Raw genomic sequence first — 57,671 nt, 5'->3', positions numbered from 1 at the left:
CTCCCTTCAATCCGCCAGGCGATAGCCTGTTTACGGCTGATAACCGCGTTATCAAACCGGTCATACAGTTGCGCGCTGACGGTTTGATCCGCGCTGCCAGCAACCGCGTTTTCCGGGACTTCCAGCACCACTTTTGCCACCGGCCCCGGTTCAAGGCTTACGGGATCGGACGGGCTACTCACGGTATCCACCGTGGCATTCACCACCCACTTATCTGCTGTTTTTTGCGGCGCGGTGAGCGCGATGGATGCTCTTCCCTCGCTATCCGTTTTGCCGCTCAGGGTTTCACCGTTGCTGCTCCACGTAACGTTTTTTTCAACCGTCAGAGGCTTACCATCCTGATCGGTAACTTCAATAGTGAACGTATTTTCCGTGGCAACTTCTGCACGCCCGGGAGACGCCACGAAGCGGATGGCAAGCGGGTGGGCAAAATCGACAACCAGCGCCATCTTCTCCTGCTGAACACTGTTATCACTGGCTTTGCTCTGGATCCCGGCAGGCGGGATCAACGAGGCCGTGATTTCATCCTCGCCATCCGCCATGATGTTTTCTATTTTGACCAGCGCCTGACCGTGCTCATCGGTGCGTACGCTGTTTTGTGACAACGAGCCAAGCGAGTTCCTGCTCTGCCAGTACACCATCTGATCGGTCAGCGGAGAGCCCTGACCGTCTTTTACCTCGGCTAATAGCAGCAACGCACCGTGACTTTCTTCGAAGAACTTCACGCTGCCGTCACGACGGATCTCGCCCGGTGAAAGCAGATGATCGATACGCAGGGCGGTTATCGTTGCGCTACCGGAAACTTTCGCCGCCCCACTCTCCCCCGCGATCCCTTTTTTGTTGACCGGCGTGACTTCGAAGATCACGCTTCGGGCCATATCACGCGTTTGCACCTCATACGTGGCACTCCCTTCCTTCAGCGTCTCGCCTGAATCTGCGTCATACCAGCGCAGCCGGGTTTGCTCGGGATCTTCATCTTCCCCTTCATTGGATTTATAGAGGTAACTTCCCTCCAGGATCTTGCCGGGTGACATGTCCCCTTTAATGGCAACGCCTTCAACGGAAGGGGCAAAATCCCCCGGCGTTACGGTCAGGTGATAGCTGGCGGAACTTAGCACGTGCTCCGGATCGACAGGTGACGTTTCCGTCGCGGTGATGGTGACATCGCCCCGATGCGTTGGGTTCACCAGACCGCTGCCCGGCTCCACGGTCGCGATCGTCGTGTTGGAGGAGATGTAGCGAATGACGCCCCCCTGCCCACCTTTCACCACATGAAGCAGCGGCACGCCAGCCTGCGTGGTTTTTTCCGTAGGGGTGAAATAGAGGCGTCTGTCTTTTTCTTCCTGCTTATAGGCAAGAACGATGTTGTTATTACGGGTAACGAACTCTGTGCGGGACTGCATCAGCGATGGTAAAGCCGCCGCATTTTCACTTGCCAGCATTTCGGAGAGTTTGCGGCCAAACTCCCAGTGGAAATTCAGCCCCACAGAGAAGTTATCCCGCTGCCCGCTAATCATGCTCTGCTCCGCGCTGACCCCTACCAGCGGCACAGGTTGCCACTTAAGCCCGAGGTTAAGCCCGTGAGGATTGCGGCTGGCCTCGCTGCGGCTGCCGTTAACGTCCACTTTGTCGCCATACCACTGGAACCAGCCCATTTTGAGCGCGACGTGCTGTGAAAGTGCCGTCTCAAGATTGAGATCCCAGCCGCGGGCGGCACGTTCATACAGTTCATAGCGGTCGGGATCGTCATTAAACATGCTGTCTTCAGAATGACGCCAGCCGCTCAGGGGCAGGTAGTAGTTCGCGGACGCACGAATCCCATCGCTCCACAGCTCGGCGCCCGCCCCCATTCGGTTATGGTGGCGCGTGACATCCTGATCGAAAAAGAGGTTTCCACCCGCCATCAAATGCGGGTTAATGGTATGTCGCCAGCCCAGGCCGACGTTAAGGATATCGCGCTCGTTCCAGCGGTGTGCACTCATCTGAGTGAACAGAATGTCGTGTTGCCAGATTTTAACCGGCCACAGATAGTCCAGCCCAAAATCGCGACTATCGCTCCCGCCAATACCGACATCTGCCGTAACGCGGGCTTTCCCGCCGGTATGGTTTAACCACGCTTCCACCTCCTGCGTTAATGCGGCATTTACCTCGCTGTTTGCCGCGCCGCGCAGGGCATCACCCGCGCCGTTTTGTTGGGCGCTTCCCCATATGCCGGCCATTTTATCCCGCAGGGGTTGATTGCTTTCGCTTTCAACGGTCGCACGGGTTTCAGTTTGCGCCCGCGCGACGGGAGGGACCGTAAGCAAAAAGATGGAAAATAAATAATGTAAGAGGATTACCCACACGGATAATTTTTGACGTAAAGAACAATATGAAACACCGGGCATTGTGACGCATCCCTTATTAATTAAACTCCCTGGTTAGTGATATTAAGTTCCAGATAATTCTTAAACTCCATACAGCACTCAGGAGATGTTCATGAGATTTTCCGTTCCTCATTAAATTCAATACTTATGCATTGATGATTAACAATTTTTTCAGCCCACCTCATAAATTCATCAGCCAAATTTCAGCCTTATATTTTCCGGAGCAGGAAATTCTCTACACGGGCCAGACATCTCGCAATTTCATCGCTGACCTTCTTCTTAAGGGGAATTTCCCCGCATGGCAGGATGGTTCCCGCAATACTCTGGATGGCATTTTATAAGGACGATCGTTGACATGAATAAAACTGGACTGGCCCTGCTAATTTGTGCACTACTGAGTGCCCCCTCTTTTGCGCAGAACTCCGTCACGCACGAGCAAGCCTGGGAAGGCACTTCGTATCTCTCCATTATCGTGAAATTAAAACCCGGGACGACGCTCAATAAGTCATCGCCCTTTTCATTACGCGACAGTACCCTGTCTGTGAGTCCGTTATTTACGACAAATAATTTGCGCAGCAGTGAATTAAGCGAGATGGATGCGCTTAATGAACGCTATGGCTTTAATCGTTACTTACGTATAGCGCTGCCAGCCAATAAGCAATATGACACGGCATATATCAATAACGTAATTAATGAACTGGCGACGCGACAAGATATTGAGCTGGCTTACCCGGAATCCATGCCGGTGTCGCTGGAGAAGGGTGTCAACATTCCCGACGTGCCGCCCTATTCCGGACTGAGCTATGCCCTGAATAGTCCCAACCGGACCACCGTCCCGGATTTTCGTGGACTGCAGGATTACACCAAATCACCAGATGAAAAACGGCCCGGCTATTACATGGGTGGCGTAAATCGCGACAGCGTGAGCCAATATTCAGGACACGATGGAAGCGGCATTTCGCTGGTCTCAATGGAAAACAATGCGTGGAATACCAGCCATGTGAATTTGCCGCCGATCGATTTCCATGAAGGTGATACGCGCTATACGCCGGGCGAAGATCACGACACCAGCTCCGTCGGGATTATGGCGGCGAAAGATATCAACGCGGGCATCAAAGGCCTGACGTGGAACGCCCGTATGGGGTACGTCAAATGGCAGGCCAATCACCTCTACAACATGATCCCCAGACTCCAGGCAGGAGATGTGGTGCAAATTGGCATGCAGACCGGCGGAGGGGATGTGACAGGCTGTACCTCCTCTTGCTATGTCCCCCAGGAAAACGCTCCAGCCTATTATGACGTGATTAAAGCGCTGACGGACAAAGGCGTGCACGTTATCGAGGCGGCAGGCAATGGCAATATCAACCTCGATCATGCTGGATTTAACGGAAAATTTGACGTTAAAAAACGGGATTCCGGTGCGATCATCGCGGGTGCATTCTGCGCTGACAATGGCAAAAAAGCCTCTTTCAGTACCTATGGTTCACGCGTGACCAGCGCCAGCTGGGGATGCTGGGATGTGGTTACTACGGGTTATGGCGGTTTGCATAGCATAAAAAACGCGGAATACACCTCAAGTTTCTCCGGCACCTCCTCCGCGAACCCGATTATCGCAGGCGTGGTCGCCAGCCTGTCAGCCATTGCAAAAGCTCATAATATCACCGTCACGCCTCAACAGATGCGTACCATCCTGCAGGAAACCGGTACATCTTTAGCGGCAGGCGATTCAGCGAAAGTGGGTACTCACCCAAACATGGCGAAAGCGGTGGCGAGGATTCTGGAACTTAAAGAGGAAGATCGGGATGAGGTAAAGGCGGTGCCGGGAGAAAGCTTTACCGTTACCGGCACGACCGATTCCTCACGGGCGTATCAGTTAGACGGCAGCGCCAGCAAGAATGCCGTCTCCTGGAAATGGACCATCGACAAAAACAGTACAGGTAAATTCTGGCTACAGGAGAAACAGGCCGGAGGCTGGGTACGTGAAGTTTCAGGCCCTGCCGCCCGGGCGCTTATACCCGCCAATACAGACGGGGAAGCGACCTACTGGTTAACCGTCACGGGCAAAGACGGAAGCGTGAGCGCTGAGAAGATCACCGTAACGGTGAAAAAACCGCAATTACCTGATATTCCTGACGACAACGCGGAAGCGTATAACTCACGCATAGCCTACCCGGTGAAATGTACCCGCGTATCGCATAACGGCAAAATCTGGCTGAATCAGTGGTATGTCAATGCCGGACAAGAAGAGCCGGGACGCGGCGGTGAGTGGGGGGCATGGCGAGCGTCGGATGCAGCCAATAATAGCTGCCCTTAAATACCTGTTTGGTTAACATAATTGTAAAGCCTGGATGTAAGCCAGGCTTTATTTTATTAACTCAACACGCAGGAAATTCGTAAAAAAGACATTTAAAAAAACGATATACGCTCATATTTGAATATAAAGAGTAAAGGATTGATATTGGCCATTTCAGCCCATATCGCTCTCCAGCCTCTTAACAGCATGACCGGCCGCTCTTCTCTGCCGAAACTCCCCGACTCTTAATGGCCCAGAGAAGTCTCTTATTCAAGCCAGTTGTCTCCTCCCGGTACTATTTGTCCCTGTTATCACACGGTAATAACGCCATTTTTTACCTGCTCTGCAGGTGAGATTTACCTTTCGTTATTGTTCAGTCATTAATAAGGGAACTTATGAAATTAACAGGATCTGCTTTTGTCCTTGCCTCATTACTGGCAGGGGCGGGCGTCAGCGTTTCAGCCAACGCCGCCACGACCTCGCCAGCGGCAAACTGCGAACAGGGTCACCAGAACTGCATGAAAGAACTTGGTTCACTGGAACGTGCCGTCAACGGTGCGAAAGTGAAGGTCGTTGAAGGGCAAACGATTCGCGCGCGCTTCTTTAACGACGGAACCGAACTGCCTGACCTGGAGACCCGCGTCACCATTCTTGCTGGCGAAGAGGCACACTGGTCCTACGCTCTTGCCCAGGCCATCAACCAGCAGCATCCCGATCTGCGTGCCGGTTTCCAGCACAGCAACGGCGAGATTACGCCCGATGAGTCTCAGCCGAATAAGGTGTATGCCAAAGGGAACAATCCCCTCACTCACGTAGAAGTGTCCTTCAATTAATTCAGGGAAGATTATTTTGAAACTACTCAAGATGAATAATATTACGTCGGCGTTAGCCGTGGCATTGATTGGCATGTATTCCACGAGCGCGCTGGCACATGGCTATGTTTTTGAACCAAAATCCCGTTCGGTGATTCATTTCCCGCCGATGAATGATAAAGGTGAACATAGTAACGTCTGGCCTGCTGACGCCGTGGAAGCGCCAAAGCTCCCGGCTGGCAACGATATGAGCCCAACCCCGATCGCTAACGAACAGCTGTTCCAGTTCCCGCAGGATGGAAAACTCGCAAGCGGTGGCTCAACGGCTACTCCTGCCTTCAGCAAGCTGGATGACGAAAAGCAGAATACCTATAACAACCCGATGTCTGCGGGCCCGCACCAGTTTAAATGGCATTTACCGGCTAAGCACCGTACCACCTATTTTACCTATTACATTACGAAGCCGGACTGGCACTCTATGCCGGGAGCGGATTCGCGCCTGACCAGAGCGATGTTTGAAGATAAACCTTTCTGCCACAAGGTTTATACCTACGCACCAGGCAACCCTTCTGCCGATATTTCGATCCCGACAGGCTTCGAAACCCACACCTGCGATGTACCGGAGCGTGAAGGTAAACAGAAAATTTATGCCGTCTGGCGCGTGCGTGATACCGATAACGCATTTTATCAGATGATCGACGTTGATTTCGGCGGTGAAGTCATTAGCAAACCGGTGGCCAACGTCACGCCATCCAGCCATAACCTGTCAACCAGCGCGCTGTCGCTGGACGGTAGCGCCTCTACAGGGAAAGAGCTGAAGTACAGCTGGGCCGTCACCAGCAATGCCGACAAGGTCATTCTGGAGAACAGCACCAGTGCTAAGGCCAGCATTCGCCTGAAGGCTAAACCTGAGAACGATTTTAGCGTCAACGTTAAGCTGACCGTCACCAACGCCAAAAACGAGAGTGATTCAAAAACCGTGACCCTGAATGCCAAAGCAGACGCGGGTAACACGGCACCGGAGGCGAAGGCAGGCAGTGACTTCACCGTGACCAGCAACAGTGATTCTCGTGGTTATGACCTCAACGGTTCCGCAAGCGTCAATGCTGAAAAATATCAATGGACTATCGTCTCTGGTCAGGACATTGGTGCGTTGCAGGTCGCTAACGGTGGCGAATGGGTTTCAACCGTCCACGCGGCAAAAGCCCGTGCGCTGATTAAGCCCGGCAAAATCGGTAAAGTGACCTATCGCCTGACGGTTACGGCCAAAAATGGCAAAACCAGCTCCGACGATATCACGGTGACCGTGAAGGAAGCGCAGCAGGCTTCTGATGTGCAGATCAATACGGGCAACAACCAGGACACCATCGTTGGCAGTGACGTTATTGCTGCCGCAGTCGTGTCCAAAAATAATGACTCGTTAAAGGTGGCAAAAATTGAATGGTCCGCACTGAATCACGCCGATAAGATTCAGATCTCGTCACCGAATAACTTCAGCACCAACCTCATGGGTAAACATCCGTATACCGACAATGTGGACGTGACGCTGCAGGTGAAAGTGACGGCGCCTGATACCGGTAAAGTCTCCACGGCAACGAAGGTGATTAAACTGCGCCCGGCGCAAACCGATGTAAAAGCCTGGGACCACAGCAAGACTTACAAGACACCTTGTGAAAAAGTGAGCTATGAAGGCAACATCTGGCTGAACAGCTGGGAAACCCGAGGCGTTAAGCCTGGCTCCGATGGCGAATGGGGCGTCTGGAAGAAAGAAGGTGCTGCCAACATGCCTAAAGAGTGCAAATAATACTGTAAGTTAACTCTGGCCGGGTCTTCACTGACCCGTGCCTCACATTATCATTCCCTGCCTACACTTTCGTTATCATTTTGCGCCGGAAATCGCCCCTTCCTTCCGGCGCTTTTTTATCGGTATAACACCACCCACCCTATCGCGGCGATAATCGGATACGGGCCGAAGGGAAACGGTTGACCGGGCTTGATCCGCAACAGAATCAGCGCCGTGACCAGCGCCAGCAGCGTAGAGGCAACAAAAACATCCAGCAGCGCCAGCGGGCCAAGCCACGCCCCGAGCGCCGCCAGCAGTTTCATATCCCCCATCCCCATACCTTCATGACCGCGCAACAAACGGAACAGTAAAGAGAGCGTCCAGGGCACACCAAAGCCCAGCAGAGCGGCGATTAATGCCTGCATTGGCTCAACCCGGCTATAGCCGCTGGCGGCAAACGCCAACGACAACGCCAGCAGCGGGAGCGTCAGACGATCGGGCAGGAGCATGGTGCGCAGGTCGATAAACAGCAGCGGCAGCAAAAACGTCACCGCCAGCACGTCGAACAGGCTTTGCGGCGTGACGCCCTGCTGCCAGATAATCACCCCGTACAGCAGCGCCATAAGCGCTTCAACCAGCGGATAGCGCCACGATATCGCCTGACCACAGCTGGCGCAGCGTCCACGCAACAGCAGCCAGCCAATCAGAGGTACATTGTGACGAAATTTAATGGGGTTTTTACAGCGGGGGCAATGGGAAGCAGGCCACGATAAAGAAAGTGCTTCACCGTGGAGAATCAAGGGGAGCCGATAAATAATGACGTTGCAAAAGCTGCCGATAACGGCACCCAGTAAAACACTAAAAACGAGTATTACACTCTCTACCATGGTTCAACACTCTGAGGAACATGCGATATCCGATAATAGCAGAGCCTACTCGTTATATTTAGGCATCCTGTTTGCACGCAAAGCACAAAATTCACCGCGCAGGTTTGCCCACTCGATATTCAGATGCACTTTTGCATATTGCGCCGCCTCTTTCCACAATAATGCCGCGATATGCCACTGCTTTCCCTGCTCATGCTCTGCCGCACGGGAAGAAAGTGAAAACCAAACGGTAGCAGGATCGTGTTTGTCGCTTTGCCAGTCCATTGTTAATTCCTTTTGAAAAAATCCCAGCGTATCAATAGCGACGATAAAATAATTGAGATTAAAATGATAAATACCTGATTAACGCTGAACGCCTCAGTGGGAGAACAACGCTGATTACCAATATCATCCGCTGGCTGGCCTTTTCAGGTCTCTATATCCTGCTGGCATTCCTGAGCTTTCACACGCGGGATAGCTGGAGCCTCTCCACCACGCTCTGGTTCCCGGCGCCGTTGCTCTTCGCCGCGTTATGGCTAACAGCCCCGCGCGAGTGGCCGCTGTGGCTGGCTACCGCTGGCCTGCTGCATGTGTTTGTTGGGGTCTGGATAGGCCGTCCGCTCGCACTGGCGTGCCTGTTCGCCCTTTTCGACGTTGCGATTTTTCCGCTTTGCGTCGCCGTCTTTCGTCTGAATGCGCAGCTGCCTGCGCTGCGTTTTGCGCGCAGGCCGATTATTGGTGAGCTGGTCTATCCCCTGCAGTTAATACTCAGCATTTTTTGCGGCAGCCTGCTGCTTAATCTGGCGCTGCTGCTGTCAGGGTATCCAATTGCGCCACTGCATTTTTTTTCCTGGGTGCTGGCTGCGTTAACCGGCATTCTCGCCATTCTGCCGCTGTTGCGGGAGAACAAGATGCCGTCGCGCCAGCACGTTAACGGGCGGGAAGCGCTGATCCTTGCCGCGAATACGCTTGCGCTGATTACGGGCTACTTTCTCCTGCCCCCGCTCTGGCAAGGGCTAAACCTGCTGCTGGTGCAAACAACGGTGGTTTTACTGAGCGTGTTTGCGCTCTCCGGACGCGGTGTCGGCGCTCTGCTGCTTATCCAGTACCTGATTGTGGTGTTGGCGACCCAGCAGCGGGAAGGGATTTTTTACACGCTAACGCCCGATCTCATACCGGCAATCTGGCAGGCGCAGTGGTATCTGGTATTTTCGGCGATTTTTGCCAACTGCTTATATCAGTATCGCCGCTGGATCCAACAGCAGCAGGCGCTCGCGACCAGCGCCAGTGCCATCATGATCCGCCTGTCGCAAACGGGTTCATGCGTCGTGTTTCGCCTTTCGATGCCGGAGGAGGAGATCCATTGGCAAGGCAGCACGGAAGCGCTCTTCCCGGATGAGGAAAAGACGCTAAGCACCCTGACGCTTCTGGACGCACACTGCGATACGTCGTTCCTGCCCGATTTTCGCGCCTGGTACTCAAGACAGGGTGAAAACAGCTTTGCCCGGGAAGTTGTCCTGCAAACGCTGCAGGGAAGGCAGATGCGCGGGATGGTGTTGTTTCAAAGGATCGATAACACCGCGCATCTGATGGGGGGAGTGAGCCTCTTTCTCACAGCATCCGCTGCAGGATCTCCCGCTGCCCGCTAAAGGTGTATTTCAACACCGCCGCGACATGCCCAAGCAGAATTACGCCCAGCAGAATGCAGCTATAGCGATGCACCTGGAAGAAAAACGCATTCACTTCGGCGATGGCAATCGGGCGGGAAACCGGCACCAGACCAAACAGGTTGTAATCTTTTTGCAGCATCAGAAAACCGCTAACCAGCACCACCATTATGGTCAGATAAAACAGCTCATGAATAAATACGACCAGCTGTTTTTTACGTCCGGCCACCGTGGCCGGATAGGGCACCGAAGGGCGGAAGAAGCGCCAGACGAAACGCACCATCATGATGGGCGTGGCGATGGTACCAAGCGACATATTCAGCACGGAAAAGAAGGTAAACCAGCGGGTTCCTTCCAGCGCGTGCAGAATATAGCCCATGCACATCGCGTAGATAATGACGGCTGCGACCACCCAGTGCAGAAGGCGAGAAAACCGATCGTAACGTTTGGCAATAACCAGAGAAGTTTGCATAGTCGTTGTCCTGTAAAACATAACAGCACGGCTCCCTGAATAAGCCATGCTGTTTAAAAAAGGTTATTCAGCTACCCACAAGTTGCGGGCCCGATCCGGCGCCCAATGGCTGGCACCTGTATGGCCAATCTGACAGCGGTAAACCTTGCCCTCATAGAGCACTTTATCCCCCACCGCATAGACGGTTCCCGGTGTGAACGCTGTGGCGTTGCCACCCTGACCGCCCTCTTCGCCAGTGCTTTCGTCACCTTCAGGCACGGTAACGTTCACCGCCTGGCTCGGGGCGGCGTAGTTATCGGCGGCGTCATAGGCGATAACCGTGTAGCGGTAGGTCACACCCGGCGTGGTTTGGCTGTCGGTAAAGTTGAGTTCACGGGTATCACCGATCTTTTCCAGACCGCGCCAGATGGCATACCCCGCCACGCCAGTATTATCCTTAGCCGGCAGCCAGCTGAGCGAAACATCCTGCCCCTTCAGCGTGGCCTGCACGCCCTGCACCTGTGTTGGCGCCTGAGTATCCGTTTCGTCGCCCCCATCCGGCAGACTGCCGTCAAGGATGCTCTGGTAGCGGTTCAGGAATTCATAGCCGTAATGTTGACCATTTTTAGTGTTGCCATTGTCCCAGTTCACTGACCAGGTCATGAGCCCTTTTACCGCTTCATTTTTCGCTTCCAGTCGCGAAAGTGCGTTAAAGACACTCTGCGCGTCTCGCACATAGCCGGTTCCTGCCGCATCCGGGTTGGCCGGAAGACCAATCACCAGCTTGTTCGCCGGGATCTTCACATACCCGCGCGTCCCGTTTGCCAGGCTGTCGGTCAGATAGTAAAGGAAAAGCTCTTTTTGACGGTCGCTATAGCCCTTCCCCCATTCCTGCGGCAGCCACCATTCACCGACTTCGTCCTTCTCCTCCTGCGTCATCATATTCACGCCGTCGCCCGCCTGGTTGTAATACTGTGGAGCGATAAAGTCATACACGCCCTCAAGATTTTGCAGGTAGGCTTTGTAGTTCACCCCGCGATCGGACTGAAGATAAGGGAACTCTGGCGCCATGCTGATGATGAAGTGTTTGCCCTGCTGCTGATAATGGTCGCGCACCATTTTCAGCGCCGCTGGGATCACCGTACTGTTGTCAGCCGCAGTAATGGCCGTCTGCTCCAGGTCGATATCAAGACCATCAAAACCATAGCGATCGGTCAGGCGAATAATCTCCGCCGCAAGCGCTTCAGTCTGGTCTTTGTTCAGTGCTATGTGCGCGTCAGCGCCGCCCAGTGAAATCAACACCGCGCGCCCCTGCTCGTTCAGCTCTGCAACCTGAGCGCGGAACTCCTCATCGCTCGCGTTGTAGGGTTTGAAGGTGGGGATATTCCCGCTCTGCCCATCCATGACTTTCATGAAGGAGACATTGACGACGTTGTAGCCTCTCGGCACTTCACGCAGCGACATATCAGAAGGTAAGCCTCCCTGATAGCCGCGCGCTTTGTCTATCTCTTCCGGGTTAATTCCCCAGTTGTGCCAATAACCGACGAGAATTTTTTTCTGACTGATATCCGGCATCTGTGAGGCGGCGTCGGTTACGGCCGCATGGCTAAACGTGCTGACCAGCATTCCGCTTAACGCCAGGCCTGCGGCAATAGCGCTCAGAGATATTTTATTTTTCTTTAACATGGGAGATATCCTGCTCCAGGTTTAATAATGAAATCCTGTCCCGCAAGATAGGATATTCATCTCCCTGAAAACAGGAGAACAGCTAACCGCAGCAGCAGATTTAAAACTCGCCAGCCTGGATATTTCTTATAATAAGATTCACGTGAGATTACTTATACTCACACATTGCTACCCAGTTATCGTTAATTTTCATTAGCCAGCTATTTTTATTAATCGGCTTGAATAACAGATTAATATACTGATCATCTTCACTTATCAGAAAAGTCTTCTGCGGAAGTTGATCGCCAACGGCAATTTTTAATTCTGCCACCCGACCATTGATGACGTTTCCTTTCTGTGTCACCGATTTTAACTGCAGGGTTCGGTTGAATACCCGATTTCCGGCCTCATCGGTTTTTACACCAAATAACGTTAGCCTGTGCAGTTTAGGCCACCAGGTGATAACACCATTAAACTGGTAATGTTCCAGGCTTTCATCGATAAACTTGCCGTTACGAATGACGCTGCTGCAGGGCTCGACAGGCACCATTCTGCTCTCCAGGTAGCCGCTGGTCAGGTAAGCCAGCACGCCACCCAGCGAAACGCTGATGCAAACGCTTAATATGACGAATAGTATTCGTAACCGCATTTTCCCTCCTTAGATAGTTCGCCTTCACATTGCGCAACAAACACTTTCGGGCCGTTCGACGCGATGTAAACATTATTGATACCCGCCGGCAGGTCATGCCGCTTTCGCGCCAGCGCCTGGCGATCGACACTGCGCAGCGAAGAGAGATGAAACATGACGCCATCCACGTAGATATTTTCCTGAAAGGCCTGCGGCGTGTCCGCCGTGCAGACCACCACCAGCGTGGGAAGGATAATCAACAAGCTGCACAACACCGTCAGCAAAGCCCCGTATTGACGTGACGGCGTTTTCATTGGCTCCGCCGTGATAGCAGGCAGCGACGGGCAATCAACGGGAGTGGGAGAAGGCGCGTTATCAGGCACTTCTGGCGGGCAAGCTGCCTCACTGCCCTGCGTTTCGCAGGGTGCCAGTACCACACCATAACGGGGAATGGTTTTAATGATCGAGCCCGGCAAGCCGGCATTTTGCAGCTTGCGGCGCAGCATTTTTATAAGCTGGTGATAACTGGATTCGCTAACAATCATGCCCTGGTTGAGCCAGATCTCTTCAAATATGGTCTCTTTTTTACATTTGCCGCTGAGGATCAACTCCAGCAAACGACGCTCGTTGGGCGTCAGGTGTATATCACCATGCTCCACGGTTGCCAGAGATGATTTTTCCGGTACGAACGTTACTGACGCTGAAAGAGATATTTCTTCGTTATTCACGGGTAGGTCCTGGATATTAAAATTACAGCGTTTACATTGTTATGACGAAAAAGCGCAGGTATTAACAGTTACATGTCTGTTATCTAATTCAGGCACAAATTAACAACATATCCCTATAAATGATAGTACCTTCGCCATTTGCGCTATTTCCCGTCCTGATTTTTTCGCGGCCCATTCATGATTTCAGAAAGTTTATTCTGAGTAACGCCTGAGCAATACCTGATATTCAACCTGAACAATAAGGAATTCCTTTCCGTACCTGAGAAATATCGCCCTCCATGCCGCTATTTCGTGATAAATAACAAACCATTCGGCTGCTCAGAAAAAAATCTATTTCGTAGAATGTGAAAGCTTCGTTACTTTACCTTTCGGTTTTCCATCAGGATCGGCTGATGCCCACCAGCAGCTATACAGCCCCCCACTTTTTAGCTACTCTTTTTCACCTTACTCTGCTCTACACTGTAAGAGTGATGCTAAAGCGCCATTCGCTAAGATGTGCGGTGAACACCTGTCTTTTCCTAACCGGATCGGATGTCATGCAAAAAACCGTTCTGATTGCCGACGACCACCCTGTCTATTTATTAGGCTTGCGCACATTGCTGCAGACGCGCCCGGACCTTTATCGGGTCGTTCATGAAGCGCTCAGTGCTGATGAACTTATGAGTAAACTGGCGCGCGAGCCTGTCGATATCATTATCACCGACCTGAGTATGCCCGGCACGCGAAGCCCGGACGGGCTCATCATGATCCGCTCGCTGATTCGCCATTATCCTCAGAGCATGATTGTGGTGGTCACCATGATCACCAATCCTGAGCTTCTGGACTCGCTGCGTCGCAGCGGGGTGCATGCCGTTCTCAACAAAGCCAGCTTGTCCAACAATCTGCTACAGACACTGCGCAGCACTCTACAGGGGCATGTTGAACCGGTGAAACCCCATGCACAATTGACCGAACGGGAAACTGAAGTGCTGCGCCTGCTGGTCCGTGGTTTCACCGTGAACGAGATCAGTGCCCAGCTTAACCGGACAAAGCAGACCATTAGTACGCAAAAAAAGAGTGCCATGAGCAAACTCAACGCAAGAAATGATTTCGAGCTGCTCCAGTGCGCGCAAAGTCTGGGGCTGGTTAGCTAAGCATGCGCAGAGGATGGCTGGCAACATTATTTATCCTCTTGCTGATAAGCGGGCACGCGGCGGGTAGCGTGCTGCGTGTAGGCCTGCTGAGCGCCGCGCCGCCTTTTCTCGTCATCGACCGGCCGCCGGGAATTCTGGATGACGAGCTCAGCATATTGTTTAGCAATACGCCGCTGCCGGACGTTCAGCGCTTTAGCGACCCGGCATCGGCGCTGGATGCGTTGAAGCGAAAGCGCATCGATGTGTTAATTGCCGCCCAGCGTCCTGCTGCCGATCTGGTCGCCAGCGAGCCAATGCTCGCTTTCCCGCTGGCCTCTCTGAGCATAAAAGAGGGTCAAGGCGGAACGCTGTGCTTTCCAGAATTACCGCCAGAGGTCGCGACCCGCTGCTCTGCGACAGGTTCAGCTTCACCGGGTGAAAGCGTCAGGCAGCTGGCAGCAGGGAAAGCGCGGGAATTCATTGCCCCGGAATTTGTTTTGCGTAACTGGCTGACCCACTCTCCCGCCACCACGCTGACCCTGACGCCGCTGGGCGACGCTCCGCCGCTGCATTTTCGCGCATGGGCTCTGCCTGAGCAGGCAAACACGCTGGAAATATTCAACGAGCGTATTCACACCGTTAACCCGGAAGACGCTGAATGGCTGGAACAAAAATGGCTTCTGCCGGACGGTAGCGTCTTTGACGCTCGCCATTCCCCCGTGAAGGAAAATGCGCCCAAAATCACGCTGCACGTTTTGCTTCCCGCCATTTCACCGCCAATGGTCACGATCACGTCTGACGGGCATATCCAGGGCGTATGGCGCGATCTGCTGCTCAACCTGTTTCCGTCCAACCTGTATAGCCTGACCTTCAACCTTGATGCGCCTCCGCTTCAGTATGCGGAGAACACGTTGCGCATTGTCGCCAGCGCGACGCCACCGTCAAAGAGTGCCATCACGTTTGACTCACTGAGCTGGGCCCTGCTCAGTGAAGACAGCAACCCGCTTTCCGGCGCCTTGTCCGCATTACGGCATAAGCGGATTGCCGTCATGCGCATCTCACCTCTCGTCACGTTACTGCGTCAGGTGTTACCGGCAGATAACCTGGTGCTGGTTAACTCACTCGATCAGGGGTTTGAGTTGCTCAAAGCCGGAGGCGCGGACGGGCTTGCGGGCGACGCGTTTATACTCCATCACCTGCTGCGCCAGCATAACGCCAGTAACCTGTCGCTGACGCCGCTGGCGCTGCCGGAAGTACCGCTATGGTTTGTACCGAATATGCCTGATCCGGCGGATGCCAAAAGGGTGAATGCGGTCATGGCGTCCGTCACGCAGGCTGATATCTACGCGAGCCTTAACCTGTCGAAGCCCGCACAGACGACAGCCGCTGCCCCGGCGCAATCGCTATGGCTGGTCATGCTCGCCGTAGTGGCGATTTGTGCGGCATTAGTCGCCCTGCTGACCTTTAGCGCCGCGCAGAGCCAGCGGCGCCAGCGCGAGCGGGACACGGCTGAATTGCACAACGCGCTCTCTCTCTGGCAAACCCTGATGAACAACGTCCCGGTGCCGCTGTTCGTCTGCGATCCGGCCGGGCGGCTGACGCGCTATAACGACTCCTTTATTCACTCACCGTTACTCACGGCATTGCCCGAAGAGGGCTCTCCCTTTTCCAGCCTGCCTCTGGGCGAGCTTGCCCAACAGTTTACGTTGCCGCATCGCCTCTCGCTGCTCCATGCCGCGACACCGTTAACGGGTGAAACCACCCAGAACAACACCACCCTCTACTGGTGGCTTTGCCGCTATACCGATACGCGGGGGCGGCCTCAGGGCGTGGTCGGGGGCTGGATCGACATCACTGAAAAAGCCGCGCTGACCGCTGCGCTCAATCGGGCACTGGCACAGGCGGAGCAGGCCAGCACTGAAAAATCGAACTTCCTCGCCCGCATGAGCCATGACATTCGTACCCCGCTCAACGCCATGCTGGGCCTGCTGGAGATGGAGCGCGACAAAAGCGAATCTCTCAACATCGCCTGGCAGGCAGCAGGGTCATTGCGCGACGTGATTGGCGGCGTACTGGATTTGTCGCGCATTGAAGCAGGCGAGTTAAGGCTGGAGCCACAGGCCTGGCCCCTGTGGCAGACGCTCAACGCCAGCGCGGAGATTTTTGCCAGCAGCGCAAACGCTAAAGGGCTCCACTGGCGCAGCGAGTTGAACGTGCCGCGCGACGGCTGGTTCCTGTTCGATAAAGCCCGGCTGAATCAGGTCATCGCCAATCTGTTAGGCAACGCCATTAAATATACGCCGCAGGGAGAAATTGACTTCCACGCCCGGCTCCACGGTGAACATTTGCAGCTGTTGATTCGTGACACAGGCATTGGTATCCCGGCCGATGCCCTTCCACACCTCGGCCAGCCATGGTTTCAGACTGACAGCAGCACGCCGCAAAGCAGCGGACTCGGCCTGGCGATTTGTTATCAGCTAGTCGAGCTGATGGGAGGGAAGCTGACGATAGCCAGCGAAGCGGGAAGCGGTACGCAGGTGACGGTCAGCATACCGCTTCATGCTACCAGCGCTGCGACAACGGTCGATGAGACACCCGTTATTACCCCGCTGCCACAGCATCGCATTATGATTGTTGACGATTTTCCGGCTAACCTGACGGTGTTAGCACTTCAGCTGCAGGAGTTGGGCCAGGAGGTTATTCCTTGCGCTAGCGCAAGCGAAGCGCTTGCGCGCCTTGAAAACGAGCCGGTTGATATTCTGATAACCGACTGCCAGATGGCCCTCATGGACGGCTATCAGCTCACCTCGTTGATACTTTTGCGCGATATTGCCGGCAGTATCACCGCACCGCCCGCTATCCTCGGCTACACCGCCAGCGCGCTGCAGAGTGAGGACGATCGGGCAAAACATGCCGGGATGGACGCGCTATTGCGAAAACCGCTCTCCCTCAACGCCCTGCACCAGGCGCTGGCGCAGCATCACAGCCTGCGCAATCAGGTGCCTGACCTCAGCGAACTCCGGCGTCTGGCCAATGGTCAACCGGAGATCATGACCCTGATGCGCCAGCAAATGCGCGATGCCATTACTCTTGATATTCGTCATTTAGAGGAAAACACCCCGTCACCGCAAACGCTAAGCCAGCTCGCGCATCGTCTGAAGGCCTCGTGGAGCCTCTTTGCCATGCACGACGCTACCCGCACCTGTCAGGCGATGGAAGTGTTGCCGGAGATGCTGGCGGCAGGGATGATAGAGCCTGAAGCCCTGCCTGTGCTGACATCGCGATTCTGCGCGCGCATGGAAGCCAATCTTCAGCAACTCGATACCGCACTGAAGGAATTATCTGACAAGTACTAAAGAATGCTCTGCATAGGATCTGTATCTTTCTGGTCATCCGGCGGCGTTATCCCTGGCGTCGCCCACATTTTCGAAGGAGAAACCATGAAAGTTCGTATCGCTATTGCCGATGAGCACACCATTATTCGTCGTGGCGTCTTATCCATGATTACCAATATGCCGTCTCTTTTCAGCGACGGTTCCCCCCGCCCGGAGTTTTGCATTCAGGGCGATACGGCGTCGCCATCTGAGCTGCTTTCACTGCTGTCCCAACATCCTGTCGACATTCTGTTTCTTGGCTTTTCTCTGGCCACCAGCCAAACCGTTAACCCGCTCAACGGAATGGACGGCGTATTACTGATTAAATGGCTCAGCCGTAAATATCCGCAACTTAAGATCATTGTGCTTTCGCCCTACAAAAACACGCAGCTTATCCGCATGTCGCTGGAGGCAGGCGCCAAAGCCTATATTAGCCGGGATACCTGTGAGAAAACCCTGAGCAGAACGCTGACGTCAGTGATCAATGGAGAAGTCTATATTGAGCGCGAGCTGATGCATTCCCTGTTCCAGACCGGCGCGCAAACGGAGCAGGAGCTCTCGCCCCGTGAAATTGATGTGTTGCGGATGCTCTGCAAAGGGATGAGTCTGACAGAGATCGCCAGACAACTGCATTTGAGTAATAAAACCGTCAGCGCCCATAAACTGCGCGCGATGGAAAAACTGGGGGTAAACAGCGACTGTCAGCTCTATTGCCTGCTTGCCAAAACGCAGATGTTCGATATTGCTATCTGAAATAAAAAAACCGCCTGTAAACAGGCGGTAGAGGCAAACAAACGCCTCAACGGTCGCTCTCAGCAATGACACTCAGGGTCAGAAATGGTATGTCGCAGCCAGCCACCAGACGCGCCCCGGCTCAGGGATTTGCTGATTTGAGGCGTATCCGAACTGGCTGGCCCCCGCCAGATTGAGGTGCTCGCTGTAGTATTTATTGAACAGATTCTCAATACCCACGCGGGACTCGAAATGGTCGTTAAATGTGTAGCCCGCGCTCCACGAAAGCACGCCAAACCCCGCACTCGGGCCAAGATCCTGGCCGGTGACGTTACCTTTGTTCTGCGCCACGCGATGCTGCGGCGCTACCACACGCCACTGTAATCCGGTACGCCATTTTTGCCCGGTATAGTCCAGCGCCAGCCGCCCTTCGAGCGGGGGCATCTGCGGCAGCGGCTGTTTATCACTACGATTCTCGCCCCAGGCGTAGCTCAGGCTTCCCGTCACTGCCCAGTTGGGCGTCAGGCTCCAGCTTGCGCCCGTCTCCGCGCCCATTACGGCGGCATTGATATTGCTGGCCTGCGACGGCGTGCGGCTATAATCAAACAAAATGTAATCGGCAGTCCGCCCGACATAGGCCGATGCCCAGGCGCTGACCTTGTCGCCGTGAAACTGTACGCCGCTATCCCATTGCAGGGTCTTTTCTGTTTTCAGCTGACGAAAGCTTTGTTCTCCGGCCTTACCGGAAAAAAGCTCCCAGTAATCAGGAAAACGTTCGGTGTAACCGATACCGCTATAAAGCATGACGGGTGCGTCCGGCACGCGATACTCATAGCGGGTGAACACCCCAGGCAGAAGATCGCGCCGGGAGGTATTTTGCGCGCTGCGCCGATCGTCCGCGCGGAGGCTGTCCAGCCTCGCGCCCGTGATGACCGTGTCATCCGCCGTGACGGACTGGCGCCATTCGCTAAATAAACCCATCTGGGTAAAACGGGCATCGTCACGCCACGTTCCGGCGCTTTTTTTACGGTGGCTTTTGCGCATTACGTCTGCGCCAGCGGTAAGCGTGGTGGCTTCATCTTCCCACACGCCGGTAAGGCTACTGCCCATTACCACGCCGCCCACTTCAGACTTACGCTTCGGTCCAACGGGCTGACGCAGGCTGTAGTTATCCATGATGTGATCGGTATCATTGGCATAAAGCTGCCAGCTAAGTTTGCTGACGTGCTCGCTCAGGTGATACTTCTCCAGTTTTAGCGCTGCGCTTTTGCGGGTAAAGCGGCTACCATCCATCATCCGACCAGCATAGCGGGCTTTACCGTCGCTGGCCCCCACGCTTAGTTCCGCCAGCGTGTCCTCATCAGGCGTGAGCCCTACCGTGACGCCGCTGTTCCACCTGCGCCACAGGCCCGGCACGCGGTTGCCGTGACCATCCCGGTAGTCATCCGCCACCGAATGATTACCGTCAAGGCGGACATAGCCGCGCGGGTCGCCAAACGCGAGATTAAGGTTTTGATCCGCGCGTCCGTTAGCGCCCTGCAGCAGCTCAGCGCTGCCTTCCAGCTCTGGTGCGCTGAAATAGTCCGGCTGACGTTCAAAGAGCAGCGTTCCGGCGGAGCCCATTGGCCCCCACAGTACGCTCTGGGGGCCTTTAATGACGGTTATCGTGTCGTAGCTTTGCGGGGTGATATAGGCGGTTGGGGTATCCATGCGCGAACCGCAGCCCCCCTGAGTGCTGACGCCATCCGCAAGCAACGTCAGACGGGAGCCGAACATCCCGCGCAGCACCGGATCGCCGTTACTGCCGCCGCTGCGCAGCACGGAAAAACCTGGTATGTTTTTTAGCGCGCCCGCACCATCGCTGGCTGGCAATTGTTGTGCTGGAGTATGAGCCGGAGCGATAAATGACGCGGGATCGCGATAGTGCCCCTCAACGGTCATCGACTCTTCAGCATATGCCGGCAAAGCGGCCGCACAGCTGAGGGCCAATAATAGTGGACGGGAGGCGATCAGGGAGCGAATACCGCTCGCGGTGATACCAGACATAACACAATTCCGTTTCGGTAAAGAAAATAAGCAAGGCGCTTATTGTCTTCATCCCCTGTAACGGAATACACGACCTGTGGGCAAGAAGGCCCTCAGGGAAATCAGGAAATATCTGGCGTCTAACGGAAATCTCAGGGGCGCTGTTCAGAGCTCTTCGCCCAGGCGGGCCGTTTGCTGTCGTAAAAAATCCATTAACCGCAAGCAGGCCGGAGAGAGCGGCTGCCCGGCGTTTTTGACGATCCCCACATCCATATAGGTAATACAGTCATCAATGGTTCGCCGGATCACGCGCTGGCCGCTGAGCGCCCACGGGCGATAGACCAGATCGGATAAAATCGTAACGCCCTTACCCTGTGCAACCAGGCTTCGAATCGCCTCAAAGGAGTTGGTGCGAAAATGAATATCAGGATGGCAGCCCCGGCTTTGCCAGTAGTCGGATATCACATCGGGATAGTCGTCCGTCACCAGCAACAAGAATGGCACCTTTTCCACCTCTTTTAACCGAAGCTCCGGCACGCTGAGGAGAGGATGACCGATGGCGGTCCATAGACGGCGCGGCGAACGAATCCACGTTTCTACCTCAAGCGTACTATCGTGGCTGATATTAGAGGTCAGCAAAAGACAAAAATCGAGTTCTCCCTGACGCAAACCCTGAAGCAGCTGTGATGCGGGTGCCTCATGGAACGCCGTCTCCAGCAGCGGAAAACGCTGCGCGATATCGCCCCAGAGATTGGGCAGCAGATAAGCGGAAAGGGTTTCGGCAATACCAATGCGCACGACGCCGTTGATCGCCTCTGGCTGCTGATGGAGATCCTCCACCGCCGCGCGGCTATCGTGGAGGATCTTGCGGGCATGGTTAAGAAATCGCTCGCCCACGGGCGTCAACTGGATCCCTTTTGCATGGCGGATAAAAAGGGGGGCATTTACCGCCTCCTCCAGGTTACGCATGGAGACCGTCATGGAAGATTGCGATATATGACAACGGCTGGCCGCTTTGGAAATTTGTAGTGTTTCCGCTAACGCAATGTAGAACTCAAGTTGCCTGAGAGTAAACTTCATAGTTTCAGCCAATACCGGAAGATGAAAATATTATATTAGCATTTAATTCTGCACCGGCAGTACTCTTAAGGCAGACAAAATGTTTATTTTCAGGAGCCTCTATGCCCTATTTTTTACTCAGTCTCGCGGCCTGTTTTTGGGGCGGAAATTATGTCGTCGGTCATTTACTGGTGGCGCATGCAGACCCGATTATATTATCCGCCGCACGCTGGATACTGACGGCTCTTCTCTTATCTATGCTTTATATCAGACAGATTCGCGCCCAGTGGCCAATGATGAAAAAGGCGAGAGGTACGATTATATTTCTTGCGCTGTGCGGACAGGTTATGTTCCCACTCACGCTGTATATCGGCCTGCAATATACTTCATCTCTTAATGCAGCTATTTATTTATCTACAACGCCAGCCCTGGTTTTATTGATAAATAAGCTGGTATTTAAAGAGAAAATATCAGTGCAGAATATTGCAGGCGTTGTTCTCAGTTCATTGGGCGTCGTCTGGCTGGTCATGCAGGGCGATCTGCTGCATCTGGATACGCTTAAAAATCTTAATCGCGGCGATATCTGGACCATGGGTTCTGCCGCCAGCTGGGCCGTTTATTGTGCCTTCTTGCGGATGAAGCCGCATAACGTCGGTGGGAATGCCTTTGTGGCCGTGAGCGCGATCTTCGGTGCATTGGTGTTGTTACCGGTACTGGCGATATCGTTGATAAAGACAGGATTACCAGACTGGACGGCCTATACCGCGCCGGGCTTTTTAAGCGGACTGCTGTACCTGGTGGTCTTTCCTTCCTGGCTCTCTTACCTGCTGTGGAATAAAGGCATTGCGGCTATCGGTGCAACCCGCGGGGAAATTTATTCACACCTCATTCCACTGAGCGGCGGTCTGTTCAGCGTGATGTTCCTGCACGTTACGTTGCATTCGTATCATCTGGTCAGCACGGTACTGATTCTGTGTGGTATAGCACTCTGCTCTCGCGCCTCGCAAAGGAAAGTCGTGAAGATTGAACGCGTAGACGAAAACGTACAGATATGAAAAAGGCCCACGTTATAAATAACGTGGGCCTGAATAGTGGCGGAACGGACGGGACTCGAACCCGCGACCCCCTGCGTGACAGGCAGGTATTCTAACCGACTGAACTACCGCTCCACTGTTCCCGCTTGGGGAACGAGGCGCATATTACGGTGTGCCTCCGATCTCGTCAACGCTTTTTCTCACGTTTTGAATCGTTTGCTGCAAAATTCACCCAACCGATGATTTTACAGGCATTGTGGCGTTTTTTCAGGCGCGCCACATGCAGCTTCCGCCCTTCTTTTGCACCAGGTCGAGACGAGATTCATGATTAAGCAGTTCTTCATCACTGGCTAAAACCACCCGCAAGCGGCTTGCCTGGCGGACAACGCGCTGAATGCCCGCTTCACCCTGCGTCTGCTGTGACTCATTTTCCATGCTGAACTTCATCGACGTTTGACCGCCGGTCATTGCCAGATAGACATCGGCCAGGATCTGGGCATCGAGCAATGCCCCGTGCAGCGTTCGCTTGGTGTTATCTATTTCGTAACGTGAACAGAGTGCATCGAGACTGTTACGCTTGCCGGGAAACATCTTCCTCGCCAGCGCCAGGCTATCGGTTACTTTGCAAAAGGTGTTTGTTTTCGGAATATCGCGATGGAGCTTACTAAACTCATAGTCCATAAAGCCGATATCGAACGAGGCGTTATGGATGATGAGCTCGGCGCCTCTGATGTATTCCAGAAACTCGTCTGCCACCTCACCAAAGGTCGGTTTATCCAGCAAGAACTCATCGGCAATACCGTGAACGCCGAACGCTTCTGGATCCACCAATCGATCGGGTTTGAGGTACACGTGGAAGTTGTTCCCCGTGAGACGACGGTTCACCACTTCAACGGCGCCGATCTCAATGATCTTGTGCCCTTCGTAGTGCGCGCCGATCTGGTTCATACCGGTGGTTTCGGTATCGAGGACAATCTGGCGAGTAATTGCAGTGCTCATAGCGGTCATTTATGTCAGACTTATCGTTTAACTGAACGTTTCAAATACAGGAAGTCTACCAGAGATGCGTAAACAGGTAGAAATTTTCACCGATGGATCTTGTCTCGGCAACCCAGGGCCCGGCGGCTACGGCGCGATTATGCGCTATCGCCAGCATGAAAAAACTTTTAGCGAAGGCTATTTCCTGACCACCAACAACCGTATGGAGTTGATGGCAGCCATTGTGGCGCTGGAAGCCCTGAAAGAACACTGCGACGTGGTGCTCAGTACCGACAGCCAGTACGTTCGCCAGGGCATTACCCAGTGGATCCATAACTGGAAAAAACGCGGCTGGAAAACAGCAGATAAAAAACCGGTTAAAAATGTCGACCTCTGGAAGCGTCTGGATGCGGCATTAGGTCAGCACCAAATCAAATGGGAATGGGTAAAAGGACATGCAGGCCACCCGGAAAACGAACGCTGCGACGAGCTGGCGCGCGCGGCGGCTTTGAACCCGGCCCATGAGGATGCAGGCTACCAGCCTGAATCCTGATCAGGGTTTTCTGTACTGTCGCGTTGCGCCAACGGTCTGCCGGATAGGCGTTTTCGACTTGCTCTGCTTCATTGGGTTAAGCGTAAGGGGGATGGTTCGCTTACGCGCGACGATAAACTGCATGCAGCCTAAGGCGGGCAAATGCGTGCTCAACAAGACTCCCCCCTGCCGCGCCCACGGCAGTACCTGAAAACCGCCGTAGCAGAGCACTTCAAAGTTCAGCAGCGAAAGCCAGTCGAGCTGGCGCATCATGGTGAACATCCGGCTGTTATAGGGTGGCGTTCGGCGCAGCACCGGCACCAGCTTGCGCAGCCCCATCAGGCTCAGCGGATTGAATCCGCTGAGGATCAGCCAGCCGTCGTCAATCAGCACGCGATCGGCTTCACGCAGCATACGGTGAGGATCGCTGCACCAGGGCAACGCGTGTGCAAGAAGGCACGCATCCACGGATTTCTCAGCAAACGGCAGATGCAACGGGTCTGCCTTCACCTGAACCGGCGATCCGCCGAGCGAGACATTAACCTGATGTGAGATAGCGCAGCTTTCGGTATTGATTTCCGCGCTGAGATTGCCAATCTTAAGCAGGTGAAAGCCATACATTTTCGCGAGCCAGGGCTTCAGCTGTTGCTCCAGTGCCTCGCGATAGTATTCACCCCAGGGCAATTCGGCCCAACGTTCCGGTGCTGCGACAGTCTGAGGTATCCTTGCCGGTTTCATCAAAACACCCGCCACGCTATAAGAGGTAATGTATGAATCTTATCAGTATTCCCGCTTTTGAGGACAATTACATCTGGGTTTTAGTCGACGACGCTCGCCGATGCGTCATTGTCGATCCCGGCGAATCCGCCCCTGTACTGCGCGCTATAAATGAGAACGGCTGGCTGCCAGAAGCCATTCTGTTGACGCATCACCATAACGATCATACCGGCGGCGTGCAGGAACTCTGCGCCCATTTCCCGCATCTTGTGGTTTACGGACCGGCTGAGACACAAAATAAAGGAACGACGCAAGTAGTCGAAGAGGGCGAAAATATCCTCATCCGCGAGTGGGAGTTTTCCGTATTTGCTACACCGGGTCACACTTTGGGACATCTGTGTTTCTACAGCAAACCTTATCTTTTTTGTGGCGACACCTTGTTCTCTGGCGGCTGCGGAAGACTGTTTGAAGGCACGCCAGAACAAATGTACCAGTCTTTACAAAAAATTAGCGCATTACCCGACGATACTCTTATTTGTTGCGCCCATGAGTATACATTAGGGAATATGAAGTTTGCTGTGAGCCTCTTACCCGAGGATCGAGCGATTCAGGATTATTATCACAAAGTGAAGGAGTTACGTGCAAAAAACCAAAATACACTGCCCGTAACTCTGAAAAATGAGCGCCAGATTAATTTATTTTTACGAACAGATGATATTGATTTAATTAATAAAATTAACCAAGAAACAAATTTGCAACAACCAGAACAACGATTTGCATGGTTAAGGTCAAAGAAAGATAACTTCAGATAAATGCGGGTTGCCTTTTCAAAATTTCGCCGTTATCATCGCTCGTCTTTTAAGCAACTATTGACACACACATGAAGGCAAAAGCGATATTACTCGCCTCTGTCCTGCTTGTAGGTTGCCAGTCGCAGAACGGCAGCAACGTACAACAGCACGCACAGAGCCTTTCTGCAGCTGGTCAAGGGGAAGCAGGGAAGTTTACAAGTTCGGCGCGCTGGATGGACGATGGGACATCTTTCGCGCAGGAGCAAGACTTGTGGACCTCTATTGGCGACGAGCTAAAGATGGGAATTCCGGAAAACAGCCGGATTCGCGAACAGAAACAGAAGTATTTAAGAAATAAGAGCTATCTCCACGATGTAACGTTACGGGCAGAGCCGTATATGTACTGGATAGCCGGGCAAGTTAAGAAACGTAACATGCCTATGGAGCTGGTACTCCTACCCATAGTGGAGAGCGCTTTTGACCCACACGCGACGTCTGGCGCCAATGCCGCAGGTATTTGGCAGATCATTCCGAGCACCGGGCGAAACTATGGTCTGAAACAGACCCGCAACTATGATGCGCGTCGCGATGTTGTCGCTTCAACGACAGCCGCTCTCGACATGATGCAACGTCTGAACAAGATGTTTGACGGCGACTGGCTGTTAACGGTCGCAGCGTATAACAGTGGCGAAGGTCGTGTACTGAAGGCAATGAAAGCGAATAAAGCACGGGGTAAATCCACCGATTTTTGGTCGCTCTCACTGCCACAGGAAACGAAGATTTACGTACCGAAGATGCTGGCCTTGAGCGATATTCTCAAGAACAGCAAGCGTTACGGTGTACAACTGCCAACACCAGACGAAAGTCGTGCACTGGCGCGCGTTCGCCTCAGCAATCCGGTTGATATCCAACAGGTTGCTGATATGACGGGTATGTCGGTAAGTAAATTGAAAACCTTTAATGCAGGCGTTAAAGGCTCGACGCTGGGGGCAAGCGGCCCGCAGTATGTAATGGTTCCGCAGAAACATGCTGCGCAGTTACGTGAGTCTTTAGCATCGGGTGAGATTGCCGCCGTTCAGTCAACGCTGATCGCCGATGCCTCATCCGTTAGCAGCCGCAGCTATAAGGTGCGTTCAGGTGATACGCTTTCAGGCATTGCTTCACGTCTTGGCGTGACGGCGAAAGATCTGCAGCAGTGGAATAATCTGCGTAGTTCAGGGCTGAAAGTGGGTCAGACTTTGACCGTGGGTGCAGGTAGCAGCGCACAGCGTCTCGCCAGCAACAGCGATAGCATTACCTATCGCGTGCGCAAAGGTGATTCACTGTCCAGTATCGCAAAACGACACGGCGTGAACATCAAAGATGTGATGCGCTGGAATAATGATACTGACAATCTGAAACCGGGCGACCAGCTGACGCTGTTTGTGAAGAACAGCGCCACGCCAGACTCCTGATAGCACGTTCGAAAGATAAAAAGGCACCGATTCCCCTCGGTGCCTTTTTGCTTATCCCGCTTTTTGCGCTTCAGCCATGATGGTATCGCTGGTAAACGAGCCATCGTCCTGCAGTTCAAAGTATGCCTTTACCTCTGCGGACGCACTCTCCTGATACAGCCTGATCGCCTGGCTTAACGCTTCCGGGGTACGCATACGCGCGATCCACGAGCTGAACTCCAGCGGTAAACGGTCTGTTATTAACGAGCGCGCAATCAGCCCGGCTTCAGTGATAAACGATAACCACTCACCGCTGGCGTAGTTTTGCACGTGGGAGGTATCGCGCAGCGCTTCGACCGTCTGCAGCCAGATATTGCGCACCGGATGTCCAGGGGACATCACATCCATAATAATGAAGATGCCACCCGGCTTAAGAACACGTTTGACTTCGCGTAATGCCTGGCCGACATCATGCCAGTGGTGCGCGGAGTAACGGCTGATAACCACCTCAAACGACGCATCATCAAAAGGTAAGGATTCGGCGTAGCCCTGGCGCGTATCAATATTGTCCAGCCCCTTCGCTTTCGCCGCCTCGGCAACAACGTCCAGCATCTGGCTGGATAAATCATACGCGGTAACGCGGGCCACCTGCTGCGCAGCCGTGAAGCTGGCGTGCCCTGCCCCACAGCCCAAATCCAGCACGTGGGCCTGAGGGAACGCCGCCAGGCGTTCACCGAGACGCACCAGATCGCGTCCTGAGGCATGCACGGCGCTGCTCAGATAGGCACTTGCCTGAGAACCAAACTGTTTTTCTACGTTGTCATGATGGGAGTGTGTTGTTGTCATCGTACTGTCCTTTGTTGGTTAAAAATAAAAGGGCAGCACCCGCACAGGCCTGCCCCACGGCAGACCTGACACACCGTTATTTATCAGGTTTGCCGGGACTGAATTCAACTAGTAGAGGGTTGTGATCCGAAGCGCGCGTCACCAGAACAGAGGCGTCGTGCACGTTCAAACCGCGATAGAAGACAAAGTCGAGAGGACGACCGAACGCTTTTTTGCGCTGATCGTCGCTAAAACGAACTTCACGCAGCGACATTTCGCGCGCAAAGCGATACAGCGCATTCATGCGCGGACGGCTCCAGGCGTTAAAATCGCCTGCCATAATGATGGGGCCGCTGTGATGGGCAATTTGATCGCCAATCGGAAGTAACTGCTTACTGTAGACATCCACGCCCAGGCTAAAGTTTACCGCGTGGATATTCACGACCATCAGCATACGGGTATCCGGCAGCGGGTAGACCGTCACCAGGGCTGATTTTGCCAGACGCAGGATAGGTTCGCGCTCGCGGAGCGGGCAACAGTAGACCGGATGTGCAGCAGAAAGCGTCATTACGCCAGAGGGATGCTGCGGCAGGACAAATGCCGGCACCTGATCGGCGGCAAGGTAGTTAGTGGTGGCAAACCGTACCAGTTCAGGGGTAGTTTGCGCCTCCTGGAGCAAAACCAGATGGGCATCTTTTCCAAAATTTTTGAGTACCGATAACCATTCAGCACGCTGCTGCTTGAAGATATTCCAGACCAGCACCCGGATTTTATCATCGCTGCTTAACGGTGTGCCGGCGGGTAATGCCTGGCTTATGCTCGCAAACGACCCCGGAGGCAAGATCCTCTCCGCGGGCATTCCGGCAACATAACGCATGGCATAGGTATTTTTTCGCACTTTTGGAAACAGCCCCTGTAACATGAACCAGCCCTGAAAACGGACTGGTTCTAATGTTATAGGGACTTTAGGTCACACTTTCAACGCAATTTCTGAGAAACCGCTTTCCAGTTTTGTAAGCAAGCACTTACTGATGTTATCCCAGCGCGACGCGGGCTGGCTTATCGAGGCGTCCACTCAGGCCAATCAGCAGGAAGGCCACCAGGACAATCACCGCGCCAATCCATGGGGTCTGGGTTAATCCGAAGTGTTCGACGGTTTGTCCGCCGATAATGGAGCCCAGCGCGATACCGATATTGAAAGCGGCAATATTCAGACCCGATGCAACATCCACCGCATTTGGCGTATAGAGTTCGGCTTTCTGGACAACGTAAACCTGAAGCCCGGGCACATTACCGAAGGCGAAGATCCCCATGACCAGTACGGTGATCAGCGCGGCGTATTGCATTGAAGCCGTGAACTGGAAAATCATCAGCAGAACGACCAGGGCGGCGAAGATAAACTTCAGCGCCGGTACCGCACCATGCTTATCCGCAAGCTTGCCGCCCCAGATATTGCCAATGGCCACAGAAATGCCGTATCCCAGCAAAATCCAGCTCACGGCATTGGGGGAGAAGCCCGCCAGGTCCTGCATCATTGGTGCCAGGAAGGTGAAGGCGGTGAATACGCCACCATAGCCCAGAGCCGTGACCGCATAGATGATCAGCAAACGCGGATGGGTAAGCACCTTCAACTGATCGCTCAGGCTTGCGCTTGCCCGGCCCGGGATATTCGACGGTACCAGCAGCAGGCTAGCCACGAGGGCAATAACACCCAGTAAGGAGACGGCCAGGAACGTTTCACGCCAGCCGAAATGCTGTCCGATAAACGTTCCCAACGGTACGCCCGTGACCAGTGCGACGGTCAACCCACCGAACATGATTGCGATAGCCGAGGCCGCTTTCTCTTTGGGAACCAGGCTGGTTGCAATGGTGGAACCAATCGAGAAGAACACACCGTGTGCCAGGCCGGTCAGCAGACGGGCAATCACCAGCGTAGTGTAGTCAGGCGCCTGCCAGGCCAGAATGTTGCCGGCGGTAAACAGCACCATCAGCGCAACTAACAGCTGCTTACGCGGAAAACGTCCGGTCAGGGCCGTCAGCACCGGCGCGCCGACGGCAACACCAAGGGCGTAGATAGACACCAGTAACCCGGCTGAGGGTAGCGAGATCGCAAGCTGGTTAGCGATGGTGGGAACCAGTCCCACGATAACAAATTCGGTCGTGCCAATTGCAAAGGCACTGATCGTCAGGGCAAGTAGCGCCAGTGGCATAAAATACTCCGTATCATCAGGATTAAGATGACAGGCAGTATGCGCCAGTGTTTAAATAACAAAAATGGTCAAAATATCAATAGAATTTTGCGGATGGTGCAACAATGAAAGCAACGTCGGAAGAGCTGACAATCTTTGTCGCCGTCGTCGAAAGCGGCAGCTTTAGCCGCGCAGCCGAGCAGTTGGGACAGGCTAACTCGGCCATTAGCCGTTCAGTGAAAAAGCTGGAGATGAAGCTTGGCGTGAGTCTGCTCAACCGAACGACGCGGCAGCTGAGCCTGACGGAAGAAGGAGAACGTTATTTCCGCCGCGTGCAGTCGGTGCTGCAGGAGATGGCCGCAGCGGAGACGGAGATTATGGAAACCCGCAGCACGCCGCGTGGATTGCTGCGTATTGATGCGGCCACGCCGGTTGTGCTTCATTTCCTGATGCCGCTAATCAAACCTTTCCGTGAACGCTATCCGGAGATGACGCTCTCTCTGGTCTCGTCCGAGACGTTTATTAACCTCATCGAGCGAAAAGTGGATGTAGCTATTCGCGCAGGAACGCTAACGGATTCCAGCCTGCGGGCCCGTCCGCTATTTGCCAGCTACCGCAAAATTATCGCGTCACCACAGTATATTGCTGAACATGGTAAACCGGAGACGGTTGAAGAACTGAAGCAGCACCTGTGCCTGGGCTTTACGGAGCCGGTGTCGCTGAACACCTGGCCTGTTGCCTGTCACGATGGTCAGCTTCATGAAATTACCTGCGGATTATCGTCTAACAGCGGAGAAACGCTGAAGCAGCTTTGCCTGGAAGGAAATGGGATCGCCTGCCTGTCAGACTATATGATTGATAAGGAGATAGCGCGGGGTGAACTGGTAGAGCTGATGGCCGATAAACGTCTGCCGGTAGAGATGCCTTTTAGCGCAGTGTATTACAGCGACAGAGCGGTGAGTACGCGCATTCGTGCCTTTATTGATTTTCTGAGCGAGCATATAAAAACAGCTCCCGGAGGAGCTGTGTGAGGGTTCAGGTGACAGAGGGTGGGTCAAACTTAATCCCAGTCAGGAGCTAAACCTTCCGGGCTTACCAGGCGATCGTTGCACTCCAGGGCTGCGATCGCTTTTTTATCGTCAGCATCCAGATGAAGATCCATTGCTAACAGGTTGCTGGCCAGGTTTTCACGCTTAGTTGATGATGGGATCACGGCATAACCTTCACTCATTGCCCATGCCAGAATCACCTGCGCAGCAGTGGCGTTATGTTTCTCTGCGATACGCGTAATCACTTCATCTTTCAGCGCCTTACCGTAGGCCAGCGTCATGTATGAGGTGATGTGGATCCCATGCTGTTTTGCCCAGTCAACGACTTTGCGGTTTTGCAGGTATGGAGACAGCTCAATCTGGTTGGTCGCAATATTCTCAGCGCCAACAGCGGCAATCGCCTTTTCCATCAGCGGAATGGTGAAGTTCGAGATCCCAATTTCGCGGGTTAAGCCCTGCTTTTTCGCTTCCAGCAGCGCCTGCATGAACTCCTCCACTGAAACGGCATCGTTCGGCGATGGCCAGTGAATTAACGTCAGATCGACATAATCGGTGCGCAGTTTCTTCAGGCTCTCTATCAGGCTTGGGATGAGCTTGTCTTTGCTGAGATTTTCGATCCAGATTTTGGTGGTGATGAACAGCTCATTGCGCGGTACACCGCTCTCTTCGAGAGCTTGTCCAACAGCAGCTTCGTTTTCATAGATCTGTGCCGTATCAATTGCGCGATAGCCAAGTTCAAGAGCGGTTTTAACTGATGCGATAACAACTTCGTCTTTCAGGCGGAAGGTGCCCAGACCAAATGCAGGGAGAGTCATACTATTCCTCAATCATTATGTTCGTAAAGTGCGGAAGATTATCGCTGGCGCTGTTATGGAGAAAAAGATCGCAAAATGCAGAGGATTTTTGCTAATTTAGCAATAATTAAACGATAGATAAGAAAAAAGCCCTGAGCGTTAGCTCAGGGCTTTTAATAAGTGGCGGAACGGACGGGACTCGAACCCGCGACCCCCTGCGTGACAGGCAGGTATTCTAACCGACTGAACTACCGCTCCACCGAAGACTGCTTGTAACCACCGGATTAATGCACCGGCTTACTACTAAATTTGATGCCTGGCAGTTCCCTACTCTCACATGGGGAGACCCCACACTACCATCGGCGCTACGGCGTTTCACTTCTGAGTTCGGCATGGGGTCAGGTGGGACCACCGCGCTAAAGCCGCCAGGCAAATTCTGTTAATCTGTATCAGGCTGAATATTGATTGTTCTGTCTCTTCCGCCAAAACACCTTCGGCGTTGTAAGGTTAAGCCTCACGGTTCATTAGTATCGGTTAGCTCAACGCATCGCTGCGCTTACACACCCGACCTATCAACGTCGTCGTCTTCAACGTTCCTTCAGGAGACTTAAAGTCTCAGGGAGAACTCATCTCGGGGCAAGTTTCGTGCTTAGATGCTTTCAGCACTTATCTCTTCCGCATTTAGCTACCGGGCAGTGCCATTGGCATGACAACCCGAACACCAGTGATGCGTCCACTCCGGTCCTCTCGTACTAGGAGCAGCCCCCCTCAATTCTCCAGCGCCCACGGCAGATAGGGACCGAACTGTCTCACGACGTTCTAAACCCAGCTCGCGTACCACTTTAAATGGCGAACAGCCATACCCTTGGGACCTACTTCAGCCCCAGGATGTGATGAGCCGACATCGAGGTGCCAAACACCGCCGTCGATATGAACTCTTGGGCGGTATCAGCCTGTTATCCCCGGAGTACCTTTTATCCGTTGAGCGATGGCCCTTCCATTCAGAACCACCGGATCACTATGACCTGCTTTCGCACCTGCTCGAGCCGTCACTCTCGCAGTCAAGCTAGCTTATGCCATTGCACTAACCTCCTGATGTCCGACCAGGATTAGCTAACCTTCGTGCTCCTCCGTTACTCTTTGGGAGGAGACCGCCCCAGTCAAACTACCCACCAGACACTGTCCGCAACCCGGATTACGGGTCCACGTTAGAACACCAGCCATTAAAGGGTGGTATTTCAAGGACGGCTCCACGCAGACTGGCGTCCACGCTTCAAAGCCTCCCACCTATCCTACACATCAAGGACCAGTGTTCAGTGTCAAGCTATAGTAAAGGTTCACGGGGTCTTTCCGTCTTGCCGCGGGTACACTGCATCTTCACAGCGAGTTCAATTTCACTGAGTCTCGGGTGGAGACAGCCTGGCCATCATTACGCCATTCGTGCAGGTCGGAACTTACCCGACAAGGAATTTCGCTACCTTAGGACCGTTATAGTTACGGCCGCCGTTTACCGGGGCTTCGATCAAGAGCTTCGCGTTGCCGCTAACCCCATCAATTAACCTTCCGGCACCGGGCAGGCGTCACACCGTATACGTCCACTTTCGTGTTTGCACAGTGCTGTGTTTTTAATAAACAGTTGCAGCCAGCTGGTATCTTCGACTGATTTCAGCTCCGCCCGCAGGGGCTTCACCTACATATCAGCGTGCCTTCTCCCGAAGTTACGGCACCATTTTGCCTAGTTCCTTCACCCGAGTTCTCTCAAGCGCCTTGGTATTCTCTACCTGACCACCTGTGTCGGTTTGGGGTACGATTTCGTGTTACCTGATGCTTAGAGGCTTTTCCTGGAAGCAGGGCATTTATCACTTCAGCACCGTAGTGCCTCGTCATCACGCCTCAGTGTTAAAGTGAACCGGATTTGCCTGGAACACACACCTACACGCTTAAACCGGGACAACCGTCGCCCGGCTGACATAGCCTTCTCCGTCCCCCCTTCGCAGTAACACCAAGTACAGGAATATTAACCTGTTTCCCATCGACTACGCCTTTCGGCCTCGCCTTAGGGGTCGACTCACCCTGCCCCGATTAACGTTGGACAGGAACCCTTGGTCTTCCGGCGAGCGGGCTTTTCACCCGCTTTATCGTTACTTATGTCAGCATTCGCACTTCTGATACCTCCAGCAGCCCTCACAGGCCACCTTCGACGGCTTACAGAACGCTCCCCTACCCAACAACGCATAAGCGTCGCTGCCGCAGCTTCGGTGCATGGTTTAGCCCCGTTACATCTTCCGCGCAGGCCGACTCGACCAGTGAGCTATTACGCTTTCTTTAAATGATGGCTGCTTCTAAGCCAACATCCTGGCTGTCTGTGCCTTCCCACATCGTTTCCCACTTAACCATGACTTTGGGACCTTAGCTGGCGGTCTGGGTTGTTTCCCTCTTCACGACGGACGTTAGCACCCGCCGTGTGTCTCCCGTGATAACATTCTTCGGTATTCGTAGTTTGCATCGGGTTGGTAAGCCGGGATGGCCCCCTAGCCGAAACAGTGCTCTACCCCCGAAGATGAATTCACGAGGCGCTACCTAAATAGCTTTCGGGGAGAACCAGCTATCTCCCGGTTTGATTGGCCTTTCACCCCCAGCCACAGGTCATCCGCTAATTTTTCAACATTAGTCGGTTCGGTCCTCCAGTTAGTGTTACCCAACCTTCAACCTGCCCATGGCTAGATCACCGGGTTTCGGGTCTATACCCTGCAACTTAACGCCCAGTTAAGACTCGGTTTCCCTTCGGCTCCCCTATACGGTTAACCTTGCTACAGAATATAAGTCGCTGACCCATTATACAAAAGGTACGCAGTCACACCACGAAGGTGCTCCCACTGCTTGTACGTACACGGTTTCAGGTTCTTTTTCACTCCCCTCGCCGGGGTTCTTTTCGCCTTTCCCTCACGGTACTGGTTCACTATCGGTCAGTCAGGAGTATTTAGCCTTGGAGGATGGTCCCCCCATATTCAGACAGGATACCACGTGTCCCGCCCTACTCTTCGAGTTCACAGCCTGTGCATTTTCGTGTACGGGAGTATCACCCTGTACCCTGCGACTTTCCAGACGCTTCCACTAACACACAAGCTGATTCAGACTCCGGGCTGCTCCCCGTTCGCTCGCCGCTACTGGGGGAATCTCGGTTGATTTCTTTTCCTCGGGGTACTTAGATGTTTCAGTTCCCCCGGTTCGCCTCGTTAACCTATGTATTCAGTTAACGATAGTGTGTCGAAACACACTGGGTTTCCCCATTCGGACATCGCCGGGTCAAAGGTTCATATCACCTCGCCGGCGCTTTTCGCAGATTAGCACGTCCTTCATCGCCTCTGACTGCCAGGGCATCCACCGTGTACGCTTAGTCGCTTAACCTCACAACCCGAAGATGTTTCACTTCTGATTGCGAAAATTTGAGAGACTCGGACACACATTAACTGTGTGTCGTTTCAATTTTCAGCTTGATCCAGATTTTTAAAGAGCAAAACTTCGCAGTGCACCTTTTCAGGTTCACTCTGAAGTTTTCTTGTGTTCGCAGTAAAAGATGGTGGAGCTATGCGGGATCGAACCGCAGACCTCCTGCGTGCAAAGCAGGCGCTCTCCCAGCTGAGCTATAGCCCCATCGTTTTAATCTCTGTACCGGTAATTTTTCCTGAGACAAGGCGTGGAAACGCGAAGCATACATCAGTATGTGAGCGTTGCCGCAACGCAGTATCAGGGAAAATTTGGTAGGCCTGAGTGGACTTGAACCACCGACCTCACCCTTATCAGGGGTGCGCTCTAACCACCTGAGCTACAAGCCTGCAGAGATTTTTACTGCTGTTTTTCATCAGACAATCTGTGTGAGCACTGCAAAGGCAGGTTCTTTAAGGTAAGGAGGTGATCCAACCGCAGGTTCCCCTACGGTTACCTTGTTACGACTTCACCCCAGTCATGAATCACAAAGTGGTAAGCGCCCTCCCGAAGGTTAAGCTACCTACTTCTTTTGCAACCCACTCCCATGGTGTGACGGGCGGTGTGTACAAGGCCCGGGAACGTATTCACCGTGGCATTCTGATCCACGATTACTAGCGATTCCGACTTCATGGAGTCGAGTTGCAGACTCCAATCCGGACTACGACGCACTTTATGAGGTCCGCTTGCTCTCGCGAGGTCGCTTCTCTTTGTATGCGCCATTGTAGCACGTGTGTAGCCCTACTCGTAAGGGCCATGATGACTTGACGTCATCCCCACCTTCCTCCAGTTTATCACTGGCAGTCTCCTTTGAGTTCCCGGCCTAACCGCTGGCAACAAAGGATAAGGGTTGCGCTCGTTGCGGGACTTAACCCAACATTTCACAACACGAGCTGACGACAGCCATGCAGCACCTGTCTCAGAGTTCCCGAAGGCACCAATCCATCTCTGGAAAGTTCTCTGGATGTCAAGAGTAGGTAAGGTTCTTCGCGTTGCATCGAATTAAACCACATGCTCCACCGCTTGTGCGGGCCCCCGTCAATTCATTTGAGTTTTAACCTTGCGGCCGTACTCCCCAGGCGGTCGACTTAACGCGTTAGCTCCGGAAGCCACGCCTCAAGGGCACAACCTCCAAGTCGACATCGTTTACGGCGTGGACTACCAGGGTATCTAATCCTGTTTGCTCCCCACGCTTTCGCACCTGAGCGTCAGTCTTTGTCCAGGGGGCCGCCTTCGCCACCGGTATTCCTCCAGATCTCTACGCATTTCACCGCTACACCTGGAATTCTACCCCCCTCTACAAGACTCTAGCCTGCCAGTTTCGAATGCAGTTCCCAGGTTGAGCCCGGGGATTTCACATCCGACTTGACAGACCGCCTGCGTGCGCTTTACGCCCAGTAATTCCGATTAACGCTTGCACCCTCCGTATTACCGCGGCTGCTGGCACGGAGTTAGCCGGTGCTTCTTCTGCGGGTAACGTCAATCGACAAGGTTATTAACCTTATCGCCTTCCTCCCCGCTGAAAGTACTTTACAACCCGAAGGCCTTCTTCATACACGCGGCATGGCTGCATCAGGCTTGCGCCCATTGTGCAATATTCCCCACTGCTGCCTCCCGTAGGAGTCTGGACCGTGTCTCAGTTCCAGTGTGGCTGGTCATCCTCTCAGACCAGCTAGGGATCGTCGCCTAGGTGAGCCGTTACCCCACCTACTAGCTAATCCCATCTGGGCACATCTGATGGCAAGAGGCCCGAAGGTCCCCCTCTTTGGTCTTGCGACGTTATGCGGTATTAGCTACCGTTTCCAGTAGTTATCCCCCTCCATCAGGCAGTTTCCCAGACATTACTCACCCGTCCGCCACTCGTCACCCGAGAGCAAGCTCTCTGTGCTACCGTTCGACTTGCATGTGTTAGGCCTGCCGCCAGCGTTCAATCTGAGCCATGATCAAACTCTTCAATTTAAGTTTGATGCTCGTGAATTAAACTTCGTAATGAATTACGTATGTTCACTCAGAGACTTGGTATTCATTTTTCGTCTTGCGACGTTAAGAATCCATGTCACTTTGAGTGCCCACACAGATTGTCTGATAAATTGTTAAAGAGCAGTGCAACGCGGCTTTCAGCTCACCGTTGCGAGGTGGCGTATATTACGCTTTCCTCTTTCAGAGTCAACCCGTTATTTCAGGATTTTTTCTCTTCAACCGACCGGGTTGTCTGTGAAGTGATTCACATCCGCCGTGTCGATGGAGGCGCATTATAGGGAGCTGCCGAGGAATGACAAGGGGAAATATACATTTTTATTTCGACCGCTCACCTTTTCGCCAGAAAGGCTATTTTTGATGCTTTTTTATCTCATTCGGCAGCTCAGCCAGGCTATTAATCACCCAATCCGCTGCATTTTCCGCTTCTGGCGTCACTGGCTTACCGGTGCGAACTAATATTTTGGTCCCTACACCCGCTGCTGTTGCTGCCTGCATATCTTCCAGTTTATCGCCCACCATATAAGAAGCAGACATATCAATGTGCAGAAACTCCTGCGCAGAGATGAACATCCCCGGATGCGGTTTACGGCAGTCACAGGTCTGGCGATACTCTTCTACCGTACCCTGCGGGTGATGCGGACAATAGTAGATGCCGTCGAGATCCACGCCGCGATCGGCCAGCGACCAGTCCATCCATTCGGTCAGCGTCTCGAACTGTGCTTCAGTGAATTTACCGCGCGCAATACCAGACTGATTGGTGACCACCACCAGCGCATAGCCCATCTCTTTCAGCTGGCGCATTGCCTCTATAACGCCGTCGATAAATTCGAACTCATCGATCTCATGCACATAACCGTGATCCACATTAATAGTGCCATCACGATCGAGAAAAATTGCGGGTACTGATTTTGCCACCGGTTTGCTCCTGAAAAAGGCCTGTTGAGCTAGTATCTCATGAATCGCAGCGCAATAAAGTGCTCATCGTACAGAGTTGGATTGATTTAGACGTCTGGATGCCTTAACATCCGTTTTGTTTACGGTCATCACCCGTATCTGGCAGAAGAAAATGCCACGGCTAACTTACATACGATAAAAATAATCTAATGATTAAACTTTCCAATATCACCAAAGTGTTCCAGCAGGGGAACCGAACCATTCAGGCGCTGAACAACGTCAGCCTGCATGTTCCTGCTGGTCAAATTTATGGCGTCATTGGCGCATCGGGTGCAGGTAAAAGCACGCTGATCCGTTGTGTTAACCTGCTTGAGCGCCCAACCCAGGGCAGCGTAGAAGTTGGCGGTCAGGAACTTACCGCCCTTTCAGAAAAAGAACTCACCAAAGCGCGTCGTCAGATTGGCATGATCTTCCAGCACTTTAACCTGCTGGCGTCCCGCACCGTGTTCGGCAACGTCGCCTTGCCGCTGGAGCTGGATAACACGCCGAAAGAAGAAGTGAAGCGTCGCGTTACCGAACTGCTCGACCTCGTGGGTCTGGGCGATAAGCATGATAGCTACCCGGCAAATCTTTCCGGTGGGCAGAAGCAGCGTGTCGCCATTGCCCGCGCGCTGGCCAGCAACCCAAAAGTACTGCTGTGCGACGAAGCCACCAGCGCGCTGGATCCGGCCACCACGCGTTCTATTCTGGAACTGCTGAAAGACATTAACCGTCGCCTGGGCCTGACGATCCTTCTTATTACGCACGAGATGGACGTGGTGAAACGCATCTGCGACTGCGTGGCGGTCATCAGCAACGGCGAGCTGATCGAGCAGGATACGGTAAGCGAAGTGTTCTCCCATCCGAAGACGCCGCTTGCGCAGCAGTTCATTCAGTCCACGCTGCATCTGGATATTCCGGAAGATTATCTGGAGCGTTTGAAAACCGAATCCACAGCAGACAGCGTCCCGATGCTGCGAATGGAGTTTACCGGTCAGTCCGTTGACGCTCCCCTTCTTTCAGAAACTGCGCGTCGCTTTAACGTGAACAACAACATTATTAGCGCGCAGATGGATTACGCCGGTGGCGTGAAGTTCGGCATCATGCTGACGGAAATGCACGGCACCCATGAAGAAACCCAGGCAGCAATCGCCTGGCTGCAAGAACACCACGTAAAAGTAGAGGTACTGGGTTATGTCTGAGCCGATGATGTGGCTGCTGGTTCGCGGCGTTTGGGAAACGCTGGCAATGACCTTCGTATCGGGTTTCTTTGGTTTTGTAATTGGCCTGCCGGTGGGCGTACTGCTGTACGTGACGCGTCCGGGTCAAATCATTGAGAACGCGAAACTTTACCGTACGCTCTCTGCGCTGGTGAACATCTTCCGTTCTATCCCGTTCATTATTCTGCTGGTGTGGATGATTCCATTTACCCGCGTGATCGTCGGAACCTCTATCGGTCTGCAGGCGGCTATCGTTCCGCTGACCGTAGGCGCAGCGCCGTTTATCGCCCGTATGGTGGAAAACGCCCTGCTGGAGATCCCAACCGGTTTAATCGAAGCTTCCCGCGCGATGGGTGCCACGCCGATGCAGATCGTCCGCAAGGTTCTGCTGCCTGAAGCACTGCCGGGCCTGGTGAACGCGGCAACCATCACGCTCATCACCCTAGTCGGTTATTCCGCAATGGGCGGTGCAGTTGGTGCTGGCGGTTTAGGACAGATTGGTTACCAGTACGGCTATATTGGATATAACGCTACCGTGATGAATACCGTTCTGGTATTGCTGGTTGTTCTGGTTTACTTAATCCAGTTCTCCGGCGATCGCATCGTCCGGACCGTTACTCACAAATAACGTTACACACAACACAAACTCGACGAGTTAAGGATAAAACATGGCGTTTAAATTAAAGACCCTTGCAGCAGTAGGCGCGCTGATTGGCTCTCTGGCACTGGTGGGTTGCGGTCAGGACGAAAAAGATCCAAACCACATTAAGGTGGGCGTTATCGTGGGTGCCGAACAGCAGGTTGCTGAAGTTGCTCAGAAAGTGGCGAAAGAGAAATATGGTCTGGACGTTGAGCTGGTGACCTTCAATGATTACGTTCTGCCGAACGAAGCGCTGAGCAAGGGCGATATCGACGCCAACGCCTTCCAGCATAAGCCATACCTGGATCAGCAGATCAAAGATCGCGGTTATAAACTGGTGGGTGTGGGTAACACCTTCGTTTACCCGATTGCCGGTTACTCTAAGAAAATTAAATCGCTGGACGAACTGCAGCCGGGCTCTCAGGTTGCCGTACCTAACGATCCAACCAACCTTGGTCGTTCCCTGCTGCTGCTGCAGAAAGTGGGCCTGATCAAACTGAAAGACGGTGTTGGCCTGCTACCAACCGTTCTGGACGTCACCGAGAACCCGAAAAATCTGAAAATTGTTGAACTGGAAGCACCGCAGCTGCCGCGTTCTCTGGACGATGCACAGATTGCCCTGGCCGTTATCAACACCACTTACGCCAGCCAGATTGGCCTGACGCCAGCAAAAGACGGTATCTTCGTTGAAGATAAAGACTCCCCGTACGTTAACCTGATCGTGACTCGCGAAGATAACAAAGACGCGGAAAACGTGAAGAAGTTCGTTCAGGCCTATCAGTCTGATGAAGTTTACCAGGAAGCCAACAAAGTGTTTAACGGCGGCGCTGTTAAAGGCTGGTAATCTCACCTCAGTGTAATATCATCAGGACGGGCTTATGCCCGTCTTGTCATTTGTGCAGTCACCTGATTCAATATCTGACGTTTTGATTATCCATTGAGGAATTATTATGCGTGCTTTACCGATCTGTCTTTTAGCACTCATGCTGAGCGGCTGTTCTATGCTAAGCAGATCTCCTGTTGAACCTGTTCAAAGCACGGCAACCCCGCCAAAAACTGAGCCTGCGAAACCGAAAGTGGTTCGCCCTGCGCCGGTTCGCATTATCACCAAAGCTGACGAACTGGTCGGCAAACCGTTCCGTGAACTGGGTGAAGTGAGCGGTGAATCCTGTCAGGCAACCAATCAGGACTCTCCACCGAATATCCCGACAGCGCGCAAACGTATGCAGATTAACGCCGCAAAAATGAAAGCTAACGCGGTGCTGCTGCACAGCTGCGAAGTCACCAGCGGCACGCCGGGCTGCTACCGTCAGGCGGTTTGCATCGGTTCTGCGCTGAACATCACGGCGAAATGAGTGCATTTCATTTTGAGCAGATAGGCGTTATCCACTCTCCGTATAAAGAGAAGTTTGCCGTACCCCGCCAGCCTGGTCTGGTCACCAGCGGCAGCGGCGAGCTTCATCTTCAGGCGCCTTATAACCAGGCCGATGCAGTACGCGGGCTTGAGGCGTTCAGCCACTTATGGGTGGTATTTGTCTTTCACCAGACAATGGAAGGCGGCTGGCGTCCCACCGTGCGTCCCCCGCGCCTGGGCGGAAATGCGAGAATGGGCGTGTTTGCGACTCGCTCGACCTTCCGTCCAAATCCGATCGGGATGTCGCTGGTTGAACTGAAGGGCATACGTTGCCAGAAGGAACAGGTCATACTTGAGCTGGGCAGTCTGGACCTGGTCGACGGCACGCCGGTTATCGACATCAAACCCTATTTGCCCTTCGCCGAAGCCCTCCCGGACGCGCGTGCAAGCTATGCTCAGGACGCACCGCAGGCGGATATGCCTGTTTATTTTACGCCTGAGATAACCGCGCAGCTTGGTCAACTGGAGAAACGCTATCCTCGCTTACGGGATTTCATCACTGAAGTTCTGGCACAGGACCCCCGTCCGGCCTACCGTAAAGAAGAGGAAGCAGGAAAAACGTACGCCGTCTGGCTGCTGGATTTTAACGTGCGCTGGCGCGTCACCGGGGCAGGTTTCGAAGTGTTTGCCCTTGAACCCAGGTAATTTTGTTCTCCTCTCTTTTGGCATCTTTGCCACACTGGTAAACTAAACCACTTTTTTTGTGTCAGGCTGGTGTTTCAGCCTGTTCCAATCGTCGAAATGGAACCGTAACAACATGCGTACTAGCCAATATCTGCTCTCCACTCTGAAGGAGACGCCTGCCGACGCCGAAGTGATCAGCCATCAGCTGATGCTGCGCGCCGGGATGATCCGCAAGCTGGCCTCCGGGTTATACACCTGGCTGCCGACCGGCGTGCGCGTCCTGAAAAAAGTCGAAAACATCGTGCGTGAAGAGATGAACAACGCCGGTGCTATCGAGGTGTCCATGCCCGTGGTTCAGCCCGCTGACCTGTGGCAGGAGAGCGGCCGTTGGGAGCAATATGGCCCAGAACTGCTGCGCTTCGTCGATCGCGGCGAGCGTCCGTTCGTTCTCGGCCCAACGCACGAAGAAGTGATCACCGACCTGATTCGTAATGAGCTGAGCTCTTACAAACAGCTGCCGCTGAACTTCTTCCAGATCCAGACCAAGTTCCGTGACGAAGTGCGCCCACGTTTCGGCGTGATGCGCTCTCGTGAATTCCTGATGAAAGATGCCTACTCTTTCCATACGTCACAGGAATCGCTGCAAGAGACCTACGACAAAATGTACGAGGCTTACAGCAAAATTTTCTCTCGCATGGGTCTGGATTTCCGTGCTGTGCAGGCTGATACCGGCTCCATCGGCGGCAGCGCGTCCCATGAGTTCCAGGTACTGGCACAGAGCGGTGAAGACGATGTGATCTTCTCTGACTCTTCAGACTACGCGGCGAACATCGAATTTGCAGAAGCGCTGGCACCAAAAGAACCACGCGGCGCGGCCACGCAAGAGATGACGCTGGTTGATACGCCAAACGCGAAAACCATCGCCGAGTTGGTTGAGCAGTTCAGTCTGCCGATCGAAAAAACAGTGAAAACGCTGCTGGTGAAATCCACCGAAGGCAGCGCTTACCCGCTGGTTGCCCTGCTGGTGCGTGGCGATCATGAACTGAACGAAGTAAAAGCCGAGAAGCTGCCCCAGGTAGCCAGCCCGCTGACGTTCGCAACGGAAGCGGAAATCCGTGCCGTAGTGAATGCGGGTCCAGGTTCACTGGGTCCAGTCAACCTGCCTGTGCCGGTTGTTATTGACCGCACGGTTGCTGCAATGAGCGACTTCTCTGCAGGTGCGAACATCGACGGTAAACATTACTTCGGCATCAACTGGGATCGCGACGTGGCGACGCCAGAAGTGGCTGACATTCGTAACGTGGTGGCAGGCGATCAAAGCCCGGACGGTCAGGGTACCCTGATGATTAAGCGCGGCATCGAAGTTGGCCACATCTTCCAGCTGGGCGATAAATACTCTCGCGCGCTGAACGCCGCCGTTCAGGGTGAAGATGGCCGTAACCAAATCCTGACCATGGGCTGCTACGGTATCGGGGTGACGCGCGTGGTGGCTGCGGCCATCGAGCAGAACTACGACGAACGCGGCATCGTCTGGCCGGACAATATTGCGCCGTTCCAGGTGGCTATTCTGCCAATGAACATGCACAAATCTTACCGCGTGCAGGAGCTGGCCGAGAAGCTGTACGCCGAGCTGCGCGCTCAGGGTATTGAAGTGCTGATGGATGACCGTAAAGAGCGTCCGGGCGTGATGTTTGCCGATATGGAACTGATCGGTATCCCGCACACCGTCGTCATTGGCGACCGTAACCTCGACAGCGATGAGATTGAATACAAATACCGTCGCAGCGGCGAAAAACAGATGATCAAGACTGGCGATATTCTTGATTACCTGGTGAAAGCCATCAAAGGCTAAACAAAAAACCCCGCTCAGGCGGGGTTTTTTAATGGCTCAACGTCAGCTTATTTGCTGCTACAGTCTTTGCCCGCAATAAATTTCACGTCTTTATCTGCCACCAGCGTTTTCACCATCTCCCCGCTATCCGGGTTTGGCTCCAGCGTAAAGTGACCGTCAACCGTCAACAATATCGGCTTGCTGTCATTGCCGCGCGCCACGGCGTAATCACGTTCAAGCTGTGCATTGTTTGCCACGCTGACTTTCTTACCGGTAGCGCAGTCGGTAAAGATCGCCGCATCCGCCATATAGAAATACATCCCCCGCATCGCCATCGGCGTGGCAGGCAGCGCCGCTTTCACCGGTGTCAGCGTGTAGTTGAACTGGGATTCAATCGGATTGCCTTCCCGGTCGAGCATTTCCATGTTCTCGCCTTTAGGGCGGAACCAGGTTTTGTCACCGGAAGTATCCGTCAGCACCAGCTTCTCAGCCGTACGCGCCCATGTCCCGTAAGTCGCAAATGAAGAGGGTTCTTTTGCGCCCTGATAGCGCTGGTTCATCACCCAGGTACCGTCTTTTTGCAGGAACAGTGACGTTTCAATGCCTTCGCAATCCGCGCAAGGCAATACGCCCCGCCAGCTCTGCTGCATTGGCTTTAACTCTTCATTCTGCGCTGGCTGCAAAACCTGCGTTTCAGAACGGTTGTTACACCCGAAAAGCGCAAACAGCGTACTCACTGCCAGCGCTGAAAATAATGCTTTTTTCACAATGAATTCCTTATGAAAATTGTGTTCCCTTTCGTCACTCCATCGGGCGACGAACTTTACCGCGTAGTGCTTTCACTGTGGATTTTTGAGCTTTCGAGGACAGCCGACGCTCTTTCGATGCGCGGGTTGGCCGCGTTGCCCGGCGGCTTTTTTGTACTGCCGTTAACTCTTTGATGACCGCCACCAGCCTGGCTACCGCCGCTTCCCGGTTTAATTCCTGGCTGCGGTACTCCTGGGCTTTAATCACGATCACACCTTCGCTGGTGATCAGGTGATGGCTGGCAGCGAGCAGACTTTCCTTATAATACTCTGGCAGGCTTGATGCCCGAATGTCAAAACGCAAATGGATAGCCGTTGAAGCCTTATTGACGTGCTGTCCACCCGCACCCTGAGCACGGATGGCGGTGATCTCCAGCTCGTTATCAGGGATGCTGACGTTTCGGGACAAAACGATCATGGCGCAGGCTGCCAGGCCGTCAGATGAATTTCCAGATTATTCTGAGAATCAGAAAGCCAGATGGCGCCGTCCTGAATCGTTGCCTGCAACGCCATCGTTCGGCTGGCGAACTCGCTCAGCTGCGCCAGCTGTTCATCATCCAGATACCAGACGGCGAGATTTTTAAACTGCCCGCATTTATTCTTATTTTGTTGCCACCAGATTTCCGCCGCGCGCTGGTTATAGGCGAATAAGGCCACTTCCGCGGACTGAGTACAGGCCTTTTTAATCCTGCGCTCATCCGGCAGACCGAGTTCAATCCATAAATCGATCCCAAGATGATCGTTGCGCAGCCAGGCTTCAGGCTCGTCTTCCGCGCTTAAGCCACGGGTAAACTGCAGCCGCTCGTTGGCGTATTTAATCCACGCCAGCAGGCGCAGCATCATGCGCTCCTGAGTTTCGGAGGGGTGGCGTGCCAGAGTAAGCGACGCGTCCAGAAACTGGTTGCGATCAAGATCGGCCACGTTGACCACTGCTTTATAAATTGTCGCTTTCAGCGCCATGAGAGAACTCCATTCGAATCAGCCGCACATTGTAGCGAAAACAGAGGCAAAAGGCTGTTACGGAGTAATAAATACACCACTATCAAGGCGCTGATATTGCTTAAATGAGTATGGTATAGTCACCTTGCTAAACCGAGTTTATCTTCGTAGGCTTAATGATATCTCACAGTAAGTCAGTGCGCTGGCGGGAGGGGATGTGAATAATTATTGTGAGTTAATTCGCAAACGGTATGCGGAAATCGCCAGCGGAGATCTGGGGTATGTCCCGGACGCGTTGGGCTGTGTATTGAAAGTGCTTAATGAAGTGGCCTCTGATGAGAGCCTTTCAGAGTCGGTCAGGGAAAAAGCAGCGTATGCTGCGGCGAATTTACTGGTGAGCGATTATGTCGATGAATGATACTTATCAACCCATCAATTGTGATGACTATGACAACCTCGAACTCGCCTGCCAGCATCATTTAATACTGACGCTGGAGCTAAAAGATGGCGAAGTGTTGAAGGCGAAGGCCAGCGATCTGGTTTCACGCAAGAATGTGGAATACCTGGTCGTGGAAGACGCCGGTGCGACGCGTGAGCTGCGTCTGGACAAAATAGCCAGCTTCAGCCACCCGCAAATCGGCACCGTCGTGGTGAGCGAATCCTGATGACACTAACGGGCAGCCGGGCTGCCCGTTACGCTTTCCGCCACTCGAAGCATGCCCCTTCTTCTGTCCACCCCGCTTCCGTGATGAACACCCCTGCAGCAGCAATCAGCGTTTCACCGTAGAACAGCAGCGGCGTGGTGTCGCGCAGCCACGGCGGCACGTTGCATTCCTGCCATATCTTTTTCAGTTTCCGTCCCCCGTTGCGTCCGACGATATGCAGCAAGCCGCCAGCCTTAAAGCGCACGCTGACCGGTTCACCGGGGTTTGGCAGACGCACATGACCCGTCGGCATCAGAGAGACACTCCCCGCATCCTGGGGCAATATTAACGGAGCCTCCGGTGACGGCCAGTGGAGCACCACATTGGTCAGCGGGGGGAAGGATTTTACCCACCAGAGTTTTCCTTTATAGCGTCTGACCTCGAAGCCATTCAGGTGTACGCAAGGGGACGCATCTTCCCGCGCCTGTGCGACTTCGTCCCAGATGCGGCTCAGCATTGCCCGCGACGGCATCACAGCATGATGAGAGGCGAGCCAGCGGCGTAACAGCGCGGCCCGACGCACCGGGCTTGCCGCCTCCAGCGGCGCGATCGCCAGCGCACCGTCTTCAGAGATCAGATCAGCCAGCTCTTCGCTGAGTAACTCATCCAGCAGGCTTTCCTGTTCGGCGCACAGCATGGCGCTTCTTGCTGTCGCGTCGGCAAAATGCGGCCAGCGCTCGCTTAAAAGCGGGAGGACGCGCAGACGCAGGAAGTTACGATCGTAGCTGTCGTCCTGGTTGCTCTCATCTTCGATCCAGCTCAGCCGATGTTCCCGCGCCCAGGATTCCAGCGATGCGCGGGTCTCGCCAAGCAGCGGACGCAATAATTGCGTCCCGGCAAACTCAGAAAGCGCCGGCATGGCGGAAAGCCCAGCGGGTCCGCTGCCCCGCTTAAGCGCCAGCAAAAAAGTTTCGCACTGATCGTCCAGATGCTGCGCCGTGACCAGCGCTTCTCCAGTACGTAATGCCCCGGCAAACGCGGCGTAGCGAACTTTACGCGCCTGCGCCTCAATACCCAGTCCTTCATCCGCAAGCGTGACGCGCTCAACGACGAGCGGGATAGCCCACGCCTCACACAAGGCTTCACAGTGCGCCACCCACTCCTCCGCGTGTGGGCTTAACCCGTGATGGATGTGTATAGCCCGAAGCTGAACGTCAGGGTCCCGGTCGCGCCAGAGCCTAAGGCGATGCAGCAACACGGTGGAATCCAGGCCACCGCTAAACCCCACCAGCAGCTGGCGGTACGGTGAAACGGCTTGTGCGATAGCGGGTAAGGTCATAGGAAATTACACATAAAAAATGCCCGAACTGAGCGGGCATTATCACACAGGACAAACATTACTGCTGGTAAAGCTCCAGCGGCAGGCCATCCGGGTCGTTAAAAAAGGTAAAGCGCTTGTCGGTAAACGGATCGACACGAATCGCCTCGCACGTCACGCCGTGCGCTTCCAGATGTTTTACTGCGCTATCAAGGTCATCAACGCTGAAGGCCAGATGACGCAGGCCGCAGGCTTCCGGGCGGGACGGACGCGAAGGCGGAAAAGGAAAAGAGAACAGCTCAATCACATACTGCCCGTTTAACGCGAGATCGCCCTTCCAGGAGTCGCGCTCCTCGCGGTAGGCTTCGCTCATGAGCGTAAAGCCAAGAATGTCGCAGTAGAAGGCCTTACTTTTCGCATAATCGGTGGCAATGATCGCAATATGGTGAACCGCTTTTAAACCCAGCATAGCTTCTCCTTTTTATGATGCCTGAACGTTACAACCGAAAACCCACACCTGGCAAGCGGTCACATTTATTTTAGGACTCTCACCCAGTACACGCCGTTTTCATCGCGTTTCGCGCCGTGGATATCCGTTTCAAAGCCCGGATAGTGGCGTCCTACCGAACAGAGCATCAGCAGGAAATCGAGCACTGCCCGGCTCTCCTCGGTGATCATCTCACCCGGCATCAGCAGCGGCACGCCTGGTGGATACGGCAGGATCATGTTGGCCGATATCCGCCCGACCAGGTTTTCCAGCTCAATGGTTTCGATTTCACCTTTCACCTGCCGTTGCCAGGCCTTGTGAGGCGTCAGTTTCATATCAGGCAGGACATCAAACGCCTGGAGCATCAGGCGCGGCAGATCGTGCTGGCGGATCAGCCTGTGGATCCCCTGGGCCAGATCCTGAATGCGCATCGTGCGGTAGAAGTCAGGATCTTCCGCGTAGAGATCCGGCAGCATGTTCTTCACCCGCAGGTTGAGATCGTAGGCGCGCTTAAACTCCATCAGCCCGCGCAGCAGCCCCATTGCCCGGGTTTTATCGATCCCGATACTGAACAGGAACAGCAAGTTGTAGGGGCCGGTCTTCTCCACCACCACGCCGCGCTCGTCAAGGAACTTCGCCACCAGCGCGGCGGGGATCCCTTCATCGCCCATCACGCCCTGCTCGTCCATCCCCGGCGTCAGGATCGTTACCTTAACCGGATCGAGGAACATGTGGTCCGCATCGGCATCCCGGAAGCCGTGCCAGCTCTCTCCCGGCGCGACGGCCCAGCACTCCGCCTCGTCGATCGCTTCCGGCTGCCAGATATCGAAGAACCAGCCGTCGGCCTCATCCTTCAGCCGCTGGACCTCTTTACGGAAATGCAGCGCCCGTTCCACCGAGCGGTTAATCAGGCGTTTACCCGGATTACCGCGCAGCATCGCCGCGGCCGTTTCAATAGACGCCACCAGCGGATAGCTCGGTGAGGTGGTGGTGTGCATCATAAAGGCTTCGTTAAACGTATCCTCGTCGTACTCGCCTTTGATGTGAATAAGAGACGCCTGCGAAAATGCGGCCAGCATTTTGTGCGTCGACTGCGTTTCGAAAAACACTTTGCCCGGCACGCGCTCGCCGCTCATCCCACTTTTACCCGAATAAATCGGGTGGAAATTGGTGTACGGCACCCACGCGGAATCGAAGTGAATCGACGGTACGTCCAGCGTCTGCTTGATCCAGTTCGTATTGTAGAGCAGACCATCATAGGTGGAGTTGGTAATCACCGCATGGACAGGCCAGCTTGCGTCGGGTATCGCCGCAACCTTACTTTCGATGGCTTGATGCGTGAACTCCCGGCGCGGAATGCCGCCGAGGATACCGAGCGCGTTACGCGTGGGTGACAGCCAGATCGGGACGACGTCGCTCATCAGCAGCAGGTGCGCCAGCGATTTATGGCAGTTACGGTCAATCAGCAACGTGCTTCCGGTTGGCGCGGCGTACATTCCGACGATTTTGTTCGAGGTCGAGGTGCCGTTGGTCACCATATAGCTCTGCTCGGCGCCAAAGGTGCGGGCGATATACTCTTCAGCTTCAAGATGCGGGCCGGTGTGATCCAGAAGAGAGCCTAACTCGGTCACTGAAATCGACACGTCTGCTTTCAGGGTGTTGCCGCCGAAGAAATCGTAGAACAGGCACCCCACCGGGCTTTTTTGATAGGCCGTTCCGGCCATGTGTCCCGGCGTACAGAAGGTGTATTTCCCCTCTTTCACATAGGTGAATAGCGCGCGCGTGAACGGCGGTGTGATGTTATCAAGATATTCGCCAGTGTATTGCTGAATGCGGGTCGCAATATCTTCCGCCACGCCGAGCGAGTATTCAAAGAACCACAGCGCCATGCGCATATCGTGAGCGCTGACGTCCATGGTGGAGTGAGTGTTGATAAAGGCGTAGAGCGGAAGATATTCATTCAGCCTGTTGATCTCGCTGCACAGCTCCATGTCGTATTCGTCCCAGTCGAATATCACGCCACAGATGCGCGGATTATGTTCGATGAATTTCAGCAGATCGGCGCTGTTCTGCGGCCAGATTAGCTGATATCCGCGTGCTTTAAGGGCTTGCTCCAGCTCCTTGATGGGCTCGTCTTTATAAAAGACGCCGTGTGGCCCCATGATGGCAATGATGTTCATGGTTTACCTCCTTGAAAAACATCAGATAAGCATAGTTAAGGTAAACGGCAGGTATAAAAAAAGCCGCAACATCGTGCGGCTTTTCAGATAATTGTGAAGCTTATGCGTAACCGTAGGTCATCAGACGCTGGTAACGACGGTTGAGCAGATCTTCTTTGCTCAGGACGTCCAGATCGGCCAGGTCGGCCAGCAGCTGTGCTTTCAGGGAAGCAGCCATCACTTCCGGCTTACGATGCGCGCCGCCCAGAGGTTCCGGGATAACGGTGTCGATCAGCTTCAGCTCTTTCAGACGTGGCGCAATGATGCCCATCGCTTCAGCGGCCAGCGGCGCTTTGTCGGCGCTTTTCCACAGAATGGACGCACAGCCTTCCGGAGAGATAACGGAATAGGTGCTGTACTGCAGCATATTCACTTTATCACCCACGCCAATCGCCAGCGCACCGCCGGAACCACCCTCACCGATAACGGTGCAGATGACCGGAACCTTCAGGCGAGACATCTCCCGCAGGTTACGTGCGATGGCTTCAGACTGGCCACGCTCTTCCGCGCCCACGCCAGGGTATGCACCCGGAGTATCGATGAAGGTGATGATAGGCATATTGAAACGCTCGGCCATCTCCATCAGTCGCAGGGCTTTACGGTAGCCTTCTGGTGCTGGCATACCGAAGTTACGACGGATTTTCTCTTTGGTTTCACGGCCTTTCTGATGACCAATGATCATCACCGGGCGTCCGTCCAGACGCGCGATACCGCCGACGATAGCTTTGTCGTCAGCGTATGCGCGATCGCCTGCCAGTTCGTCAAATTCGTCAAACGCCAGGCGGACATAATCCAGGGTGTACGGACGCTGTGGGTGACGCGCCAGCTGGGCGATCTGCCATGCGCCGAGATCGGCAAAGATTTTGCGCGTCAGTTCTACGCTTTTTTCGCGCAGACGATGCACTTCTTCGTCGATGTTAATATCCAGTTTTTCATCCTGACGGCTTACCGCTGTCAGAGAATCGATTTTCGCTTCCAGCTCAGCAATCGGCTGTTCGAAATCAAGGAAATTCAGACTCATAGTATTCCTGTATTAGTCAAACTCCAGTTCCACCTGCTCCGAACCAATGAGGCCACGCAAATCGTTCAGTAAACGATCGCTCGGAGAGACACGCCACGTTGCGCCAAAGCGCAACCGCGCACGTGCATCCGCCCTCTGATAGTAGAGATGTACTGGAATGGTCCCCGAGCGGTGGGGTTCCAGAGACTGACGGAGTCGGTTTAAAAGCTGGTCATCAATTTGCCTGTCCGTCAGCGAGATAGCAAGCCCGCGAGCATATTTTTCCCGGGCTTCGTCAATGTCCATCACTTCGCGGGCGGTCATTTTAAGCCCCCCACTGAAGTCATCAAAGCTGACCTGTCCGCTGACGATAAGTATGCGGTCTTTTTCCAGCAATTGCTGGTATTTATCCAGCGCGTCGGTGAACAGCATCACCTCCAGACGCCCGGAACGGTCATCTAACGTACAGATGCCGATACGATTGCCGCGCTTGGTGACCATAACCCTTGCAGCAATCACGAGCCCCGCAGCCGTGGTGATTTTACCACGATCTGTCGGATGCATGTCTTTTAGCCTGTTGCCTCCGACATAGCGCTCAATTTCTTTGATGTACTGGTTGATCGGGTGTCCCGTCAGGTACAAACCTAACGTTTCACGTTCACCATCCAGCACCACCTGTTCTGGCCAGGGCTGACAGTTGGAGTAAGACTGCTCAATCTGCTCTGGCTCTTCCGCCAGTACGCCAAACATATCCGCCTGGCCAATGGCTTCCGCTTTCGCGTGCTGATCGGCTGCTTTCAGCGCATCGCCGAGAGAGTTCATCAGCGCGGCGCGGTGCGGCCCCAGCCTGTCGAACGCGCCGGACATGATCAGCTTTTCCAGCACGCGGCGGTTCAGTTTTTTGGTATCGGTACGGGCGCAGAGATCGAATAGCTCGCGGAAATAGCCGCCGTTGTTACGCGCTTCGATGATCGCCTCGATCGGCCCCTCACCCACGCCTTTGATCGCGCCGATCCCGTAGACGATCTCTCCGTCATCGTTGACGTGGAAATGATAAAGCCCGGAGTTAATATCCGGCGGCAGGATCTTCAGACCCATGCGCCAGCACTCATCCACGAGGCCTACCACCTTCTCGGTGTTGTCCATATCGGCGGTCATCACCGCCGCCATAAACTCAGCGGGATAGTGCGCTTTCAGCCACAGCGTCTGGTACGAAACCAAAGCATAGGCAGCGGAGTGGGATTTGTTAAACCCGTACCCGGCGAATTTCTCCACCAGGTCGAAGATTTTCATCGCCAGTTCGCCGTCAACGCCGTTTTTCTTCGCACCGTCTTCAAAAATAGAGCGCTGCTTGGCCATCTCTTCCGGTTTTTTCTTACCCATAGCACGACGCAGCATGTCCGCGCCGCCGAGGGTATAGCCGGAAAGCACCTGGGCAATCTGCATGACCTGTTCCTGATACAGGATGATGCCGTAGGTTGGCTCCAGTACCGGCTTCAGGCTTTCGTGCTGCCACTGCACGTCCGGGTAGGAAATCTCTTCGCGTCCGTGCTTACGGTCGATGAAGTTATCTACCATCCCTGACTGCAGCGGGCCCGGACGGAACAGGGCCACCAGTGCGATCATATCTTCGAAGCAGTCGGGCTGCAGGCGTTTAATCAGGTCTTTCATGCCGCGGGATTCAAGCTGGAAGACGGCTGTCGTCTCCGAGCGCTGCAGCATGTCGAAGCTTTTCTTGTCATCCAGCGGGATGGCCGCGATATCCAGCGGCGGCTCACCGTTCTTCTCGCGGCGGGCGTTGATCATCTCCAGCGCCCAGTTAATGATGGTCAGCGTGCGCAGGCCGAGGAAGTCGAACTTCACCAGCCCGGCGTATTCCACGTCGTTCTTATCGAACTGGGTGACCGGGTGCTGGCCCGCTTCGTCGCAGTAGAGCGGTGCAAAGTCGGTGATTTTGGTCGGGGCGATAACCACGCCCCCCGCGTGCTTACCGGCGTTACGCGTCACGCCTTCAAGCTTACGCGCCATGTCGATCAGCGCTTTGACTTCTTCGTCAGCTTCGTAGATTTCCGGCAGCTGCGGCTCGGCTTCAAACGCTTTTGCCAGCGTCATGCCCGGATCGGGCGGTACCAGCTTAGAAATACGATCGACAAAACCGTACGGGTGACCCAGCACGCGGCCCACGTCGCGGATAACCGCTTTCGCCGCCATGGTGCCGAAGGTAATGATCTGCGAAACCGCGTCACGGCCGTACATATCGGCTACGTGCTCGATAACCTGGTCGCGTTTTTCCATGCAGAAGTCGACGTCAAAGTCGGGCATGGAAACACGTTCCGGGTTGAGGAAGCGTTCGAACAGCAGGTCAAATTCCAGCGGATCGAGGTCGGTGATTTTCAGCGCATACGCCACCAGCGAGCCCGCCCCCGAGCCACGGCCCGGACCAACCGGAACGCCGTTATCCTTCGACCACTGGATAAACTCCATTACGATCAGGAAGTAGCCGGGGAAGCCCATCTGGTTAATCACCTGAAGTTCAATATCCAGGCGTTCGTCATACTCCGGACGACGTTTTTTACGCTCTTCTTCATCCGGGAACAGGAATTCGAGACGCTCTTCCAGACCTTCTTTCGATTTCATGACCAGGAAATCTTCCGTGGTCATGTCCCCCGTCGGGAACTGCGGCAGGAAATATTCGCCGAGGCGCACGGTCACGTTACAGCGCTTGGCAATCTCCACGCTGTTTTCCAGCGCTTCCGGAATGTCGGAGAAGAGCTCGCACATCTCCTCTTCGCTGCGCATGTACTGCTGCGATGAGTAGTTGCGTGGACGTTTCGGATCGTCGAGGGTGAAGCCATCGTGGATAGCAACGCGAATTTCGTGCGCGTCAAAATCACCGGACTCCAGGAAACGCACGTCATTCGTCGCCACAACGGGCAAGCCGCGCTCTTCTGCCAGCGCGACAGCAGCGTGCAGATAGTTCTCTTCATCCTGCCGACCGGTTCGAATCAGTTCCAGATAGTAACGATTCGGGAAGTACTCTTCATAGAACGAGACGCATTGATCCACCAGCGCGCTGTTACCGCGCAGCAGTGATTTACCGACATCGCCCATGCGGCCACCGGAGATCAACAGCAGCCCTTCGTTCAGTTCAGCCAGCCATTCCCTGTCAATCCACGGGCCCAGTGCGCCGTAACCGCGCTGATAGGCTTTTGAGATAAGCAGGGTAAGGTTTTGGTAGCCCGTATTGTTCATGGCTAACACGGAGATTTGCGTCAGCTCATCGCCGATGAGATCGCTCTGCACATGAAAATCCGCACCGACGATAGGCTTCATTCCCGCGCCATGCGCCGTTCCGTAGAACTTCACCAGGCCACACAGGTTGGTAAAATCGGTGATCGCCAGCGCGGGCATGCCCAGAGAGGCCGCCTTTTTTACCAGCGGCCCGGTCTTCGCCAGCCCATCGATCATGGAATAGTCGCTATGCACCCGCAGGTGTACGAAACGTGGTTCAGCCATCTTCAGATTCCGCGTTACTTAATTGCTTGCGTATTGATTCAGGACACCAGTCCCAGCGCGCGCTTCACCGGGCCAAAACTGCGCCGATGATGTTCGGTTGCGCCATGTTCAGCCAGCTTTTCCAGATGGAAAGCCGTTGGATACCCCTTATGCTGGCCGAAACCATACTGAGGATAAGTAAGGTCCAGCGCGGCCATTTCGGCATCGCGCGTCACTTTGGCAATAATAGAAGCTGCACTGATCTCTGCGACGCGACTGTCGCCTTTAACGACGGCCATAGAAGGCATAGGCAGCGCCGGGCAACGGTTACCGTCGATCAGCACATATTCAGGCACAACCTTCAGGCCAGCAACAGCTCGCTGCATTGCCAGCATCGTGGCGTGGAGAATATTCAGATCGTCAATCTCATTCGGCTCTGCGCGCCCAACGCTCCAGGCCAGCGCCTTCTCTTTAATTTCATCGAACAGTGCCAGGCGGCGCTTCTCACTCAGTTTTTTTGAGTCATTCAGACCAATAATCGGGCGCGTTGGATCGAGGATCACCGCCGCGGTCACCACGGCCCCCACCAGCGGGCCGCGTCCGACCTCATCCACTCCGGCAACGAGGTGCGTGTGGGGATAAATAAATTCCATCATTTTGCTAACTCCAGCACTGCATCAGCCGCTTGCTCATCAGCATTACAGCGGATCAGCTGGTGCAGTTCACGGAAGGTATCGTGCATCTGGTGGCTGGTCTTGCCGTTGGCCAGCAGCGGCAGCAGGGCATCCGCCAGCGCCTGCGGCTGGCACTCATCCTGCAGCAGCTCTTTTACCAGCTCGCGCCCGGCAAGCAGATTTGGCAGGGAGACATAATCCGTTTTCACCAGACGTTTTGCCAGCCAGAAGGTAAACGGCTTCATACGATAACCGACCACCATCGGGCATTTCGCCAGCATACACTCCAGCGCCGCCGTACCAGAGGCCAGCAGAGCGGCATCGCTCGCGTACATGGCTTCCCGTCCTTTTCCGTCGAGAAGACGGACGTGAAGACCGGGGGCGACTTCGGCTTTGATGCGCTCAAACTGCTCGCGGCGTTTGGCATTCACCAGCGGCACAACCACTTCAAGATCGGGATAGGTCTGGCGAAGAATCTGCGCGGTCTTCAGGAAATCAGCGCTCAGCATCTCTACCTCTGCGCCACGGCTGCCCGGCAGCAGCGCCAGACAGTGCACATCGTGCGGGATGCCCAGCGCGTCGCGCGCCGCGTTTTTATCCGGATCCAACGGCATCGCATCCGCCATGGTATGACCGATAAAACGGCACGGAACATTAAATCTGTCGTAAAACGCTTTTTCGAAAGGCAGGAAAGCCAGCACCAGGTTGGTGGACCGTCCGATTTTGAAAACGCGTTTCTGTCGCCACGCCCACACGGACGGACTGACATAGTGAATGGTTTTGATGCCCTGCTTTTTCAGATTACCTTCGAGGGTAATGTTGAAATCGGGTGCATCGATACCGACGAACACATCGGGTTTGAGTTCGGTAAAGCGGCGGGTGAGATCGGCACGAATATGCAGCAAGCGTCGCAGGCGCCCCAGCACCTCAACGATGCCCATAACGGCCAGCTCTTCCATTTCATACCAGGCTTCACAGCCTTCGGCCTGCATCAGCGGGCCCGCTACGCCCACAAAGCGAGCATTGGGTACACGCGCCTTAAGCGCACGGATGAGACCTGCACCAAGAATATCGCCGGAGGTTTCTCCGGCGACCAGGGCTATCGTAAGCGGACGACTGTCGACCATTAACGAATCAGGCCCCTTGTTGAACGGTCAAAGAACTCCATGAACGCGTTCACTTCAGGATGCTTGTTCGCCAGTTCGGCAATTTCCGGCTTCGCCTCTTCCAGCGTTTTACCACTACGGTACAGCAATTTGTACGCGTTGCGGATGGCGGTAATCGCTTCGCGGCTAAAACCACGACGCTTGAGGCCTTCGATGTTCACGCCAAACGGCGTGGCATGGTTGCCCTGCGCAATCACATACGGTGGGACGTCCTGCGCCACACCGGAGCATCCGCCGACCATCACGTGTGCACCAATGATGCAGAACTGATGGACTGCGGTCATGCCGCCAATAATTGCGAAGTCATCAACCGAAACGTGTCCTGCCAGCGTTGCGTTGTTGGCAAGAATACAGCGGTCACCCACGGTACAGTCGTGCGCGATATGCGCATTAACCATAAACAGGTTGTCGCTGCCCACCTTCGTCAACCCACCACCCTGCACGGTTCCACGATGAATGGTGACGCTTTCGCGAATGCGGTTACGATCGCCAATTTCCAGACGGGTCGACTCACCAGCATATTTCAGATCCTGGTTAACTTCGCCGATGGAAGCGAACTGATAGATCTCGTTATTGCAGCCAATGGTCGTGTGACCATTCACGACAACGTGAGATTTCAGTACTGTACCCTCACCAATTTCGACATGGGGTCCAACAATACAGAACGGGCCAATGTGGACATTAGCACCAATGATGGCACCGGTTTCCACAATAGCGGTAGGATGAATAAAGGCGGATTTATCAATCACGTATCAGGACTCCCGGCTACGAGCACACATCATCGTCGCTTCGCAAACAACTTTGCCGTCAACCAGCGCTACGCCTTTGAAGCGAGTCAGGCCACGACGCGTTTTTTCAAAAGTGACTTCCATGATCATCTGATCGCCAGGCA

The 57,671-nt window shown here is 54.1% G+C and carries 48 protein-coding genes, 4 tRNA genes and 3 rRNA genes (2 of these 55 running past the window's edge); 20 read left to right on the top strand and 35 right to left on the bottom strand.

What is annotated here, in order from left to right; genetic code table 11:
• On the bottom strand, positions 1 to 2,219 hold the start of the coding sequence (locus tag AC4ICF_RS04490; RefSeq protein ID WP_439209923.1) for an inverse autotransporter beta domain-containing protein. Its footprint begins 4,486 nt before the window's first position; only the first 2,219 of its 6,705 coding nucleotides appear in the window; it begins with the start codon at positions 2,217 to 2,219; its stop codon lies off the left edge, out of view.
• 502 nt (positions 2,220 to 2,721) lie between these two features.
• Between AC4ICF_RS04490 and AC4ICF_RS04485 the strand changes: the two genes are divergently transcribed.
• From AC4ICF_RS04485 to AC4ICF_RS04475, 3 genes are all read left to right on the top strand, one after another.
• The gene (locus AC4ICF_RS04485; RefSeq protein ID WP_316380296.1) at positions 2,722 to 4,680 is read left to right on the top strand and encodes a S8 family serine peptidase; all 1,959 of its coding nucleotides are present in this window, start codon (positions 2,722 to 2,724) and stop codon (positions 4,678 to 4,680) included.
• A gap of 374 nt (positions 4,681 to 5,054) precedes the next feature.
• Complete coding sequence (locus tag AC4ICF_RS04480; RefSeq protein WP_302221107.1) at positions 5,055 to 5,492, top strand: hypothetical protein; 438 nt, start codon at positions 5,055 to 5,057, stop codon at positions 5,490 to 5,492.
• 16 nt (positions 5,493 to 5,508) lie between these two features.
• Positions 5,509 to 7,275: a lytic polysaccharide monooxygenase gene (locus AC4ICF_RS04475; RefSeq protein ID WP_316380295.1), complete on the top strand. Its 1,767-nt coding sequence runs from the start codon at positions 5,509 to 5,511 to the stop codon at positions 7,273 to 7,275.
• A 116-nt stretch (positions 7,276 to 7,391) separates the two neighbouring features.
• On the opposite strand, the gene AC4ICF_RS04470 is transcribed toward AC4ICF_RS04475, so the two are convergent.
• The gene (locus tag AC4ICF_RS04470) at positions 7,392 to 8,141 is read right to left on the bottom strand and encodes a prepilin peptidase (protein WP_316380294.1); all 750 of its coding nucleotides are present in this window, start codon (positions 8,139 to 8,141) and stop codon (positions 7,392 to 7,394) included.
• 45 nt (positions 8,142 to 8,186) lie between these two features.
• Positions 8,187 to 8,405 carry an ANR family transcriptional regulator gene (locus AC4ICF_RS04465; protein ID WP_116344043.1) on the bottom strand — a complete coding sequence of 73 codons (219 nt, stop codon included), beginning with the start codon at positions 8,403 to 8,405 and terminating at the stop codon, positions 8,187 to 8,189.
• Positions 8,406 to 8,635: 230 nt separating this feature from the next.
• On the opposite strand from AC4ICF_RS04465, the gene AC4ICF_RS04460 reads away from it, so the two are divergent.
• Positions 8,636 to 9,769 carry a hypothetical protein gene (locus tag AC4ICF_RS04460; RefSeq protein ID WP_316380293.1) on the top strand — a complete coding sequence of 378 codons (1,134 nt, stop codon included), beginning with the start codon at positions 8,636 to 8,638 and terminating at the stop codon, positions 9,767 to 9,769.
• Here the strand turns inward: AC4ICF_RS04460 and AC4ICF_RS04455 are convergent.
• The 4 genes from AC4ICF_RS04455 to AC4ICF_RS04440 all read right to left on the bottom strand — a co-directional run bounded on the left by AC4ICF_RS04455 (position 9,732) and on the right by AC4ICF_RS04440 (position 13,259).
• Positions 9,732 to 10,259: a cytochrome b gene (locus AC4ICF_RS04455; protein WP_028015621.1), complete on the bottom strand. Its 528-nt coding sequence runs from the start codon at positions 10,257 to 10,259 to the stop codon at positions 9,732 to 9,734. The genes AC4ICF_RS04460 and AC4ICF_RS04455 overlap by 38 nt on opposite strands.
• A 63-nt stretch (positions 10,260 to 10,322) precedes the next feature.
• Positions 10,323 to 11,924, bottom strand: a complete 1,602-nt coding sequence (locus tag AC4ICF_RS04450) for a glycosyl hydrolase family 18 protein (protein ID WP_316380292.1) — start codon at positions 11,922 to 11,924, stop codon at positions 10,323 to 10,325.
• A gap of 148 nt (positions 11,925 to 12,072) precedes the next feature.
• Positions 12,073 to 12,552: a hypothetical protein gene (locus tag AC4ICF_RS04445; RefSeq protein WP_166710189.1), complete on the bottom strand. Its 480-nt coding sequence runs from the start codon at positions 12,550 to 12,552 to the stop codon at positions 12,073 to 12,075.
• Positions 12,522 to 13,259 (bottom strand): winged helix-turn-helix domain-containing protein, encoded by a 738-nt coding sequence (locus AC4ICF_RS04440; protein WP_162875008.1) that lies wholly within the window; start codon positions 13,257 to 13,259, stop codon positions 12,522 to 12,524. Before AC4ICF_RS04440 ends, AC4ICF_RS04445 begins: the two co-directional genes overlap by 31 nt.
• Positions 13,260 to 13,795: 536 nt before the next feature.
• Between AC4ICF_RS04440 and AC4ICF_RS04435 the strand changes: the two genes are divergently transcribed.
• The 3 genes from AC4ICF_RS04435 to AC4ICF_RS04425 all read left to right on the top strand — a co-directional run bounded on the left by AC4ICF_RS04435 (position 13,796) and on the right by AC4ICF_RS04425 (position 18,498).
• Positions 13,796 to 14,392: a response regulator gene (locus AC4ICF_RS04435; protein ID WP_116344039.1), complete on the top strand. Its 597-nt coding sequence runs from the start codon at positions 13,796 to 13,798 to the stop codon at positions 14,390 to 14,392.
• A gap of 2 nt (positions 14,393 to 14,394) precedes the next feature.
• Positions 14,395 to 17,727, top strand: coding sequence for an ATP-binding protein (locus AC4ICF_RS04430; RefSeq protein ID WP_439209922.1), 3,333 nt, complete (start codon positions 14,395 to 14,397; stop codon positions 17,725 to 17,727).
• An 84-nt stretch (positions 17,728 to 17,811) separates the two neighbouring features.
• Positions 17,812 to 18,498 carry a LuxR C-terminal-related transcriptional regulator gene (locus AC4ICF_RS04425; protein WP_163331089.1) on the top strand — a complete coding sequence of 229 codons (687 nt, stop codon included), beginning with the start codon at positions 17,812 to 17,814 and terminating at the stop codon, positions 18,496 to 18,498.
• Between the two features lie 78 nt (positions 18,499 to 18,576).
• Here AC4ICF_RS04425 and AC4ICF_RS04420 read toward each other — a convergent pair whose 3' ends face one another.
• Positions 18,577 to 20,523 carry a TonB-dependent copper receptor gene (locus tag AC4ICF_RS04420; RefSeq protein WP_316380290.1) on the bottom strand — a complete coding sequence of 649 codons (1,947 nt, stop codon included), beginning with the start codon at positions 20,521 to 20,523 and terminating at the stop codon, positions 18,577 to 18,579.
• Positions 20,524 to 20,667: 144 nt separating this feature from the next.
• The gene (locus AC4ICF_RS04415) at positions 20,668 to 21,582 is read right to left on the bottom strand and encodes a LysR family transcriptional regulator (RefSeq protein ID WP_116344035.1); all 915 of its coding nucleotides are present in this window, start codon (positions 21,580 to 21,582) and stop codon (positions 20,668 to 20,670) included.
• 101 nt (positions 21,583 to 21,683) lie between these two features.
• Between AC4ICF_RS04415 and AC4ICF_RS04410 the strand changes: the two genes are divergently transcribed.
• On the top strand, positions 21,684 to 22,616 hold the full coding sequence (locus AC4ICF_RS04410) for a DMT family transporter (RefSeq protein WP_316380289.1): 933 nt from the start codon (positions 21,684 to 21,686) through the stop codon (positions 22,614 to 22,616).
• A 37-nt stretch (positions 22,617 to 22,653) separates the two neighbouring features.
• Here AC4ICF_RS04410 and AC4ICF_RS04405 read toward each other — a convergent pair.
• Positions 22,654 to 22,730: transfer RNA gene (locus AC4ICF_RS04405), tRNA-Asp, on the bottom strand.
• Positions 22,731 to 22,862: 132 nt separating this feature from the next.
• A complete protein-coding gene (gene dnaQ / locus AC4ICF_RS04400) occupies positions 22,863 to 23,594 on the bottom strand; it encodes a DNA polymerase III subunit epsilon (protein WP_204320751.1) in 732 nt (243 codons plus the stop codon).
• 64 nt (positions 23,595 to 23,658) lie between these two features.
• Here dnaQ and rnhA point away from each other — a divergent pair, with 64 nt between their 5' ends.
• Positions 23,659 to 24,126, top strand: coding sequence for a ribonuclease HI (gene rnhA, locus AC4ICF_RS04395; RefSeq protein WP_028015610.1), 468 nt, complete (start codon positions 23,659 to 23,661; stop codon positions 24,124 to 24,126).
• Here rnhA and AC4ICF_RS04390 read toward each other — a convergent pair whose 3' ends face one another.
• A complete protein-coding gene (locus tag AC4ICF_RS04390; protein WP_050863228.1) occupies positions 24,127 to 24,843 on the bottom strand; it encodes a class I SAM-dependent methyltransferase in 717 nt (238 codons plus the stop codon).
• A 32-nt stretch (positions 24,844 to 24,875) separates the two neighbouring features.
• Here AC4ICF_RS04390 and gloB point away from each other — a divergent pair, with 32 nt between their 5' ends.
• Both gloB and mltD read left to right on the top strand, forming a co-directional pair.
• Positions 24,876 to 25,634 carry a hydroxyacylglutathione hydrolase gene (gene gloB, locus AC4ICF_RS04385; protein ID WP_316380288.1) on the top strand — a complete coding sequence of 253 codons (759 nt, stop codon included), beginning with the start codon at positions 24,876 to 24,878 and terminating at the stop codon, positions 25,632 to 25,634.
• Positions 25,635 to 25,702: 68 nt separating this feature from the next.
• Positions 25,703 to 27,067, top strand: coding sequence for a murein transglycosylase D (gene mltD, locus AC4ICF_RS04380; protein WP_028015607.1), 1,365 nt, complete (start codon positions 25,703 to 25,705; stop codon positions 27,065 to 27,067).
• Positions 27,068 to 27,118: 51 nt separating this feature from the next.
• Here mltD and AC4ICF_RS04375 read toward each other — a convergent pair whose 3' ends face one another.
• The 3 genes from AC4ICF_RS04375 to AC4ICF_RS04365 all read right to left on the bottom strand — a co-directional run bounded on the left by AC4ICF_RS04375 (position 27,119) and on the right by AC4ICF_RS04365 (position 30,081).
• Positions 27,119 to 27,892, bottom strand: coding sequence for a class I SAM-dependent methyltransferase (locus AC4ICF_RS04375; RefSeq protein WP_116344031.1), 774 nt, complete (start codon positions 27,890 to 27,892; stop codon positions 27,119 to 27,121).
• A gap of 76 nt (positions 27,893 to 27,968) precedes the next feature.
• The gene (locus AC4ICF_RS04370) at positions 27,969 to 28,769 is read right to left on the bottom strand and encodes an endonuclease/exonuclease/phosphatase family protein (protein WP_061099701.1); all 801 of its coding nucleotides are present in this window, start codon (positions 28,767 to 28,769) and stop codon (positions 27,969 to 27,971) included.
• Between the two features lie 136 nt (positions 28,770 to 28,905).
• Positions 28,906 to 30,081 (bottom strand): MFS transporter, encoded by a 1,176-nt coding sequence (locus AC4ICF_RS04365; RefSeq protein WP_116344030.1) that lies wholly within the window; start codon positions 30,079 to 30,081, stop codon positions 28,906 to 28,908.
• 104 nt (positions 30,082 to 30,185) lie between these two features.
• On the opposite strand from AC4ICF_RS04365, the gene yafC reads away from it, so the two are divergent.
• Positions 30,186 to 31,091: a DNA-binding transcriptional regulator YafC gene (gene yafC / locus AC4ICF_RS04360; RefSeq protein ID WP_028015603.1), complete on the top strand. Its 906-nt coding sequence runs from the start codon at positions 30,186 to 30,188 to the stop codon at positions 31,089 to 31,091.
• Positions 31,092 to 31,120: 29 nt separating this feature from the next.
• Here the strand turns inward: yafC and dkgB are convergent, their stop codons facing one another.
• From dkgB to gmhB, 8 genes are all read right to left on the bottom strand, one after another.
• Entirely contained in the window at positions 31,121 to 31,924 is an 804-nt protein-coding gene (gene dkgB / locus AC4ICF_RS04355; protein WP_316380287.1) for a 2,5-didehydrogluconate reductase DkgB, read from the bottom strand.
• 160 nt (positions 31,925 to 32,084) lie between these two features.
• Positions 32,085 to 32,161, bottom strand: a tRNA-Asp gene (locus AC4ICF_RS04350).
• A 56-nt stretch (positions 32,162 to 32,217) separates the two neighbouring features.
• Positions 32,218 to 32,333, bottom strand: a 5S ribosomal RNA gene (rrf, locus tag AC4ICF_RS04345).
• Positions 32,334 to 32,406: 73 nt separating this feature from the next.
• Positions 32,407 to 35,311 (bottom strand): 23S ribosomal RNA (locus tag AC4ICF_RS04340).
• Positions 35,312 to 35,481: 170 nt separating this feature from the next.
• Positions 35,482 to 35,557, bottom strand: a tRNA-Ala gene (locus tag AC4ICF_RS04335).
• A gap of 105 nt (positions 35,558 to 35,662) precedes the next feature.
• Positions 35,663 to 35,739: transfer RNA gene (locus tag AC4ICF_RS04330), tRNA-Ile, on the bottom strand.
• A gap of 69 nt (positions 35,740 to 35,808) precedes the next feature.
• Positions 35,809 to 37,348 (bottom strand): 16S ribosomal RNA (locus AC4ICF_RS04325).
• The 16S, 23S and 5S rRNA genes sit together here with 3 tRNA genes alongside, the layout of an rRNA operon.
• A 369-nt stretch (positions 37,349 to 37,717) precedes the next feature.
• Positions 37,718 to 38,284 (bottom strand): D-glycero-beta-D-manno-heptose 1,7-bisphosphate 7-phosphatase, encoded by a 567-nt coding sequence (gmhB, locus tag AC4ICF_RS04320; RefSeq protein ID WP_163330367.1) that lies wholly within the window; start codon positions 38,282 to 38,284, stop codon positions 37,718 to 37,720.
• Between the two features lie 188 nt (positions 38,285 to 38,472).
• On the opposite strand from gmhB, the gene metN reads away from it, so the two are divergent.
• The 6 genes from metN (at position 38,473) to proS (ending at position 44,052) form a co-directional block, all read left to right on the top strand.
• Positions 38,473 to 39,504 (top strand): methionine ABC transporter ATP-binding protein MetN, encoded by a 1,032-nt coding sequence (gene metN / locus AC4ICF_RS04315; protein WP_163330366.1) that lies wholly within the window; start codon positions 38,473 to 38,475, stop codon positions 39,502 to 39,504.
• Positions 39,497 to 40,150 (top strand): methionine ABC transporter permease MetI, encoded by a 654-nt coding sequence (locus tag AC4ICF_RS04310; RefSeq protein ID WP_014168730.1) that lies wholly within the window; start codon positions 39,497 to 39,499, stop codon positions 40,148 to 40,150. The genes metN and AC4ICF_RS04310 overlap by 8 nt, the downstream gene beginning before the upstream one ends.
• A gap of 40 nt (positions 40,151 to 40,190) precedes the next feature.
• Positions 40,191 to 41,006, top strand: a complete 816-nt coding sequence (gene metQ / locus AC4ICF_RS04305; protein ID WP_116344006.1) for a methionine ABC transporter substrate-binding lipoprotein MetQ — start codon at positions 40,191 to 40,193, stop codon at positions 41,004 to 41,006.
• Positions 41,007 to 41,112: 106 nt separating this feature from the next.
• Entirely contained in the window at positions 41,113 to 41,517 is a 405-nt protein-coding gene (rcsF, locus tag AC4ICF_RS04300) for an Rcs stress response system protein RcsF (protein ID WP_008501883.1), read from the top strand.
• Entirely contained in the window at positions 41,514 to 42,221 is a 708-nt protein-coding gene (gene tsaA / locus AC4ICF_RS04295; protein ID WP_116344005.1) for a tRNA (N6-threonylcarbamoyladenosine(37)-N6)-methyltransferase TrmO, read from the top strand. Before rcsF ends, tsaA begins: the two co-directional genes overlap by 4 nt.
• A gap of 112 nt (positions 42,222 to 42,333) precedes the next feature.
• Positions 42,334 to 44,052, top strand: a complete 1,719-nt coding sequence (gene proS / locus AC4ICF_RS04290; RefSeq protein WP_316380891.1) for a proline--tRNA ligase — start codon at positions 42,334 to 42,336, stop codon at positions 44,050 to 44,052.
• A 47-nt stretch (positions 44,053 to 44,099) separates the two neighbouring features.
• On the opposite strand, the gene nlpE is transcribed toward proS, so the two are convergent.
• The 3 genes from nlpE to AC4ICF_RS04275 are packed head-to-tail and all read right to left on the bottom strand — an operon-like array spanning position 44,100 to position 45,797.
• Complete coding sequence (gene nlpE / locus AC4ICF_RS04285; RefSeq protein ID WP_116344004.1) at positions 44,100 to 44,798, bottom strand: envelope stress response activation lipoprotein NlpE; 699 nt, start codon at positions 44,796 to 44,798, stop codon at positions 44,100 to 44,102.
• A gap of 34 nt (positions 44,799 to 44,832) precedes the next feature.
• Positions 44,833 to 45,255, bottom strand: coding sequence for an alternative ribosome rescue aminoacyl-tRNA hydrolase ArfB (gene arfB / locus AC4ICF_RS04280; RefSeq protein WP_116344003.1), 423 nt, complete (start codon positions 45,253 to 45,255; stop codon positions 44,833 to 44,835).
• Positions 45,252 to 45,797, bottom strand: coding sequence for a YaeQ family protein (locus AC4ICF_RS04275; protein WP_316380893.1), 546 nt, complete (start codon positions 45,795 to 45,797; stop codon positions 45,252 to 45,254). Before AC4ICF_RS04275 ends, arfB begins: the two co-directional genes overlap by 4 nt.
• Positions 45,798 to 45,993: 196 nt before the next feature.
• Between AC4ICF_RS04275 and AC4ICF_RS04270 the strand changes: the two genes are divergently transcribed.
• Together AC4ICF_RS04270 and rof are read left to right on the top strand one after the other, a co-directional pair.
• On the top strand, positions 45,994 to 46,194 hold the full coding sequence (locus tag AC4ICF_RS04270; protein WP_008501889.1) for a YaeP family protein: 201 nt from the start codon (positions 45,994 to 45,996) through the stop codon (positions 46,192 to 46,194).
• The gene (rof, locus tag AC4ICF_RS04265; protein WP_148420153.1) at positions 46,181 to 46,441 is read left to right on the top strand and encodes a Rho-binding antiterminator; all 261 of its coding nucleotides are present in this window, start codon (positions 46,181 to 46,183) and stop codon (positions 46,439 to 46,441) included. Before AC4ICF_RS04270 ends, rof begins: the two co-directional genes overlap by 14 nt.
• 28 nt (positions 46,442 to 46,469) lie before the next feature.
• Here rof and tilS read toward each other — a convergent pair whose 3' ends face one another.
• From tilS to fabZ, 9 genes are all read right to left on the bottom strand, one after another.
• Complete coding sequence (tilS, locus tag AC4ICF_RS04260; RefSeq protein WP_316380895.1) at positions 46,470 to 47,759, bottom strand: tRNA lysidine(34) synthetase TilS; 1,290 nt, start codon at positions 47,757 to 47,759, stop codon at positions 46,470 to 46,472.
• A 58-nt stretch (positions 47,760 to 47,817) separates the two neighbouring features.
• A complete protein-coding gene (locus AC4ICF_RS04255; RefSeq protein WP_028015591.1) occupies positions 47,818 to 48,207 on the bottom strand; it encodes a VOC family protein in 390 nt (129 codons plus the stop codon).
• 65 nt (positions 48,208 to 48,272) lie between these two features.
• The gene (locus AC4ICF_RS04250; protein WP_491466152.1) at positions 48,273 to 50,405 is read right to left on the bottom strand and encodes a lysine decarboxylase LdcC; all 2,133 of its coding nucleotides are present in this window, start codon (positions 50,403 to 50,405) and stop codon (positions 48,273 to 48,275) included.
• A gap of 100 nt (positions 50,406 to 50,505) precedes the next feature.
• Positions 50,506 to 51,465, bottom strand: coding sequence for an acetyl-CoA carboxylase carboxyl transferase subunit alpha (gene accA / locus AC4ICF_RS04245; protein ID WP_013095666.1), 960 nt, complete (start codon positions 51,463 to 51,465; stop codon positions 50,506 to 50,508).
• A 12-nt stretch (positions 51,466 to 51,477) separates the two neighbouring features.
• Positions 51,478 to 54,960: a DNA polymerase III subunit alpha gene (dnaE, locus tag AC4ICF_RS04240; RefSeq protein WP_316380900.1), complete on the bottom strand. Its 3,483-nt coding sequence runs from the start codon at positions 54,958 to 54,960 to the stop codon at positions 51,478 to 51,480.
• 38 nt (positions 54,961 to 54,998) lie between these two features.
• The gene (gene rnhB, locus AC4ICF_RS04235; RefSeq protein ID WP_061099164.1) at positions 54,999 to 55,595 is read right to left on the bottom strand and encodes a ribonuclease HII; all 597 of its coding nucleotides are present in this window, start codon (positions 55,593 to 55,595) and stop codon (positions 54,999 to 55,001) included.
• A complete protein-coding gene (lpxB, locus tag AC4ICF_RS04230) occupies positions 55,592 to 56,740 on the bottom strand; it encodes a lipid-A-disaccharide synthase (RefSeq protein ID WP_316380901.1) in 1,149 nt (382 codons plus the stop codon). The genes rnhB and lpxB overlap by 4 nt, the downstream gene beginning before the upstream one ends.
• On the bottom strand, positions 56,740 to 57,528 hold the full coding sequence (lpxA, locus tag AC4ICF_RS04225) for an acyl-ACP--UDP-N-acetylglucosamine O-acyltransferase (protein ID WP_023310462.1): 789 nt from the start codon (positions 57,526 to 57,528) through the stop codon (positions 56,740 to 56,742). The genes lpxB and lpxA overlap by 1 nt, the downstream gene beginning before the upstream one ends.
• A 3-nt stretch (positions 57,529 to 57,531) precedes the next feature.
• A protein-coding gene (gene fabZ / locus AC4ICF_RS04220) for a 3-hydroxyacyl-ACP dehydratase FabZ (RefSeq protein WP_010426706.1) crosses the window boundary here: on the bottom strand, positions 57,532 to 57,671 show its end. Its footprint extends 316 nt past the window's final position; only the last 140 of its 456 coding nucleotides appear in the window; the start codon falls outside the window, past its right edge; the stop codon is at positions 57,532 to 57,534.

The organism is Enterobacter sp. ECC_219_Taxon_10 (assembly GCF_058354905.1).
The sequence above is the reverse complement of the archived record's forward strand: the minus strand, read 5'-3'. Positions and strand labels throughout refer to the sequence as shown.

What these genes read in the sequence shown, in the direction of transcription:
- AC4ICF_RS04485 (WP_316380296.1), top strand. Translation starts at nt 2,722, where the DNA reads ATGAATAAAACTGGACTGGCCCTGCTAATTTGTGCACTACTGAGTGCC.
- AC4ICF_RS04480 (WP_302221107.1), top strand. Translation starts at nt 5,055, where the DNA reads ATGAAATTAACAGGATCTGCTTTTGTCCTTGCCTCATTACTGGCAGGG.
- AC4ICF_RS04470 (WP_316380294.1), bottom strand. Translation starts at nt 8,141, where the DNA reads ATGGTAGAGAGTGTAATACTCGTTTTTAGTGTTTTACTGGGTGCCGTT.
- AC4ICF_RS04465 (WP_116344043.1), bottom strand. Translation starts at nt 8,405, where the DNA reads ATGGACTGGCAAAGCGACAAACACGATCCTGCTACCGTTTGGTTTTCA.
- AC4ICF_RS04455 (WP_028015621.1), bottom strand. Translation starts at nt 10,259, where the DNA reads ATGCAAACTTCTCTGGTTATTGCCAAACGTTACGATCGGTTTTCTCGC.
- AC4ICF_RS04450 (WP_316380292.1), bottom strand. Translation starts at nt 11,924, where the DNA reads ATGTTAAAGAAAAATAAAATATCTCTGAGCGCTATTGCCGCAGGCCTG.
- AC4ICF_RS04445 (WP_166710189.1), bottom strand. Translation starts at nt 12,552, where the DNA reads ATGCGGTTACGAATACTATTCGTCATATTAAGCGTTTGCATCAGCGTT.
- AC4ICF_RS04435 (WP_116344039.1), top strand. Translation starts at nt 13,796, where the DNA reads ATGCAAAAAACCGTTCTGATTGCCGACGACCACCCTGTCTATTTATTA.
- AC4ICF_RS04430 (WP_439209922.1), top strand. Translation starts at nt 14,395, where the DNA reads ATGCGCAGAGGATGGCTGGCAACATTATTTATCCTCTTGCTGATAAGC.
- AC4ICF_RS04425 (WP_163331089.1), top strand. Translation starts at nt 17,812, where the DNA reads ATGAAAGTTCGTATCGCTATTGCCGATGAGCACACCATTATTCGTCGT.
- AC4ICF_RS04420 (WP_316380290.1), bottom strand. Translation starts at nt 20,523, where the DNA reads ATGTCTGGTATCACCGCGAGCGGTATTCGCTCCCTGATCGCCTCCCGT.
- AC4ICF_RS04415 (WP_116344035.1), bottom strand. Translation starts at nt 21,582, where the DNA reads ATGAAGTTTACTCTCAGGCAACTTGAGTTCTACATTGCGTTAGCGGAA.
- AC4ICF_RS04410 (WP_316380289.1), top strand. Translation starts at nt 21,684, where the DNA reads ATGCCCTATTTTTTACTCAGTCTCGCGGCCTGTTTTTGGGGCGGAAAT.
- dnaQ (WP_204320751.1), bottom strand. Translation starts at nt 23,594, where the DNA reads ATGAGCACTGCAATTACTCGCCAGATTGTCCTCGATACCGAAACCACC.
- rnhA (WP_028015610.1), top strand. Translation starts at nt 23,659, where the DNA reads ATGCGTAAACAGGTAGAAATTTTCACCGATGGATCTTGTCTCGGCAAC.
- AC4ICF_RS04390 (WP_050863228.1), bottom strand. Translation starts at nt 24,843, where the DNA reads ATGAAACCGGCAAGGATACCTCAGACTGTCGCAGCACCGGAACGTTGG.
- gloB (WP_316380288.1), top strand. Translation starts at nt 24,876, where the DNA reads ATGAATCTTATCAGTATTCCCGCTTTTGAGGACAATTACATCTGGGTT.
- mltD (WP_028015607.1), top strand. Translation starts at nt 25,703, where the DNA reads ATGAAGGCAAAAGCGATATTACTCGCCTCTGTCCTGCTTGTAGGTTGC.
- AC4ICF_RS04375 (WP_116344031.1), bottom strand. Translation starts at nt 27,892, where the DNA reads ATGACAACAACACACTCCCATCATGACAACGTAGAAAAACAGTTTGGT.
- AC4ICF_RS04365 (WP_116344030.1), bottom strand. Translation starts at nt 30,081, where the DNA reads ATGCCACTGGCGCTACTTGCCCTGACGATCAGTGCCTTTGCAATTGGC.
- yafC (WP_028015603.1), top strand. Translation starts at nt 30,186, where the DNA reads ATGAAAGCAACGTCGGAAGAGCTGACAATCTTTGTCGCCGTCGTCGAA.
- dkgB (WP_316380287.1), bottom strand. Translation starts at nt 31,924, where the DNA reads ATGACTCTCCCTGCATTTGGTCTGGGCACCTTCCGCCTGAAAGACGAA.
- metN (WP_163330366.1), top strand. Translation starts at nt 38,473, where the DNA reads ATGATTAAACTTTCCAATATCACCAAAGTGTTCCAGCAGGGGAACCGA.
- AC4ICF_RS04310 (WP_014168730.1), top strand. Translation starts at nt 39,497, where the DNA reads ATGTCTGAGCCGATGATGTGGCTGCTGGTTCGCGGCGTTTGGGAAACG.
- metQ (WP_116344006.1), top strand. Translation starts at nt 40,191, where the DNA reads ATGGCGTTTAAATTAAAGACCCTTGCAGCAGTAGGCGCGCTGATTGGC.
- rcsF (WP_008501883.1), top strand. Translation starts at nt 41,113, where the DNA reads ATGCGTGCTTTACCGATCTGTCTTTTAGCACTCATGCTGAGCGGCTGT.
- tsaA (WP_116344005.1), top strand. Translation starts at nt 41,514, where the DNA reads ATGAGTGCATTTCATTTTGAGCAGATAGGCGTTATCCACTCTCCGTAT.
- proS (WP_316380891.1), top strand. Translation starts at nt 42,334, where the DNA reads ATGCGTACTAGCCAATATCTGCTCTCCACTCTGAAGGAGACGCCTGCC.
- arfB (WP_116344003.1), bottom strand. Translation starts at nt 45,255, where the DNA reads ATGATCGTTTTGTCCCGAAACGTCAGCATCCCTGATAACGAGCTGGAG.
- AC4ICF_RS04275 (WP_316380893.1), bottom strand. Translation starts at nt 45,797, where the DNA reads ATGGCGCTGAAAGCGACAATTTATAAAGCAGTGGTCAACGTGGCCGAT.
- rof (WP_148420153.1), top strand. Translation starts at nt 46,181, where the DNA reads ATGTCGATGAATGATACTTATCAACCCATCAATTGTGATGACTATGAC.
- tilS (WP_316380895.1), bottom strand. Translation starts at nt 47,759, where the DNA reads ATGACCTTACCCGCTATCGCACAAGCCGTTTCACCGTACCGCCAGCTG.
- AC4ICF_RS04255 (WP_028015591.1), bottom strand. Translation starts at nt 48,207, where the DNA reads ATGCTGGGTTTAAAAGCGGTTCACCATATTGCGATCATTGCCACCGAT.
- AC4ICF_RS04250 (WP_491466152.1), bottom strand. Translation starts at nt 50,405, where the DNA reads ATGAACATCATTGCCATCATGGGGCCACACGGCGTCTTTTATAAAGAC.
- accA (WP_013095666.1), bottom strand. Translation starts at nt 51,465, where the DNA reads ATGAGTCTGAATTTCCTTGATTTCGAACAGCCGATTGCTGAGCTGGAA.
- dnaE (WP_316380900.1), bottom strand. Translation starts at nt 54,960, where the DNA reads ATGGCTGAACCACGTTTCGTACACCTGCGGGTGCATAGCGACTATTCC.
- rnhB (WP_061099164.1), bottom strand. Translation starts at nt 55,595, where the DNA reads ATGATGGAATTTATTTATCCCCACACGCACCTCGTTGCCGGAGTGGAT.
- lpxB (WP_316380901.1), bottom strand. Translation starts at nt 56,740, where the DNA reads ATGGTCGACAGTCGTCCGCTTACGATAGCCCTGGTCGCCGGAGAAACC.